The organism is Streptomyces sp. NBC_01476 (assembly GCF_036227265.1).
Classification (GTDB): domain Bacteria; phylum Actinomycetota; class Actinomycetes; order Streptomycetales; family Streptomycetaceae; genus Actinacidiphila.
This window is the reverse complement of the sequence record NZ_CP109446.1, coordinates 4,248,324-4,305,221: the sequence shown is the minus strand read 5'-3', so window position 1 is coordinate 4,305,221 and position 56,898 is coordinate 4,248,324. Positions and strand designations below refer to the sequence as shown.

Sequence of the window (56,898 nt, the reverse complement as noted above, 5' to 3'; positions counted from 1 at the left end):
TCAGCAGCTGGCAGGGCACGGTCGACTTCGCGGGCGCCTACAAGAAGGGCGCCCGCTTCACGTACATCAAGGCCACCGAAGGCACCTCCTACCGGGACGCCACCTTCAACACGAACTACACCAACTCCTACAAGGCCGGCCTCATCCGCGGCGCCTACCACTTCGCGATCCCGGACTCGTCCACCGGCAAGGCGCAGGCCGACTACTTCGTCGCGCACGGCGGGAACTGGTCGAAGGACGGCAAGACGCTGCCGCCCATGGTGGACATCGAGTACAACCCGTACGGCGCCACCTGCTACGGACTGAGCAAGTCCGCGATGGTCAACTGGATCTCGGACTTCGTCACGGAGGTGCACGCCAAGACCTCGCGGTGGGCGACGATCTACACCTCCAGCAGCTGGTGGACCACCTGCACCGGGAACAGCTCCGTCTTCGCGGCCAACCACCCGCTCTTCGTGGCCCGTTACGCGTCCAGCGCCGGCACACTGCCGAAGGGCTGGCCCTTCTACACCTTCTGGCAGCACGCCGACTCGGGCACTTTCCCCGGCGACCAGGACTACTTCAACGGCCCCCTCTCCGGGGTGCAGAACCTCGCCGGCAACACCTGAGGCGGCGCGGCGGTCCCGGCCGGATCACGGCCGCAGGCCGCGCAGCGGGATGCGGGTGAAGACGATCCGCTCGTAGGGGGACGTCGTACCGCTCTCGTACAGCAGGCCCACCTCCCCGCCGGCGCTCTGGACCAGGTCGCAGTATCCGGCGGGGAGCTGGGAGAGGGTGCGCACGGTCGTCCAGCTGTGGCCGCCGTCGGTGGACGCCCGTACGGCCATCGCGGCCCGGGCGGCGGGATCGCTGGGGCCGGCGAAGAGCAGTGGGCCGCCGGCCGGCTGCAGCACGCTGCCCTCCACCACCGGTCCGGCGAGGCCGGGTTGGGGCGCGTAAGGGCGGCGCAGGGTCTCGCCCGCGTCGTCGCTCCAGGCGTCCACCCGGACGCCCGGCGCGGTGCCGTTCTGGTCGCGGGCGTTGAAGTAGAGGCTGCCGTCGGGGAGTTCGGCCACCGCGGACTCGTTGGCGTTGACCACACCGTCGGGGGTGCCGTCCACGAAACCGATCCGCCAGTGGGTGCCGCCGTCGTCGCTGAGCAGGCAGTGGCCGCCGTAGTACTTGTCCTCGGTGCCGGTGCCGGTGTCGGCGGAGCCGGCCGGCGGCGCGGTGGAGTGGTTGGCGGCCACCACGAGGCGGCCCCGGTGCGGACCGGCCGTCACGGCGACGCCGTGGCCGGGGCCGGTGGCGTACCAGCGCCAACCGGGGTGCTTGGCCTCGGCGGTGATCTCGCGGGGTGCGCTGAAGCGCCGCCCGTCGTCGTCGCTGTGCCGCACCCACACGCGGCGGCCGGCCGCGGCCGGTACCGTGCCGGACATGATCGCGGCTTCGGTGGCGTCGGCAGCGTTGGTGCAGGTCAGCAGAGTGATCCGGCCGGTACGCGGGTCCACCACGGGCGCCGGGTTGCCGTGCGTGTCGCTGCCGTCGCCGGCCACCACGGCGAGCGGTCCCCAGCTGCGGCCCCCGTCCGCCGAGCGCCTGGCGACCACCACGATGCTGCCGGTGTCCGAACTCCCGGCCCGCGCCTCGGCGAACGCCACGAGCGTGCCGCGCCGGGTGCGCACCACGGCGGGCACCCGGTACACGGCGTAGCCGTCCTCCCCCGCGGTGAACGGTACGGATTCCGCGGCGTCGCGGGGACCGGAACCGGCCGCGGAGGCCCGCGCCGGCCACCCGCCCCAGCCCACCATCCCCGCGGCAAGCGGCAACACGACGAGCTGACGTCGGCGCAACGGCATGACAACGACCTCCCATAAGAACGATCGGCTAAGAACGATCGGCTTGCGCTGAGCTGAGCGGATCAGCCGCCCCACCCCGCGGGGCCGGCGGTCGGCGGGCGGCGGTCAGGGGATCCGGGGGAGGCCCGCTGCTGCCAAGCGGTCCGCGACGGAGCGGGTCTCCTGCTCGGTGAGGGGAAGCAGCGGGGACTGGGTGCGGGGGTGGTCGATCACGCCGCGGGCGACGAGGGCCGCCTTGAAGGCGCCGAGCGCGCCGGAGATACGGCCGACGCGGGACCGGTCGGCGATCTCGACGATGGTGAACAGGGCTGTCAGGCGCCGCTGTTCGGCGCGGGCGGCGGCGAAGTCCCCGGCGCGGGCGGCCTCGTACAGACGCACGTACCCGTGCGGGTCGACGTTGCCGAGGCCGGGGACGATACCGTCCGCGCCGCGGGCCATCGCCAGGTCGGCGAGGGTCTCGGAGCCGGTCAGGCAGTCGAGCCCGGTGGCCGCCGCCCCGTCCAGCACCCGCTGGAAGCCCTCCAGGTCGCCGGAGGAGTCCTTGACCGCGACGATCACCTTCCGCTGGGCCAGCTCCGTGACCAGGCCCGACGGGAGCTTGAAGCCGACGTTGGACGGGATGTCGTACGCGACCAGCGGCAGGTCGAGGGCCGCGTGCAGCATCTCGTAGTGCGCGCGCACCTCCGCCTCGCCCACGCCCACATAGAACGGCGCGGTCACCACCACCGCGTCCGCGCCCAGCGCCTGGGCCCGCCGGGCGTGCTCCAGCACCCGCCGGGTGCCGGTGTCGATCGCGCCGGCCAGCACCGGGACCTGCCCGGCCGCGGTGGCGACGACGGTACGCAGCGCGGTGTCGCGGTCGGTGTCGGTCAGCTGGGCGACCTCCCCGGTGGAGCCGCCGACGAACAGGCCGTGCACGCCCGCGTCGAGCTGGAACGCGGTGAGCCGCTCCAACGAGCGGGTGTCCACCTCCCCGTCCTCGGTGAGCGGGGTGCACAGGGGAGGAACGACTCCGTGGAACATCAGACCTTCTCACTCTTCGGATCGATGGCGGCGACGACGGCCGGAGCTGCCGTCCCGCCGGGTTCGTACACGTCGGCCGCCCCGGGATGCCGCGCGTCCACCCGCCGCTGCATCCGGCCCGGCAGGTCGAAGCCGACCAGCAGCACGACCACCGCGGTGAGTGCGAGGCCCAGGACCGTGATCGAGGTCCCCAGGCTGAGCGGCTTCGCCAGCTTCGCGCCCAGCACCGGCGCCGCCGCCCCGCCCAGTGCGCCGACGTTGTAACTGAAGCCGAGCGCGGCGGCCCGCAGGCGGATGGGGTAGAACTGCGAGACGTACTTCGGGAGAATCCCGGACGCGCCCTGGCTGGTGGCCAGCAGCAGGAAGAGCAGCACCCACAGCCAGACCGTGTGCCCCTCACCCAGGGCGAAGACCGGGTAGACGAAGGCGAGCGACGCGATCAGCATGCCGATGTACGCCTGCCGGGTGCCGAACCGGTCACCGAGGTAGCCGGTGAGCACCGAGCCGGCCGCGTAGCCGATGCCGGCGTAGAGCAGCGCGTCGGAGACCTGCGCCGGGTCGTAGTGCAGATGCGTCTTGAGGTACGTCGGCAGCAGCGACTGCAGCGGCCAGGAGTAGAGGAACGCGCAGAAGACGGTGACCATCAGCGCCACCACCACCGGCCACAGGCGGCCGGCGAACTGCACGGTGAGCGCGACGAAGCAGGCTATGGTGACCGCGATCAGCGGCAGTGTGACCGCCGTCGGCTCGCCGCGGAGCACCACGAGCAGCGCGACCGCGGCGACCAGGCAGACCGGCACGTTCCAGGTCCTGCGGCGGCCGGCGAAGAGCAGCCGGGTGGCGCTGACCGGCTCCCCGTGCGCCTCGCGGGCCTGCTTCCAGTCGGTCGCCTCCGGCAGCCGCCGGCGCAGGTAGACCGCGAGGACCACCGGCAGGATGCCGATCCAGAAGAGCACCCGCCAGCTGGTGTGCGGCACCACCCACGCGTACGTCTTGGCGGCCAGCACACCGCCCAGCGGGTAGCCGGAGAGGAGCATGCCGCTCGCGGTGTTCCGCATCCGGCGCGGCCAGCTCTCGATGATGTACGTGGCGCTGGCGCTGTACTCACCGGCCATGCCGAGGCCGACGACCATCCGGAAGGCGAAGAGGGACCAGTAGTCCCAGGAGAATCCGCACAGCACCGAGCCGACCGCGTAGAGGGCGATGCTCAGCACCATGGCGGGGCGGCGCCCGAGCCGGTCGCCGAGCGCGCCGATCGCCAGTCCGCCGAACCAGCGCGACACGAAGGCCGCGGAGACCAGGGTCGCCGCCGTGACGGTGGAAAGATGGAAATCCTTGGCGATTTCGGTCAGTACCAGGGTGATCAGCACGAAATCGAAGCCGTCCATGGCGTAGCCGAGCCAGGCGGCCGAGAACGCCTTCCGGTCCTGCCGGGACAGCTCGGCCCGCCATTGCAGCGGTGGTGCGGCGGTGTCGGTCATGCGGCTCGCATCCTCGGGAGCGGGGGCGGACGGATGGGTGAGCGGGTGGGTGGATAGGTGGCTGGCTGGGTGGGGGAGTGAGCGGACGGACGGACGAGTGAAGGTAGGACGTAGGACGTCCAACGTCCTACACATGGCGGTAACCTAGGCGCCATGCCAGCGCAGCGCAAGCCCCCCGCGCCGGAGGGCGCGGCACCGGGCCGCAACCGGCGGCCGACCGTGCAGGACCAGGTCATCGACCTGATCGTGGAACTGGACCTGGACCCGGGCGAGGCGCTGCCCGCGGAGACCGAACTGATGCGCGCCCTCGGCGTCAGCCGGAATTCGGTCCGCGAGGCACTGAAGAGCCTCCAGGCGCTCGGCATCGTGGACATCCGGCACGGCTACGGCACCTATGTGGGGACGTCCCAGGTGCTCCCGATGGCCCCCGGGCTGCTCTTCCACACCCGGCTCGCGGTCCGCCGGGAGAATCCGCGCGCGCTGCGGGACATCGTGGAGGTGCGCGCCCTGCTGGAGAGCGGCCTCATCCGCCGCTCGGCGCTCGCTCTGTCGGCCGCGGACCTGGACCGGCTCCAGGAGGAGCTGGACGCGCTGGAGGCCGACGGCGACACCGGCCGGGCCGGGCACGACCGGCGCTTCCACGAACTGCTCTACGAACCGCTCGGCAATGTCCTGGTGCTCCAGCTCATCGCGCTCTTCTGTGGCGTCTACCGGCAGTTGGAGGCCGAGGTCGGCAAGCCGCGCACCGACCACCAGCAGGTGGTGCGCCAGCACCGCCAGGTCCTGGAAGCGCTGCGCTCACGCGACCCGGACGCCGCCGCCGCCTCGATCGCCGAGCACTTCGCCGACATCACCGCCCGGATGGACCGCTGGGCCGCGGACCACCGCAAGAGCCCCACGGCCCCGTAGGCCGGCCACCGCGCCGGGCCAACTGCCGCGCGGGATGGGACGCCTGAGGGCGATTCGCAGCTATCGCCCGCTTCTGACCTGAGTTATGGCTGTGGAAAACCCCGGCCGCTTATTAAAGGTCCACCTAACAAATGCGGATGACCGTTCCCAGGCTCCTCATGTGGCGTGCACACTACAGCCGAGTACGCCCAACCGCGTGCACCCGCCAAGTTGTCTCCTCCCTACGGACCATCACGTTGGAGTCGTCATTACCGACATACGAAATCCCCGCGTCGTGCGGGCCCGGATAGGCGTGGTCGCGGCAGCGTCCCTGGCGCTCGTCTCCGGCTCGCTGATCCTCGCCATGCCGTCGCAGGCGACCGCCCCCGCGCCGGCCGCCAAGACCATCGCGGGAACGCACCCGAAGTGGGCCGCCCCTTCCGCCGACGCCGGCGCCGTGCCCGCCTCCACCGAGATCACCGGCACCGTGTACCTGGCCGGCCAGGACGCCAAGGGCCTCACCACGTACGCCACCGCCGTCTCGGACCCGAAGAGCGCGAGCTACGGCAAGTTCCTGAGCCCGGCGGCGTACCAGGCCCGCTTCGGTGCCACCAAGGCGCAGGTCAAGGCCGTGCAGCAGTGGGCGACCGACTCGGGGCTCACGGTGGTCACCACCACCGAGCACGCGATCACGGTCAAGGGCACCAACACCGCGATCACCAAGGCGTTCGGTACCGGGATCCACCAGTACCGGGTGAGCGGGAAGCTGCAGCACGCGCCGGCCCGCGACGTGGTGATCCCGGCCAAGGTCTCCTCCGCGATCCTCGGCGTCAACGGCCTCGCCTCGGCCGGCACCAACGTGGTGAAGCCGGACTCGCGGAAGGTCAGCACCACCCCCGCGGACAAGAACGGCAAGCCGGGCAAGGGCCTGCCGACCGAGGCCACCTGCTCCGACTACTGGGGCCAGAAGCTGGCCAAGGGCGCGCCGGCCGGATTCACCAAGTCCCCGGTGCCGTTCGACCAGTGCTCGTTCTACCCCTCGCAGCTGCGCAAGGCCTACGGCATCACCGCCTCCGGCCTGACCGGCAAGGGCGCGACGATCGCGGTCGTGGACGCGTACGGCAGCTCCACCATGCTGGCGGACGCCAACCAGTACGCGCGCAACCACGGTGACAAGGCGTTCAAGTCCGGCCAGTACACCGAGATCGTGGACCCGTCCCAGTGGACGGACCAGGATCTCTGCGGCGGACCCGAGGGCTGGGCGCCCGAGGAGGCGCTGGACGTCGAGATGGCGCACGGGCTCGCCCCGGACGCCGACGTCCTCTACGTCGGTGCCGACTCCTGCAACGACGACGACCTGCTGGGCGCGATCAGCAACATCGTCGACAACCACCGTGCTGACGTGATCACGAACTCGTGGGGCGAGATCATGCACACCACGGACGGCGCCGATGTCAGCGCCACCGAGATCGCCGCCTACGAGCAGGTCTTCCAGGAGGCCGCGATCGAGGGCATCACCATCAACTTCTCCGCGGGCGACTGCGGCGACAGCGGCCCGGTGGCGGCCTCGACCGGCGCCAACTGCCAGCCGGACACCCTGCGCGCGCAGGCCAACTGGCCCGACTCCGACCCGTGGGTGACCTCGGTCGGCGGCACCGCGCTCGGCCTGGCCAGCAAGGCAGGCGCGTACGGCTTCGAGACCGACATGGGCACCGAGCGCTCCGCCCTGTCCGCGGACGGCAAGAGCTGGACCCCGCTGCCCGCGCCGTTCTACTTCGGTGGTGGCGGCGGCACCAGCGAGGACTTCAAGCAGCCCGGCTACCAGGTCGGTGTCGTGCCGACCCTGCTGTCGCACACCCTGATGACCGGTGCGACCAGCCGGACCGCGCAGCGCGTCACCCCGGACGTCTCCATGAACGGTGACCTGTACACCTCGGTGCTGGTCGGCATCTCGGACGGCGCCGACTACAGCGAGGGCGGCTACGGCGGCACCAGCGTCTCCTCGCCGGAGTTCGCCGCGGTGCAGGCCGACGCGATCCAGGCGAAGCACCGCCCGATCGGCTTCGCCAACCCGACGATCTACGACCAGCACAAGAAGTTCACCGACGTCGTGGACAAGGCGGCCCAGAAGGGCCGGATCCCGCTGACCAACGTCACCGACTTCGGTGTCATCAACGGCACGCTCTCGGTCCGCCTGATCGCCTTCGGCCAGGACACCACGCTCAACGCGGTGCCCGGCTTCGACAACGCGACGGGTGTCGGCTCGCCGACCCTGGCGTACCTGAAGTCCTTCAAGAAGTAGGCACGCGGGCGAAGCCAGGGGCCCGGCGGGACCATCTCCCGCCGGGCCCCTCGGTGTCCGGTCTCCCCCGCTCCCCCCGCCGCCCGGCCCCCGGGCAGTGATCAGTTCTGGTACGGGTTCTGGCCCTGCGGAGCGGCCTGCTGCGGCGCCTGTCCCTGCTGCGGCCGGACCGGCCCGGCGGCCTGTGCCTGCAGCTGCTCGGCCTGCTCCTTGGGCAGCTGCTGCTGCGCCCCGCAGAAGGTGCACTGCGTGGAGTACTTCGTGCTGACCGGGAAGAGCGGGATGAAGAAGAGCGTGAACTTCACCACGCGCTTGCGGAGGGTGTGCGCGGCCGGGTTGCCGCAGCGCCCGCAGACCAGGGTCAGCATGGCGAGTTGGTACAGGTAGCTCCGGGTACCCCAGATGATCATCTTTGCCCCCTTGTGGCTTTCCCACCCTTGCGACGTGCCCGTCCCGGGCCGTCGCTGTCGAGGAGAGTGTGCCGCACGGCCCCCGGACCGCCGTACGCGGGTGCCTGGTTGCCCCGCCGGGCGGACGCGACCGCCGCACACACGGGCGAGCCCTCACGCGAAGGGCGGATTCCCTTGCGGAAAAGGCGATTCAACGTCCTTTACCCGGGCATTGCTTGTGCTTTTACGGCCGGGGCGGCGCGCTTTTCCGGCGCCTTTTTGCTTCCCTTTGCCTTCGCCTCGCCCCCGCCGGCACCGTCAATTCCGGCGGGAATGCGCGCCGTTCGGGTCAGCTGCGCACCGCGCGCCGCGGGCGGCGCACCACCGTGGTCGGAACCGCGCGGTTGCGGGCCGCCGGTGTGCGGGTGAAAGAGGTCAGCCGGTCGAGGAAGATGCCCTCGCGCAGCGCCCACGGGCAGACGGTGAAGCGGTCGACACCGAGCAGGTCCATCACCGCGTCGGCGACCAGCGCACCGGCCAGCATCTGCGGGGCCCGGCCGCGGGAGATGCCGGGCAGCGTGGCCCGCTGCGCCGGGGCCATCCGGGCCAGCCGGGGAATCCACCGCGCCAGCGCCCCGCGGTCCAGCGTGCGGACCGCGTACGGGCCGGCCTTGGCGGAGGGGGCGCCGGTGAGGCAGGCCAGCTGGGTGAAGGTCCGTGAGGTGGCGACCCGCAGGGCCGGCGCCGGGTGGCCGGCCACGGCGGCGGCCGGGGCGGCCAGACCGGCCCGGATGTGCTCCTGCAGTTCGCGCAGGTCCTTCTTGGTGCACGGCTTGTCCTGCCGCGAGGTGAGGTGGTCGCGGGTGAGGCGGGCCGCGCCGAGCGGCAGTGAAACGGCGTACGAGGGTTCCCGGCCGAGGCCGTAGGCGATCTCCAGGGTGCCGCCGCCGAGGTCGGCCAGGAGCATCGGACCGGCCGACCAGCCGTACCAGGAGCGGGCGGCGAGGAAGGTGAGCCGCGCCTCCTCCTCACCGGTCATGGTGGCGAGCTGGACGCCGCAGGCGGTGCGCACCGCCCGCAGCACGTCCTCGCTGTTGGCCGCGTCCCGCACCGCCGAGGTGGCGAACGGATAGAGGCTGTCCACCTGGTGGGCCTGCGCCGCGGCCACCGCGTGTGTCACCGCGCCGACCAGCCGGTGGATCGCGGCGGCGTTGATCGTGCCGCGCCGGTCCGTGCCCTCCCCGATGCGTACCGGCTGCTTCACGGTGGTCACCGGGCGCGGCGGCAGACCGGGTTCCAGATCGGCGATCTTCAACTGCGCCGACTGGGACCCGATGTCGAGCACTCCAACACGCATGGACACCGGTTACCCCGTAAGCCGTGGATCAGTCGGCGTGCGTTCCGTACGCCGCGAAACATTGATCATACGCCTGATCACCCGCGACCCGCTGTTCTGCCGCCCGGAGGACGCCCGGACGCCGCCCGCAGGAAGCCCCCGCCGGCGGACGCGCCGCGTGCCGCTTACTGCCGCCGCGGCCCCCGGCCACCTGCCCTTTTCCCGACCGGCAATTGAGGACGAAGGGGTACTGACGCCGCGTCGGCGACGGTAAGGTGCGGACACCGCATTCAGGGTAAGGCGGGGTCACAGGGCAAGGTGGGGCGGGGCGGGGCGTATGCACGAAATGGTCAAGGGCACGAACGTGGGGCTGGCCGCGCTGAGCGAGGACGCGGGGGCGGTGATCGCCGGCATCGGCTGGAGCAGTGCGAGCGGCGACGGGGACGCCGATGTGTCGGTGCTGCTGCTCGACGCCGACGGCAAGGTCCGCAGCGAGAACGACTTCTACTTCTACAACCACCCGGCGGCCGACGACGGCAGCGTCCAGCTGCTCGGCAAGACGCCGACCGCGAACGGCAGCGAGGACCGGATCAGCCTCGACCTGACGGCGACTCCGGACGGTGTCGAGCGGATCGTGCTCGCCGCCAGCCGCTACGGCGGCGCCTGTTTCGGCGACCTGGACGACCTGCGGCTCACGCTGGCCGACCGCAGCGGCGAGGCGCTGCTCGGCTTCGCCGTGACGGACGCCGAGGAGATGCGGGCGGTCATCTTCGGCGAGCTCTACCGCCGGGACGGCGGCTGGAAGTTCCGGGCGGTCGGGCAGGGTTACGCGTCCGGTCTCGCGGGGCTCGCCACCGACTACGGCATCGACGTGGACGACGACGAGGAGACGCAGGCCGGTTCGCTCGACGAGACACCGGCACCAACGGCGCCCGAGCCGGCGGCCCTTCCGGCGAAGGTCCTCGTTCCCGCGCCGCGCGCCGCACCGGAGAAGCCGGCGCCGGCCGCGCGGCCCCGCACCGCGCGCAAGAAGGTCACCCTCCCGGCCGTCGCCCGCAAGTCCCTGGCGGAGAACGACTCCTGGCACACCGCCAGGCTCTTCCCGGTCAGCACCCTGAAGAGCGACCACGAGCGCGAGACCAGGGCCACCTCGGTCCTGCTCGCGGTGATGACCCAGGTCCCCGAGTTCGGGCGCCGGCTGACCGCCGCTTTCGGGGCGCCGGCCGGGCGGATGGAGACCTTCACCGAGGTGGCGTTCCCGCACGGTGACACCCCGGGGCGCCCCGACGGGCTGATCCGGGTGGAGCGCGCGGGCAAGCTGTGGACGGCACTGGTCGAGACGAAGACCAACGGCAACCCGCTGCGGCCGGCCCAGGTGCAGATGTACGTCGACATCGCCGCCCGCCGCGGATACGAGGCGGTGATCACCCTCTCCAACGACGTGGCCCTGGAGGGCAGTCCGCTGGTGGAGGTGCGGATCGACGGGCGGCGCAAGCACAAGGTCGCGCTCTGGCACCTGTCCTGGGCCGAGGTCACACACCAGGCGCAGATGCTGATCCGGCACGAGGGTGTCGGCAACGCGGCGCACGCCTGGCTGCTCCAGGAACTGCTGCTCTATCTGCAGCACGACAACTCCGGGTGCCACGGCTTCCAGAACATGGGTCCCGCGTGGGTGCCGGTCCGCAACGGCATCGACGCCGAGACGCTCTGCGAGGGCGACGCCCGGGCGGTGGAGGTGGTGGAGAGCTGGGAGCGGCTCATCCGCCAGGTCTGCCTGCGGCTCGGCGGTGAACTCGGCCAGAAGGTACTGCCGGTGCAGAAGGCCCGGCGCGGCTCCGATCCGCACTCGCGGCGGGCCGCGCTCGCCGACCGGCTGTGCCGGGAGGGCCTGCTGCACGCCGAGCTGAAGATCCAGGACACCCCCGGGGTGCTCGCGCTCGGCGCCGACTTGCGCACCGGCCGGCTGCGTACGTCGATCGAGATCCCCGCTCCTGAGCAGGGCAACCCGCTCACCTGGGCCAAGCGCCTGGTGCGGCAACTCGCCGACGCCCCGGCGGACGTGCACGTGGAGACCCTGGTGGACGGCCCGTCCCGCGGCCCGCGCGGCACCCTGGAACGCCTGCGCCCGGAGCCCGCCGACCTGCTGCCCAAACCGCCGGCCGCCATCACCGGCTTCCGGCTCTCCCTCTTCAAGGGCATGGGCAGCACCCGCGGCAATGCCGAGTCCGGCTTCATCCGCAGCGTGGACGAGGCGGTGGACCGCTTCCACGCGAGCGTCGTGGTGGCACTGGAGCAGAAGCCGAGGTGAGGACGCCGGCCGCCCCGGGCACGGCCGCGTCCTGCGGATGACCGGCGCCGCCCGGGTCGTGGCCGGCGGTTTCCGGGGAGCGGCCGGGTGTGCGGCGGGAGTCAGGGGTGGGCCGAGGGGAGGCGGACCCGGAAGGTCGCGCCCTTGCCCGGGGTGGTGTCGAGTTCCACCTGGCCCCGGTGGGCGGTGATCAGGGCCGAGGCGATGGCGAGCCCGAGGCCCGCGCCGCCGCCGGTCGCGCGGCTGCGGGAGGCGTCCACCCGGTAGAAGCGCTCGAAGACCCGGGCTGCCTGGTCGGGGGTGAGGCCGGGCCCCGCGTCGGCGACCTCCAGGATGCCGTGGCCGGCCAGTGTGCCGACGCCGATCCGCACCGGGGTGCCGGGCGGGGTGTGGGCGACGGCGTTGCCGACGAGGTTGGTGACGACCTGCCGGAGCCTGGCCTCGTCGCCGAGCACCGGGGCCGGGCCCGGCGCGGCGTCCGCTCCGCCCGGGCCGGTCAGCGACACCGCGCGGGTGGGGTCGAGCGCCGTGGTGTCGTGCAGGGCGTCGACCGCCAGCGTGCGCAGGTCCATCGGGGCGAGCTGCACCGGGCGCTGTTCGTCCATCCGGACCAGGGTGAGCAGGTCCTCCACCAGCCCGCCGAGCCGTACCGCCTCGCTCTCGATCCTGGCCATGGTCCGCCGCACATCGGTCTCGTCGGCGAGCGCGCCCATCCGGTAGAGCTCGGCGAAGCCGCGGATTCCGGCCAGCGGGGTGCGCAGCTCATGGCTGGCGTCGGCGACGAAGCGCCGCATCTGCTCCTCGGAGGCCGCCCGTGCGGCGAACGCGGACTCGATCTGCGCGAGCATGCCGTTCAGCGCCGCCGAGAGCCGGCCGGCCTCGGTCCGCGGTGACGCCTCGGGCATCCGGTGCGACAGCGGGCGCCCGGCCGCGATCTCCGCCGCGGTCGCCTCGATCTGCCGGAGCGGCCGCAGTCCGGCCCGGATCGCGAACCAGGCGGCCACCCCGAGCAGCGCCGCCACCACCGCGCCGATCAGCCAGAAGCCGGTGCTCAGCCGGTCGGTGGTGGACGACACGTCGTCGAGCGAGGCCGCGACCACCACCCCGGCGGGCAGCGCGGAGACCACCGTGCCGTTGCGCGTGACGGCGCCGGACGGCTCGTCGCGGGGCGCGTTCACCGGCACGATGATCACCCGCCATCTGCCGCCGCCGTGGTCGCTGGCGACGTCGAACGGCTTGCCGAGATGGTCCCGCAGGGCGGTGGCGTCCATCGAAGGCCACAGCGGGCGCGGGTCGCCGGCCGCCACCGGCAGCCGGAACTGGTCGGAGACGCTGCCGTCCGCCGCCGCGAAGGCGACCACGTACTGGCTCGGCAGCCACGGCCGCGCCCCGCCGCGGCCCGCGCCGGGACCCACGTAGCGCGGCGCCGGGATGCCCTCGGTGCCGAGCCGTGCGGCGAGCGGCTGCCCGTACCGCTGGAGCTGCTGGTCGACCCGCTGCACCAGCCGGCCGCGCACCGAGCCGAGCACGACGGTGTCGCTGACCGCGAGGCCGAGCAGCACCAGCACGAGCGAGAGCAGCACCAGCCGCGAACGCAGCGACATGGCCGAGAGCCGGGGCCGGGTCATGCCGGTGTCCCCGTCAGCCCTGGGCCGGGACGGCGGCCGGGCGGCGCAGCACGTAACCGACCCCCCGCACCGTGTGGATGAGCTTCGGGGCGCCCGAGTCGACCTTGCGCCGCACATAGGAGATGTACGACTCCACGATGCTCAGATCACCGCCGAAGTCGTACGCCCACACGTGGTCGAGGATCTGCGGCTTGGAGACCACCCGGTCGGTGTTGGCCATCAGGTACGCCAGCAGCTTGAACTCGGTCGGGGAGAGCGAGACCGGCTGCCCGGCGCGGGTCACCTGGTGGCCCACCGGGTCGAGCACGAGGTCGCCCGCGACCAGCCGGCCGTCGTCGGTCGGGCCGCCGGTGCGGCGCAGGATGGCCCGGATCCGGGCGATCAGCTCCTCCAGGCTGAACGGTTTGGTGACGTAGTCGTCGCCGCCCGCGGTCAGCCCGTTGATCTTGTCCTCGACACCGTCCTTGGCGGTGAGGAAGAGCACCGGAAGCCGGTCGTCCGACCCGCTCGCGCTCCGCGCCCCCGACTCCTCGCGCAGCCGCTGCACCACCGCGAAACCGGACATGTCCGGCAGCATCACATCGAGGACCACCAGGTCGGGCCGTTCCCGGGCGACCGCGGCGAGCGCGTCGGCCCCGGAGGCCGCCGAGACCACCTTGAAGCCGACGAACCGCAGGGAGGCCGAAAGCAGTTCACGGATGTTGGGTTCGTCGTCGACGACCAGCAGGCTGGCCTCCGGCATGTCCATGGGGCGACCTCCTGGGGCGGATCGTGCGGCCGTACGGCCGGGCGGCCTGACGGGACGGGCGGTACGGGCGGGGCCGGCGGTGCGAGACGGCTGTACGGTGCCGCGGCAGATGTCAGCCGCTGCACCGTACGCCCTGGATCTGTGAGTTCTCCCCGGGCCGGATCAGTTGCCGCCGGCCGCACCTCCCGTACCGCCGGCGCCCGTACCGCCGGCGCCCTGTCCGCCGAAGCCGCCGAAGCCGCCCGCCGGAATGCTGCCCTGGGTCACCGTGGTCGCCGCGATGTCGCCGTTCGAGCCGGCGGTGCCGCGGACGGTCACCGTCTGGCCTGCCTTGAGGTCGGAGACCTTGCCCTCCTTGGTCTCGCTCACCTTCGTCGAACCGCCGGTGGTGACCTTGACGATGTTGCCCTGGGCGTCGGTGACGTAGATCGTGCTGCCGTCGACCAGCTTGACGGTGCCGAAGGTCACGCCGCCGGCCGCACCGGTGCCGGAGCCCGTGCCCGTACCTGTGCCCGTACCTGTGCCGGCCGACGCACCGCCGCCGAAGCCACCGAACGTACGGCCGCCGGTGCCGGTCCCGGTGCCGGTGCCGCCGCGCGCCGAGGCCAGCGCCGCGAACGGGTTGCTGCCGCTGCCGCCGCCCTGGTGCTTCTCCACCAGCGCCCCGGCAGAGAACGCCCCGGCCGCCACCACGCACGCGGCCAGGATCAGTGTCAGCCAGGGCAGTTTGCGGCGCGGCGGCGCCGCCAGCTCGGCCGAGATGTCGCGGGCGTCCGGCGGTTCGGCCAGTACGTCCTCCGGACGCTCGGCCGGTCCCGCCACGATCTCGCCGCGCTCCAGGATCTCGATCCCGCCGGCCTCCTGCTCCGGGACCATCGGCAGCAGCTCCGTACTGCCGGCGCTGTCGGCGTCCCGGTCCGCCCGGACAGCCCCGTCAGCGGATGTGACCAACTCACCTCGGCGTCGTGCCATGGCCGCCGCTCCCTTTCGTCTCGTGCCGCTCACTGTCCGGTCACTCATGCCGCAGCGCCTCGATGGGGCGCAGGCTCGCCGCGCGGTTGGCCGGGTAGCCGCCGAAGAACAGCCCGATGGCGACCGCGATGGCGAAGGCGCCCCACACCGAATCCGGGATGATCACCGGTTTGATCCCGACGATGGTGAAGCGCGAGCCGATCAGCCCCGCCACCACCCCCAGCCCGCCGCCGAGCAGCGACAGCAGCGTCGACTCGGCCAGGAACTGCCCGAGGATGACGCCCTTGGGCGCGCCGATCGCCTTGCGGATACCGATCTCCCGGGTCCGCTCGGTCACCGTCACCAGCATGATGTTGGTGATGCCGATACCGCCGACCAGCAGCGAGATCGCGGCGACCGCGCCCAGCAGCACGGTGAAGGTCTTGTTGGTGTCCGACTGGGTGCTCAGCAGCGACGTCTGGCTGCTGACCCGGAAGTCCAGCGCGTTCGCGTTCGTGATGCCGTGCGTGCCCATCAGGACCGTGGTGATCTCGTTCTGCGCGGGCGTGGTGGCGTCCGCGGACTTCGCCTCGACCAGGATCTGGCTGACCGGGCCGAAGCCGGTGAACGCGTTCTGCACGGTGGGCAGCGGTGCGATCACCGTGTCGTCCGGGTCCTGGAAGCCGGTGCCGCCCTTGGTCTCCAGCACGCCGACCACGGTGAGCGGGGTGCCGCCGAGCACGATCTTCTTGCCGACCGGGCTCACCGTGCCGAACAGATCGGTGGCGGTGGTCGAGCCGATCACCGCGACCTTGCGGGAGTTGAGGACGTCGTCGGCGCTGAAGTAGTCGCCCTTGCCCTTGGCCACCTTGCTGTTGGACGCCTTGAAGTACGCCGGGTAGGTGCCGACGACCTGGCTGACGGCGTGCGAGGTGCCCTCGTACAACGCCGTCTGCGAGGTGGTGACTTCGGGCGCGACCGAGGCGACGTCGGGCGCGTCCGCGGTGTTCGCCAGCGCGCGGGCGTCGTCCACGGTCAGCGGCTTGGTAGTGGTCGCGGACGAACTGCCGCCGAAACCACCGCCGGAGGAGACGGTCAGCGCGTTGGTGCCGAGCTTCTCGATGGAGTCCTTCACCGACTGCGAGGAACCGTTGCCGACCGCCAGCAGGATGATCACCGCGGCCACACCGATCAGCACCCCGAGCATGGTCAGCCCGGAGCGGACCTTGTTGGCGGCGAGGCCGCCGACCGCGAACCGCAGGGTCTCGAAGGGGTTCATACGATGCCTCCCGCGAGCGCCTGCGGGTGGTGCGCGGCGAACCCGGCCGGATCGCGCAGCGCGGGCGGCGGTCCGTCCGCCGGCGCCTGCCGCACATCGGCCACCACCTGTCCGTCCACCAGCCGCAGCACCCGCTTGGCGTGCCGGGCCACTTCGTCCTCGTGGGTGATCAGCACGACGGTGCGCCCGGAGGCGTTGAGCCGGTCGATGATGGCGAGTACGTCCTCGGTGCTGCGGCTGTCCAGGTTGCCGGTCGGTTCGTCGGCGAGCAGCATCGCCGGCGCGGTGACCAGCGCACGGGCCACCGCGACCCGCTGCTGCTGGCCGCCGGAGAGCTCGTTGGGCCGGTGGTCCACCCGGTCGGCGAGGCCCACCAGGGAGAGCGCGGCCAGCGCCCGGCGGCGCCGCTCGGCGGTCCGCACCCCGGCGTAGGCCAGCGGGAGTTCGACCTGGGCGAGCGCGGGGGTGCGGGGCACCAGGTTGAACGACTGGAAGACAAAGCCGATCTTGCGGTTGCGGACCAGCGACAACTGGTGCTCGTCCAGGCCGCCGACGTCGATGCCGTCGAGCAAGTACCGCCCGGAGGTGGGGATGTCGAGGCAGCCGAGGATGTTCATCAGGGTGGACTTGCCGGAGCCGGAGCTGCCCATCACGGCGATCATGTCGCCCTGTTCGACGATCAGGTCGACGCCGGGCGCGTGGCCGGTGCGGGGGTCGGACGGTCCGCCCAGCGCGCGCACCGCGGCGTCGCCGTGGCCGTACTCCTTGAGCAGCGAGCGCACTTCGATCACCGGGGGAGGGGCCCAGGGGCCTTGTCCGGGTGGTTCCGCGGCGGGCTCCCGGCGGTGGAGGCCGGTTCTGGCGGCCCGGCCCAGCCGCCGGGTCAGGGGCTGCTTCCCGCTCATCCCCTGCCACCTCCGCCGCCGAAACCGTTGCTGCGGAAGCCGCCGCCGGCGCCGCCCGCGCCGCCGAGCCGGCTGGTGCCGCCACCGACGCCGCCGGGGAAGGAGCCGCTCGGGAAGCCGCCGTTGCCCGCCGAGGCGACCTGCGGGATCTGCACCCGCTGGCCCTCGGTGAGGCCGCCGGTGATCTGGTCGGTGGTGTCGCCCTCGACGCCGACGGTGACATTGGTCCTGGTGGTGGAGCCGTCCTGATTGACCACCAGCACCGTGCGGTTGGCGCCGGTGCCGGAGACCGCGGCGGTCGGCACGCTCAGCGCGTCCGCCGCCTGGCCGGTGGTCACCTGGATGCTGGCGCTCAGACCGGTGCGGAGGTTGGCGGTGTCGCTGGTGATGGTGAGGGTGGCCGCGTACTGGACGGCGCTGCCGGAGGAGGACCCGCCGCCGGACGAGGACGAACCGCTGGAGACCGGCAGCGAGCTGATCGACAGCACCTTGGCGTCGAGTACGGTGCCGGCCTCGGCGTTCAGCGTCACGGTCGCGGTCTGGCCGGCCTTGATCTTCAGGGCGTCGGCCTCGGAGAAGTCCGCCTTGACCTGCATACCGGACGGGTTCGTCAGCACGATGAAACCGCTGGGCGTGGAGCTGCTGCTCGCGCCGCTGCCGGAACTCGCGCTCGTGCCGGAGCCGCTCGACCCCGAACTGCCGCCCGCACTCGACCCGTTGCCGTTCGTCCCGGAGACGGTGTCGCCCTTGGCACTGGCCACCGAGGCGACCGTGCCGGACACCGGGGCCTTGAGCACGCAGCCGTCGACAGCGCGCTGGGCGGCGTCCACGGCGTTCTGGGCCTGGGTCAACTGGGCCTGCGCCGAGGCGAGTTGGGCGGGGTCCACGGTGGGGGTGGGCGTCGGGGTCGGCTCGGCGGCGTCGCGGCCTGAGCTCCCCGAGGAGCCGGAGTTGCCGGTGGACGCGGGGAGTTCGCCGGCCTCCACCTTGGTGAGGTTCGCCTCGGCCGCGGTCAGTGACGCCTGGTCCTGCTGCAGCGTCTCGTTCGCGTCCGTCGGGTCGACCTTGGCCAGTACCTGGCCCTTCTTCACCGTGTCGCCCGGCTTGACGTCCACCTCGGTGAGCGTGCCGCCGGTGGTGAAGTCCACCCCGGCGTCGCTGGGCGAGGAGAGCGAGCCGGAGCCCGAGACGGTGGCGAGCACGGTGGCCCGGGAGACCGTCGCCACGCGGGCGCTGCCGCTGCCGGCCGAGCTCCCGCTGCCGTCGTCGTGCACCGCCGCGTAGGCGCCGCCGGCGCCCGCGAGGACCACCACACCGAGCACCGAGTTGATCAGGGCGGCCCTGCGCCGCCGTGGGAGCACCTTCATGCCGCGCATCCTGGCCGCAGCCGCCTTTGAAGCCCTGGGAGAACGCTGGGAGTTCGCTGGGAACGCGGACCCGGTGGGGTGGCCGCGCGGCGGTGGCGAATGCGTACATCCGGCTCAATGCGGGCCGGAACGCGGGGCTCCGCGGGTGCGGGGGGCGCGATGTTCCCCGGGAACTCACAGCTCGGTCCCCGACAGTCCCCACCTGGGTGCGGTTCAGTCTGGCCGTCGCCTGCGCGCATCCGTGTCCCGCGCGTGCGCGTGGGCGGCGCGATGGATCAAGGGCGCGATGCACAGGCGGCGGACCCTGCCGGGGCCGCCGGGGCCTGCCGAAGTTTTCCGAGGGGACCTGCGGACATGAACTGGACCACCACCAGCAAGGCCGTCGCGGCCCGTACCGCGCTGAAGGCCGGCGTGTCCGTGACGGTGCTCGCGGCGTCGGGGGCACTGCTCCTCACGGCGTGCTCGTCGGGGTCGTCGGGGTCGTCGGGGTCGTCCGGCACGGACGCGAAGGCGGCGGGGGCCACGTCGGCTGCCGCCGCGGCGTCGGGTTCGGCGTCCGGCGGGGCGTCCGGCGGGGCCAATGACGCGGCGGCGATGGACAAGTACCGCACGTGCCTGTCGCAGCACGGGGTCGACCTGCCGACCTTCCAACGGCCTTCGGGCCGGCCCTCGGGACGTCCCTCCGGGCGGCCGTCGGGTGGCGCGGGCGGCGGCTTCCGTGGCGGGGCCGGCGGGGGCGGCTTCCCCGGCTTCGGCGGTGCGTCGCCGGACGCGGCCACCCAGAAGGCGCTCACCGCGTGCGCGTCGCTGCGCCCGCAGTTCAGCGGTCGCGGCGGGGCGGGCGGGAGCGGTGACAGCAGCGCGTTCCAGGCGTTCACCAGTTGCCTCAAGGACCACGGCGTGACGCTGCCGACGGCCTCCCCCGGCACCGGCGGTGGCTCCGGCGCCTTCCGCGGCCTCAGCACCTCCGACCCCAAAACGGCGAAGGCCTACGACACCTGCAAGCCCCTCCTCCCCCAACGCCCCTCCACCACCCCCACGACCTGACCGCCGCGGCCACGCCGCACGACCGGCGGGGGTCGGGGTCGGCGGGGCGCCGAGCGCCACGCCCGCCGCCCGCCGCCCCCGGGGCGACCCTCCGCCCCGGGCCTGTCCCCGCGCCATCCGGGCGGGACCTTGCCGCACGCCGATCCATAACGGCCCCCATGCCCGGAGCACGCACCCCGCCGGGGGCGGACGCTGAGCGCCACGGCTCGCCGCCGCCAACCCGGCCGCGACCTCCGGGCCTGTCCCCGCGCCATCTGGACGCAGCCCTATCGCCGCGCTGGTCACGGCAGGGGCCGGCCGTCCCCGCGGCCCGATCCGCTTCCGCGTCGGCGGCGGCAAGGGCCCCAGGCTCGGCCCTGGGGTGCCCTTCGCCGCGGGAGTCGGAGGCCAGGTTCTGCGTGCTGAGCGCCCCTTCGTGGGCGCCGTGTCGAGGCTTTCGCCCGATCCGATGCGTTACCGCGCCGGCCGGCGGCGGGACCGTTTCACGCTCGGCTTCCGGACCGCCCGTTGGCGCCTGGCCGAGGCAAGGACTCCGGGCCTGCCCCCCGCTCCGTCCGGACGCAACTCCGCCGCCGCGGTCGTCGGGAGCGGGCCGACCCACGCGCGGGGCTCTGGGGTGCGGGGGCCGCTGAGCACCTCGCCGGGCCCCGGGCGGGCCACCGCCGTTCCGGCACGCTTCCGGCCTCAGGCCCACCGCAGGGTGCCCTGGAGGGCGGGCGGGGCTCTGGGGTGCGGGGGCCGCTGAGCACCGCGCCGGGCCCCGGCGGGCCGCCTCCGTTCCGCCACGCTTCCGGCCTCAGGCACCGCGGCGACCCGCTTCCGGTGCCCCCTTCGTCCGTTTATGCGACGCCATGCGGCACCGCGCGGGCGCGGTCGGGTCAAGAAGTGGCAACGGTTTTCATAACCATGGGCAATCGATCTGGTGGTGAAAACCATTTCCACATAGCGTGCTGGGTGTCCCGCCCGCCGGGCCCCGCCTCCCCGGGGACCGGCGCCGCCCGCTGCCCACCAAGGAGCGCACGCCGTGAAGAGCCCGATATCCCGCCGCCCCGCCCGCACCGGCCCGACCCGTGCCGACGCGCCGGCGCCCGACGGCCGGCTCCGTACCGCCCCGTCCACCGCCGCCGCAGGCAACCGCAGCCGAAACGCCCCCACCGCCGCCGCAGGCAACCGCACCCGGCTCGCCGCCGGCGGCGTGCTGCTCGCCGCCGCGCTCGCCGCGACCACCACCGCCTGCTCCACTTCCGGCGGTGACGACGGCTCCAACGGCGACAGCAAGACCGCCGCCCCAGTGGCGAGCCAGGGCGCCGCGTCCAAGACCATCCAGGTCGTCGCCGCCGAGAACTTCTGGGGCAGCATCGCCGCGCAGGTCGGCGGCAGCCACGTCAAGGTGACCAGCATCATCACCAACCCCGCCACCGACCCGCACGACTACGAACCGACCGCCGCCGACGCCCGTACCGTCTCCGGCGCCCAGTACGCCATCGTCAACGGCATCGGCTACGACGCCTGGGCCGACAAGCTCCTCGCCGCCAGCCCCAGTTCCGGCCGTACCGAGCTGAAGATCGGCGACCTGGTCGGTGTACAGCCCGGCGGCAACCCGCACCGCTGGTACTCGCCCACCGACGTCCACCACGTCATCGAACAGATCACCACCGACTTCAAGAAGCTCGACCCGGCCGACGCCGCCTACTTCGACAGCCAGAAGGCGACCTTCGAGAACACCACCCTCGCGCCGTACAACCAGGCCATCGCCGACATCAAGGCGAAGTACGCGGGCACCCCGATCGGCGCCTCGGAGTCCATCGTCAGCCCGCTCGCCGACGGCCTCGACCTGAAGATGCTCACCCCCGCCTCCTTCCTCACCGCGATCAGCGAGGGCTCCGACCCGACCGCCCACGACAAGGCGGAGATCGACCAGCAGATCAAGAGCAAGCAGATCAAGGTCTACGTCTACAACAGCCAGAACTCCACGCCCGACGTACAGCAGCAGGTCAAGGAGGCCAAGGCCGAGGGCATCCCGGTGGCGACCGTCACCGAGACCCTGACCCCGGCGGGCGCCTCCTTCCAGCAGTGGCAGGTCCGCCAACTGCAGGGCATCGCGGCGGCGCTGGCCAAGGCGACCGGCAAGTGAGCACGGACGCGACCGCCGTACTCGAACTGCGGGACGCGGCCGTGCGGATGGGCGGCCGCACCCTGTGGTCGGGCGTCAACGCCCGCGTCGAAAAAGGTGAGTTCGTCGCCGTGCTGGGCCCGAACGGCGTCGGCAAGTCCACCCTGCTGAAGGTCGCCCTCGGGCTGCTGCCGCCGGCCGCAGGCGAGGTGCGCGTGCTGGGCGAACGGCCCGGCCGCGGCGCCACCGGGCACCGCGTCGGCTATCTCCCGCAGCGCCGCAGCTTCGACGCGAGCCTGCGGATCCGGGGCACCGACATCGTGCGGCTCGGCCTGGACGGCGACCGCTGGGGCGTACCGCTGCCGTTCGCCTGGAGCAGGAAGAAGGCCGAAGCGCGCTGCCGGATCGCCGAGGTGATCGACCTGGTCGGCGCGGGCGCGTACGCCCACCGGCCGATCGGCGCCTGCTCCGGCGGTGAGCAGCAACGGCTCCTGATCGCCCAGGCGTTGGTACGCGAACCCGAACTTCTGCTGCTCGACGAGCCGTTGGACAGTCTCGACCTGCCCAGCCAGAGCGCGGTGGCGGCGCTCGTCGGCCGGATCTGCCACGAGTGCGAGGTGGCGGTGGTGATGGTCGCGCACGACGTCAACCCGATCCTGCACCACCTCGACCGGGTGGTGTACCTCGCGGAGGGCGGCGCGGTGGCGGGCACACCGGACGAGGTGATCACCGGGCCGACGCTGAGCCGGCTCTACCGCACGCCCGTCGAGGTGTTGCGCACCTCGGGCGGCCGGCTGGTCGTGGTCGGCCAGCCGGAGGCACCGGCCCGGCACACCGACCGGCACGCGGAGCCGTACGGGGACCGGCACACCGACCGGCACGCGGAGCCGTACGCAGACCAGCACACCGACCGGCAGGCAGAGCAGCGCACCGCGCCCGGTTCGTACGCCGACGGGGGTGCCCGTGCGGCTGGTTGAGCTGGCGAGCGGCTTCTCCTGGAACCCGGCCGAGGACCTGCGCCAGATGTGGGCGTATTCCTTCATGGTCAACGCCTTCCGGGCCGGCGCCGTCGTGGCCGTACTCGCTGGCTGCGTCGGCTGGTTCATGGTGCTGCGCCGGCAGGCTTTCGCCGGGCACACCCTGTCCCTGGTCGGCTTCCCGGGAGCGGCCGGGGCGACGCTGATCGGAGTGAGCGCGGCCGGCGGCTACTTCGGCTTCTGCCTGGCCGCGGCCCTGGTGCTGGCCGCGGTACCACGGGCCGGCCGGCACGCGGGCGGCGCGGCGGCGGCTGTCACCGGGACCGTCCAAGCCTTCCTGCTGGCCTGCGGGTTCCTCTTCGTCGCCCTCTACAAGGGCTTTCTCAACGGCGTCAACGCCCTGCTCTTCGGCAGTTTCCTCGGCATCACCTCGGACCAGGTCCTGGTACTGCTTGCGGTGGCGGTCTGCTGCCTGGCCGTACTCGCCGTCGTGGGGCGCCCGTTGCTCTTCGCGTCGACCGACCCGGACGTGGCGGCGGCCCGCGGGGTGCCGGTACGGGCGCTGGGCGTCGTCTTCCTGCTGCTGCTCGGCGCGGCGGCCGCGGAGGTCGGCCAGATCACCGGCTCGCTGCTGGTGTTCGCGCTGCTGGTGATGCCCGCGGCCACCGCCCAGACACTGACCGCCCGCCCGGCGGCGGGACTCGTCCTCTCGGTCGGCATCGCGCTCGCCGTCACCTGGAGCGGACTGATCACCGCGTACTTCTCGCCGTATCCGATCGGTTTCTACGTGTCGACCTTCGCCTTCGGGATCTACGTGCTCGCGCGGGCGGGGCGGTCGGCGGTCGACCGGGTGCAGCGCGTACAGCGGATTCAGCGAGTTCAGCCGGCTCAGCAGGTGGCGTCATGACGGACCGTCACTTCTCCCCCAGCGCAACGGTGCTGGCCGCTGGACCGTTCGCGCACCCGTTCTTCGTGCACGCGCTGATCGCCGGCACGGGGATCGCGGTGGCGGCCGGGCTCGTCGGCTACTTCCTCGTGCTGCGCGCGCAGGTCTTCACCGGTGACGCGCTCAGCCACACCGCCTTCACCGGGGCGCTCGCCGCGCTGGCGCTCGGGTGGGACCTGCGGCTCGGGCTGTTCGCGACGTGCGTCGCGGTGGCGCTGCTGCTCGGCACGCTCGGGCACGGCGCCCGGGCCGACGACGTGGCGATCGGCAGCCTCTTCTCCTGGGTGCTGGGCCTGGGCGTCTTCTTCCTCACGCTGTACACGACGTCCCGCAGCACGAGTAATGGCAACGCGGGCGTCACCGTCCTCTTCGGCTCGATCTTCGGGCTCTCCGCGGCCCAGTCGTACGTGGCCGCCGGGGTCGCGGCGGGCTTGGCCGGGGCGCTGCTGCTCATCGCGCGTCCGCTGCTCTTCGCCTCCACCGACCCGGAGGTGGCCGCGGCGCACGGGGTGCCGGTCCGGCTGCTCGGCTTCGGGTTCCTCGTCCTGGTGGGCGCGTGCGCGGCGGAGGCGACGCAGGCGATCGGCTCGCTCCTGCTGCTGGCCCTGCTCGCGGCTCCGGCCGGCGCGGCCCACCGGCTGACCACCCGGCCGTACCCGGCGCTCGCGCTGGCCGCGGGGCTCGCCCTGGGCGAGATGTGGTGTGGGCTCGCCGTCAGCTACTACGTCCCCAAGGTGCCGCCGAGCTTCGCCATCGTGGCCACGGCGACCCTCGTCCACGCGGCCTCCTACGCCGTCCGCCCACCCCGCCGCCCCCTCCCCGCCCCCACCGCCTGACCCCCCTCCCATGCGGCCCCCTCCGCCCACCGCCCCCGACGGCTCTCTGCCCGCCCCCGGCAGGCAAGCCACTGGCAACCCCCTGACCGCCCCCGCCAAACCGGCCTCCAGCAGTTCACCGCCCGGCCCCGCCACCGAGGCAGACGCACGACCCGCGGGCGACCGGACCCCGCACGGCGGGCAGACCCCCACTCCGCCAGGAGGCCAACCCGCCCCCGGCAGGCAGGCCACCGACGACACGCCGGCCGGCCCCGTCGCCGAGGCGGACCCCGGCTCCGCCGGAACCACCCCGCCGGAAGGCGAACACCCGCGGGTGGGGGAGGTCGCGCGGGTTATCGGGCGGCCTACGCGGCAGCGGGCCGCTGTGGTGCGGGCGCTCGCGGAGGGCGGGGGGTTCACGAGCGCGCAGGCGCTGCACGCGGGGCTGCGGGCGGACGGGCGGCGGGTCGGGCTCAATACGGTCTACCGGACGCTCACCGCGCTGGCCGCGGCCGGCCGCGCGGACGTCGTCCACGAACCCAGCGGCGAACGCCTCTTCCGCTTCCGGCACTCCCCGGGCCACCAGCACTACCTGGTCTGCCGCCAGTGCGGCCTGAGCCTGCTGCTGGACACCGCGCCGGTCGAGCGGTGGGCCGACCAGGTGGCGGCCGGCACCGGCTTCGCCGAGGTCACCCACACCCTGGAACTCAGCGGGGTGTGCGCGGACTGCCTCGCGCGCTGACTCACCCCCGGGCGAGCAGCCCGGTGATCGTCGCCTCCGTCAGATCCCGCACGCGCGGCCCGGGGCGTCGCGGTGGCCCGCCGGGTGCGAGCGGGGTCACCGCCGCAGGCATCGCCGGGGTCCCGGCCGGGGTCCCGGCCCGCCCGGCAGCGTGACCCACGGCGCCCGCGACGGACATCCGGGTGGTTTCCGTTTCTGTTCGCCCCCTGTGGAAAGCCGATACCCGAGAGCGGGTGCGTCCACCGGGCGTCCCCGCCCCCTCACCCGGCGAAAACGACGGAGGTGACGGCCGTGACGTACGTGGACGGGGCCGACCGATCGGTCGGCACTCTGGTGAAACAGGGCACCGAGCAGCTCTCCCAGCTGGTGCGGCAGGAACTGAAACTGGCCCAGGCCGAGCTGACCCAGAAGGGCAAGCGGGCCGGCATCGGCGGCGGCCTGTTCGGCGCCGCCGCGCTGGTCGCCTTCTTCGGCATCGCGGCCCTGGTCGTCACGGTGATCGCGGCGATCCCGCTCGCGGTGTGGGCCGCTTCCCTGATCGTCGCCGGCGGTCTGCTGCTGCTCGCCGGAATTCTGGCACTGCTCGGAAAGCACGAGGTCAAGCAAGCCGTACCGCCGATTCCCGGTGAGGCGGTCGACAGCGTGAAGCAGGACGTGGAATCGCTGAAGGAAAGGGCGAAACGATGACGCAGGACTCCCCCGGGAAGCCGGACTCCGCCGGGCGCCACACCGACCCGGCGCTGGCCGAACTGGAAGCGCAGATCGACAAGACCCGCGAGCAGCTCGGCGAGACGGTCGAGGAACTGGCCGCCAAGGCCGACGTCCCCGCCCGGGCCAAGGCCAAGGCCCACCAGACCGCGGACCGGGTCCGCGCCACCGCCCAGCGCGCCGAGGCGAAGGTGACCGCCGCCGGCCATGAGGCCGCCGGCCGGATCACCGGGGCGAAGGAGAAGGCGGCGGACAAGGTCACCGCCGCCAAGGAGAAGGCAGCCGGCTCGGCCGGGGCCGCCAGGGACGAGGCGACGGGCAAGGTGGCCGGCGCCTCCGAGGCGGTACGTTCCTCCGGCTCGCATCTGGCCGGCTCCGCGCACGACGCGGGCGCCAAGGCCGGGGCCAAGCTGAGCCGGGTCTCCGACGACCAGTGGCGGGGCACCTACCTGCCGCTGGCCGCCGGGTTCACCGCGGCGGCAGCCGCCGGCGCGATCCTCTGGCTCAAGCACCGGAGCGACCACTGATGAAAGCCGTCACCGTCGCTTACAAGCCGGTCGGCCTGCTGGTCGGTATTGCCGGCGGCATGCTGGCCGGCGCGGTCTTCTCCCAGGTCTGGAAGCTGGTCGCGCACGACGACGACGCCCCCGACATGCTGGACGAGGACCGCGGGTGGGGCGAGGCGCTGGCCGCCGCCGCCCTGCACGGCGCGATCTTCGCCGTGGTCAAGGGCGTCGTCAACCGGGCCGGTGCGAGCGGTGTCCGGCGCCTCACCGGCGACTGGCCCAAGGGCTGAGCCCCTGGGCCGTGCCGGTCCGTGAGCGCGTCCCGCCCTGCTCCCCGGGCAGCCCCCTTCGGGGTGGGGCCGCTCAGTGCCAGCCGTAGAGCTCCTTGAGCCGGTTCACCACCAGGTTGAAGCGGCCGCGGTCCAGCGCGCAGGCCTCGCGCCGCATGCCCTGTTCGTACAAGCGCATGATGCGGTCCACCGCCACCCAGGAGTCGCGGCCGGCGCGGTCCCACGGGCCGGCGCCTATCGGCACCCACTCGCGATCGTGGTCGTGGCGCTTGCTGGAGAGCTGGACCGCGAGCAGGGTGCCGCCGGTCTCCCGGGCCACCACCAGCACGGGGCGGTCCTTGCCGCGGCCGTCGTTCTCCTCGAACGGCACCCAGGTCCAGACGATTTCGCCCGGGTCGGGGTCGCCGTCGTGAGCCGGGGCGTACTCGGTACGGACCCGGCCGACGGCATGCGCGTCGGCTTCGGTGGTGGCGTACGGGCCAGTGGCGCCGGGGAACTCGGCGTGGTCATCGGTGAAGGTCGTCACGCGCACGACCGTAGAGCCTGCGCGTGCGGCCCGGAACAGCAGCCCCCACCGGGCGGAATCCGGGCCATCGGCCGGGCCATCGGCCGGACCATCGGCGGGGGGCGGCGGGCGCCCGGCGGGACCCGGGCCACCAGCGGCGCAGCCCCCCGCCGGGCCGGGGCCCGGTCACCAGCGGGCGTGCACCTGGGGCCTGATCCGACGGTCGTACAGGTCCCGTACCGCGTCCAGTGTCTTCTCGCTCAGCGGGGCGAGCGCGGCGGCTTCGGCGTTCGCCCGGGCCTGTGCCACCGAGCGGGCGCCCGGAATGACGGAGGTCACGCCGGGCTGCTGGATGATCCAGCGCAGCGCGGTCTGCGCGGGCGTGGCACCCTGCGGCGCGAGTCCGGCGAACTCCGCCGCCGCGTCGAGACCGGTCTCGTAGTCGACGCCGGAGAAGGTCTCGCCCTGGTCGAACGCCTCGCCGTGCCGGTTGTAGGTGCGGTGGTCGTCGGCGGCGAAGACCGTCTCGCGGGTGTACTTGCCGGTGAGCAGGCCCGAGGCGAGCGGCACCCGGGCGACGATGCCGACCCCGGCCGCCGCGGCGGCGGGCAGCACCTCCTCCAGCGGCTTCAGCCGGAACGGGTTGAGGATGATCTGCACGCTCGCCACGCCCGGCCGGGCGATCGCGGTCAGCGCCTCGGCGCAGGTCTCCACGCTCACCGCGTAGTGGGCGATCCGCTTCTCGGCGACCAGGGTGTCCAGCGCGTCGAAGACCTCGTCCGAGGAGTAGACGGGCGTCGGCGGGCAGTGCAGCTGCACCAGGTCAAGGGTGTCCACGCCCAGGTTCGCCCGCGAACGGTCGTTCCAGGCACGGAAGTTGGCGAGGTTGTAGTTCTCCGGGAGCTGGTCCTGGCGGCGGCCCGTCTTGGTGGCGACGAAGACCCGCGCGTCCGGCCGCTCCCGAAGGTAGCGGCCGATCAGCTGCTCGCTGCGCCCGTCGCCGTACACATCCGCGGTGTCGAAGAAGGTCACGCCCTCCTCGACGGCGGCGTCCAGCACCGCGAGCGCGTCCTCCTCGCGGACATCGCCCCAGTCGGCGCCCAGCTGCCACGTACCCAGTCCGACGACGGAGACCGTACGGCCCGTCCTGCCCAGAACTCGCTGCTCCATGGCCCCGATGCTACGTGCCCGCTCCCCCCGGCCCACGTGCCCGGTCCTACCGGCCGTCCGCCTGGGGATGGGCGGACGGCCGATGCCGTTGACGAGGTCAGACGGTCAGCAGGGCACCAGGGACTCCGCGTACGGAACGCTCCACACGGCGGGGTGGGCAATACCGTGCCCGCTGTGCCCATCTTCTCCGAATGCCTCACCATGATCAGCGCACATGAGCACGAGCCACGAGCCGAGACTCGGCATAGCCTCGAACAATCGCCCTAACTGCCCATCCGCATAGGACAGCGCCGCACACTGACTTTCCCAGGAGTCCACCGAAGAACCCGGCAGATAAACATGGTGGGGTGTGTGCGTGGCTGAGATGTTGAGAAACAGAAAGAGAGGTTTCTCACTCCGTTGGCTCTCCAGCACTTTCAAGGATATGTCCACCTGATTGCGTGTAGATTCGGGACAGTCTGTTCCGGTATCCGGATTCCAGTAGCTTTCCTGAAACAAACCGGGCAGCACGCGCCCTAATTTCGTCTGGCTTGAGAAGAATCCCACCCCACCAATGCAAACAGTACGGTAACCGATCCCGGAAAATCCGGTAACGATGTCCGAGGCATCGAATACATACGTCCGGTCGCCAATGGTCGTCCCGCGCATCGCATGACATGCAAACAGTCTTTTGGGACGCTCCGGTCCAGAGGGGACGGGAAGGAAGCCGGAGAAAAACGCCGTGTGAGCAGGATACGTGAATGATCCCTGCGTCCGCCGTTCCTCCCACAGCCCATCAGGTAAAATATTCTCCAGATTCGGAGTCATTCCGGCGTGAAGCGTTGACCGTGCTACGTCGTAGCGCAATGAGTCGAACGTAACGAACAGTATGTGACGGCGGTCTCCTACTACCTCATTCGCATTGATCACTGTACCGCTTCCCTTCGACTCAGTGGGCCAACGCCGGCCCCTCGATCAGATATTGGGGTCTGTCGTCTGGAATTCCGAGGGGAGCAGCCGCCCCGACAACCGGACTTCCTTGGATGCCGAAATCACGTCTTTGACCGTGTCGATCCCCTTCCAATACCCGGAAATTCGGTAGCCGACCAGGCGCCCCTCCTTGGCCAGCTGCGGAAAGGTACTTTCTTCGTGATCTCCCTTGTCCGGCAGCATCGGTACAACCTCCGGACCGAATACGTAGATTCCGGCATTGATCCAGTAGGGCAGGCTCGGCGACTGGACGAATCCTTTGATGCGGTTTTCTTCACCCAGTTCGGCGACACCCCAGTTCGAGCGGTACGGAGACAATGCGACCGTGACCGCCCCACCGTTATTGTCGTGGTACTCGGAAAGATCGGTGAGGGAGAAATTGGTGATTACGTCTCCGTTCAGCACGTAAAAGGGGGCTTCGGGTTCAGCCAGCCGTCCGGCTCCGAATTTAAGCCCTCCGCCCCGGCCAAGAGGTTCTTCCTCGATGGCGTAGTGGATATCCAGACCGAACCGTGAACCATCGCCCGCGTAGTTATTGATCATCTCGTGCTTATACCCGCCGCTGATCGTGACGGACTTAATCCCGTGTCCTGCCAACCAACTGAGCTGGTAACCGATGATCGGAGCCCCGGCTACCGGCACCATCGCTTTCGGTGCATCGTCCGTGTAGGGCCGCATGCGTGTTGCCTGGCCACCCGCAAGAATCAGCGCTTGCGTTACCAAACCTGTAGTCATGTCTCGTGCTCCTCCGTGTTCGGGGCGCCTAGTGGCACTCGCATCCGGCATCCTTCCAGCCATGACCCGCACTCCGGTACAAGCCTGTTGCGTTGCTGTCCGAAGCAGCGTGCGTCGAGCGCTCCGGCCATGTCGCTGTCGCCATCGAGTCGCCGATCCTCACGGCTCGCCCCGGGAGAAACACGGCCGGAACGACTGCCCGGGCCTGTCAACCGACGAAGCTGGAGCGGTTCTTCTGCCAGTCGGCGCGAGCCTCGATCAGCGCAGAAAGTACCTGGTGTGCCAAATAGTCAGCCTGAGCCCTTAGCCTGGCTGCGACTTCGGCGAGGCCATCCGGGTCCAGGCGAAGGATGCTGAACCCTCGAACGGAGCGCGATGGGTGATGTCGGCAAGCGCGATCGAGAACCGCTCCAGGGGTACCCCCGTGTCGGTCGGGTCCTTCTCAGCCCACTCGGGGAGGTAGCCGGATGCCTCAACACCGCTACTCGTGCTGATCGTCCAGCTTCGTTGATCGCTCGTAGGTGTCGCCATGATGTTTTCTCTCAGAGTTGCGTCAGCAGGAACGCCAGCAGACCGAAACCCAGGGCCAGCAGCACCACGTACAGCAGACCGGTGTACCGAGCCGCCCTGGCCCAGAACTTCACCTCACTCCCAGGCGGACCTGAGCCCAGATGACCGTCATCTTCAATGTGACCGCCCCCTCATGTGCCGCCCTCAGGCTGCTTACCGTCACCCTCGTCCGTAACGACGGCCCAGACCAGTTTCCCGACGCCGGATCGCCCGCTGCTTCCCCACCGTCCGTTGGTCAATGCGTCGACCAGGCAGAGACCCCGCCCCGACTCGCCAGTCTCCGAAGGTTCCCCGACCACCGGTCGGATCTCGTCGGCGTCATGCACCTCGATCCGCACCCCTGCAGGCACCCGCTCGTATCGCGTCTCCACGAGACGATCCCGAGGGGCGTTCGCGTGCTGCACCGCGTTGGTGAGAAGTTCCGAAACCACGACCCCCGCACGGTCCGCCAAGTGCGCTAAGCCCCAGCGCTCCAGATGGCCCCACAAATCACGGCGTGCCTGCCCTGCACACACGGGGCTGCGGGGCCACCTCTTCACCACGACCGAGCCCGCCGGGTCGATCGACTCATCGGGCACGCAGACCGGAGTAAGCAGCTTCAAACTCACAGCGCCTCCCTCCGAAGAGCAGCCGCCGCGGGGAAGTGGCCGAAGACGAGAGCCCCACGGTCGCTCTCAACCCCCCGAACCCTCGCTGGGTAAACCTGTGCATGTCCGCCTGCTTTCGCCATGTGGGCCATCCCCAGGCCATCGGAGCCGGCCGCGGGGTTCTGTCATTCCCATCGAATCCGCCGGACTCGTTCAGGTGAGGAACCAGACAGGGGGCCAGGGAGAGGCCACACTTGGAGGGGAGGGGGCCAGAGATGAGCGAAAGTGAACGGCGACAACGGTTCGGCGCCTACCTGGCGCAGCTCCGGCGCCGAACCAAGAAGTCGCAGCGGCAGTTGGCTCTTACGCTCTGCGACAGTGCGGGAATCACTTCCATCACACGGAACGAGGTCTCACGCTGGGAACGCGGCGAACGCATCCCAGATCTGTGGCTCCCCTTCCTGGCCGCAGCCCTTGGCGCCCCGCTGCACGAGTTGGAACGTGCCGCCGCGTACGCGCGGAACGAGGCAGACGGCGTCTTGCCCGGCCCCAACGCGACCCTCGCCGAGCTACTGCCGGAGAGCGAACTCCTGGCCCCCCGGGGGGCCCTTCGGGGGCGCCGCCTGGGGACCGAGGACATCAGCAGTCTCAGTGCCCGCGCGCACGCCCTGCGGCTGGCGGATGACGTCCTGTCGGGCGGTGACCTGATCGCACCCGCTTTCCGCGAGCTGCACGCAGTTGTCCGTCTCTACCAAGAGAGCACGTTCAGCGAGGACACTGAGCGGAGTCTGCTGATCCAAATCGCCGAACTCGCCCAGATCTCCGGATGGATCGCCTCCGACGCGGGACGCCACGCTGATGCTGAGCGCGCATACGGTTTGGGTATCTCGGCAGCGCGAAAGGCCGGTGACCGCACGTTGGCGGCGAATCTGGCCGGCTCGCTCGCCTACCAGCACACGAACACCGGTCGCCAGCGTGAAGGCATCGACCTGGCACACGCGGCCGTCGAAGAAGCCGGACCGGATGCGTCGGCGAAACCCCGCGCACTTTTCCTCGACCGCGTTGCGTGGGCTCATGCAAAGGCAGGCGAAGCACAACCCGCAATCAGGGCGCTTGGACAAGCACATGAGGCCCTGGAAGATGACAACGGAGCCGCTGCACCGACATGGGCGTACTGGGTGACCTCAGAAGAGCTGGACGTGATGGATGCCCGAGCGTTCACAGAACTGCGCAGACCGCTGAGGGCTGTCCCTCTGCTGTCGGATGTACTCGCCCGGTACGACGCCACCCATGTACGCGAAGTCGCCCTGTACCGATCCTGGCTGGCGGAGGCGCTGGCAGACGCGAACGAGCCAGAACAGGCGGCCCAAGAGACCCGGCGGATTATCGAGTTGTCCGGTGACCTCACCAGTGACCGCACGGCCGAGCGGACTCGCGTCGTCCTCGAACGCCTAGGAGAACACGACGAGGTTTCCGAGGTCCGCGAGCTGCTCAACGACTACGGCCACCTGTTGCTGCTGTAGCCCCCAACCGGCGCGGGGCACCCGGACCACGTTCGCGGGTTGCGCAACACCCTGCAGCCGCCACGGGGCAAGCCTCGAAGATCGGGGCCGACCGCCGAAGCTACGTGCCCGGGCCTACCGGCCGAGCAGTGCCGCTGTCTGCCGCAGTTCGCGGTGCAGGTCGCGGTGCGGGGTGCCGGGCGGCAGCCACTCCTTGCGGAGCTTGGACACGGCGGTGTAGTTGGTGTCGCAGACGTTGGCCAGCGGGGACTCGCCGGCCTGGGTGAGGAACTGGTACGCGTCCAGCTCCGCGAAGCCGTAGTCGCGCTCCAGCCAGCGGACCATGTCGAGCTGGGCGATCCGGAAGGCGTCCTCCAGCGGGCGGGCCGAACCGGTGGACATGATGTGGGTGTCGGACTCGATCCGCGGCCAGGGCGTGGAGACGCCCTTGAGCAGCTCCACGATCACCACGGTGTTCATCGCGCACTCGACCGCCACCCCGCAGGTCTCGCCCTCACCCTGCCGGGCGTGGCCGTCGCCGAGGCTGAGCAGGGCGCCTTCGACGTTGACACCGAGGTAGCAGGTGGTGCCGGCCCGCATCTCGGGGGTGTCCATGTTGCCGCCGTGCGCGTCGGGCACGAGCGCGGAGCGTACCTCCAGGCTGGCGGGGGCGACGCCGACGGTGCCGTGCATCGGGTCCATCGGCAGCTCCAGCCGCAGGTCGCCCTCGCGGGTGGTGAAGGCACAGGTCCGCCGCTCCCGGTCCAGCTCCCACATCCAGACGACCTCCGGCAGCGGCGGCTGCAGGGTGGCGGTGGTGTGGGTGGAGGTGAGGGCGCCGAAGAGCGGGACGGTGGTGGAGGCGGCCCAGTCGCGGGCGGGCTCGACGGAGACGAAGTGCACGGCGATCGTGTCACCGGTCTCGGCGCCTTCGACGTAGAAGGGGCCGGTCTGCGGGTTGAGGAACGGGAACTCGCAGACCTCGGAGACCAGATCGGCCGCCGACCGCACGCGGCCGGCGAAGCAGTCCTCGGTGAAGAGGTCGAGCACGGTGCCGGGCGCGATCCGCGCGATGGGCGCGGCACCGCCGAACGTCCAGGCGTACGAGCCGGGTTCGGGGCGGACGGTGAGGATACGGGGGTCGGCCATGGCCAGGAGCCTAGAGCCCGGCGGCCTCCCGGGTCGCGGGGCTCCTCGCCGCCGGCCTTCCGCGCCGGCACGCCGAGGGCGCCGGGACGGGCACGAGGAGTCACGCGCCGACGTCCCGCGCGGTCATGTCCGCCAGCGACTCGCGGCGGACGAGAAGGCGGGCGGTGGCAGCGCTGACGGCTATGACCGGGGGCCGGCCGACCAGGTTGTAGGTGGAGGCCATGGAGAGGTGGTACGCGCCGGCGACGGGAACGGCGAGGAGGTCGCCGGGGCGTACGTCGTCGGGGAGGGAGACGTCGGCGGCCAGCACGTCGCCGGCCTCGCAGTAGCGGCCGACGACGTCCACCAGGGCGCGGGCGGCGGAGTGTTCGCGGCCGACGAGGCGGGGCAGGTAGCGGACGCCGTAGAGGGCCGGGCGGGGGTTGTCGGACATGCCGCCGTCGACGGCGACGAGAGTACGGCCCGCGGTGCGTTTGACGGTGAGCACGCGGTAGACGGCGACGCCGGCCGGACCGATGACCGCACGGCCCGGCTCCAGGATCAGCCGGGGCACGGGGAGGTCCGCGCGGGCGCACCCCTCGGCGAGTTCGGCGCGGATCCGGGTGGCCAGGGCCGTGATGTCGAGCGCGGGTTCGCCGGGCCGGTAGGCCACCGCGTGGCCGCCGCCGAGGTCGAGTTCGGGCAGCACCACCCCGTGCTGGTCCCGGATCCGCGCCATCAGGCCGATCAGCCGCCGGAGCGCGGCGACGTACGGCTTTACGGTGGTGACCTGGGAGCCGATGTGGCAGTGCAGACCGGTGAGCGCGAGCCCGGGCTGTCCCAGCACCCGGTCCACCGCGTGCTGGGCGGAGCCGTCGGTGAGCGAGAGCCCGAACTTCTGGTCGTCGGTGCCGGTGCGGACCGCCGCGTGGCCGCCGGCCGACACGCCGGGCACCACCCGCAGCATGACCTTCTGCCGGTCGCCCGGCGGGACCAGCGCCGCCAGCCGGGCGATCTCCGTACCGCTGTCGATGACGATCCGGCCCACGCCGAGCCGGACCGCGGTGCGCAGGTCCTGCGGGCTCTTGGCGTTGCCGTGCAGCACGATCCGGTCCGGCGGGAAGCCGGTGGTGACGGCGAGTTCGAGCTCACCGGCGGAGACCACGTCCAGGCCGAGCCCCTCCTCGCGGACCCAGCGGGCCACCGCCCGGCAGAGGTACGCCTTGGCCGCGTAGACCACGTCGGCGTCCGGGAAGGCCGCCTTGTACGTACGGCAGCGGGACCGCACCTCGTCCTCGTCGAGGATGTACAGCGGGGTGCCGAAGCGGTCGGCGGCCTCGGCCAGCGGCACCCCGCCGACCGCGAGGTCACCCCCGGGCACGTGGGCGGTGGAGGCGGGCCAGACCGACAGGTCCTCGCCGGGCGCCGGGGGAAGCGCCGGACCCGAGGGGCCGAGTGAGCCCAGGGACAGGGACATGGTGACCTCCTGGGGGGTCAGCAGAGGGTGGGACGGCCGGTCCGCGGGCTCATGCGGCGCGGGAGCGCCGGCGGCGGGCGCGGACAGCCGCGGGTCGATCCGCAGCGAGCTGATGCCGAGCGGCGCGGCCAGCGCCCGCAGGGCCGGCTCGGAGAGCCGGATCCACTCCTGCGCCGGGCCGAGCGTGCGGACCAGCCGCTCCTCGGTGGTGAAGGCGACGGCGGTACGGCTGCCGAGTGCGGTGCGGAAGAAGCGGACGGCGCGGCCCAGCGGCCCCGACCCGGCGGGGACGAACAAGGAGTGTCCGGCCGGGCCCGTCCCTGGGACTTCGTCCGGGCGGTGCCCCCGTGGGGCTCCGGCGTCCTCCGCGGTCCGGCTCGGTGACATGGCGCTCTCCTGACGATCGAACGATCCGGTGTGGGATCCGGCGGAAGCGGTGCGGGGTCCGCCTCCGGCGGTCCGCGCTCCGCGGTCCTCCGCCGCGGTGCGAACCGCCCGCGGCGCTGTCGGGAACGCTATGCCCGGCCCGGCACCACCCCGGGGCCCCGCTGACGTGCGCTTGACGCCGGGGCGCGTTCCCTGACGCCCCCCTGACACCGCCCGGCACCGCCTGAAACCGCCCCGCCCGCACCGCCTGACACCGCCCGCCCCGCCCGGCCCGTCAACGGAGCGTCAACGTGGCCCCGTCAGGTGCAAGGAAGGCGTTAACGCGCTGGCCGCGGCGGCGTCCGCCGGATTGCCTGGAGAAGCCACCGGTCCCCGCCGGTCCCCCGCTCGATCCCGGAGGCACGCCCATGTCCGAACCCCGGCCCGGCCGGCTGAAGGTCTTCCTCGGGGCCGCGCCCGGCGTCGGCAAGACGTACCGGATGCTGGACGAGGGGCGGCGCCGGGCCGAGCGCGGCACCGACGTGGTGGTCGCGTTCGTGGAGTGCCACAACCGGCCGTACACGCTGGAGAAGCTGACCGGCCTTGAGGTCGTACCCCGGGTCGAGCGGGAGTACCGCGGCACCGTGCTCTCCGAGATGGACCTGGACGCGGTGCTGGCCCGGCGCCCCGAGGTCGCGCTGGTCGACGAACTCCCGCACACCAACCCGCCGGGCAGCCGCCACCCCAAACGCTGGCAGGACGTGGAGACGCTGCTGGCGGCGGGCATCGACGTGGTCACCACGGTCAACATCCAGCACCTGGAGTCGGTCAACGACGTGGTCGAGAAGATCACCGAGGTGCCGCAGCGCGAGACCGTGCCGGACGAGGCGGTCCGCCGGGCGTTCCAGATCGAGCTGGTGGACATGCCCGCGGAAGCGCTGCGCCGCCGCCTCGCGCACGGCAACGTGTACGCGCCGGAGAAGATCGACGCGGCGCTCGCCAACTACTTCCGCATCGGCAACCTCACCGCGCTGCGCGAACTGGCGCTGCTGTGGGTGGCCGGCCGGGTGGACGAGGCGCTGCGGAAGTATCGCAGCGACCACGGCATAGGGCGTGTCTGGGAGACCCGCGAGCGGATCGTGGTGGCGCTGACCGGCGGCCCGGAAGGGCAGACGCTGATCCGGCGGGCGGCCAGGATCGCCGACCGGTCGGCCGGCGGCGACCTGATGGCGGTGCATGTGGCCCGCAGCGACGGCCTGGCCACCGGCTCCTCGCCGGTGGCGCTGGCCCGGCAGCGGCAGCTGGTGGAGAGCCTGGGCGGCAGCTACCACTCGGTGGTCGGCGACAACGTGCCCGGCGCGCTGCTGGACTTCGCCCGGGCCGCGGGCGCCACCCAGCTGGTGCTCGGCTCCAGCCGGCGCGGCCGGCTGGAGAAACTGCTGACCGGGCGGGGCATCGGCGACACCACGGTGACCAGCTCCGACGAGATCGACGTGCACATCGTCACCCACGAGCGGGCCGGCCGCGGCCGGCTGCTGCCCTCGCGCCGCCGGACGCTGTCCACCTCCCGGCTGATCGCCGGGCCGGTCGCCGGTCTTGTGCTGCCCTTCGGCCTGGCCGCGGTCCTCGCCGGCAGCCGCGGCAGCCTCAATCTGACCAGCGAGGCGCTGCTCTTCCTGCTGGCGGTGGTCGGGGTGGCGTGCACCGGCGGGGTGGTGTCGGCGGTGGTCGCCTCCGTCACCGCCTCACTGGTGCTCAACTACTGGTTCATCCCGCCGATCGGCAAGTTCACCATCGCCGAGCCCAACAACATCCTGGCGCTCGGGGTGTTCGCGGTGGTCGCCGGTACGGTCGCGGCCATCGTGGACCGTTCGCTGCGGCTGTCGCGCCGGGCGGCCAGGGCCACCGCGGAGGCCGAGACGCTCTCCTCGCTGGCCGGCAGCATCGTGCGCGGCGGGGACGTCCTGCCGGCACTGCTGGAGCGGGCCCGGGAGACCTTCGGCATGGAGTCCGCCGAGCTGACCGCGGCGCCGGTCGACGACGACACCGCCGTCCAGGTGCCGGCCGGGCGGTCCACCCTGGTGCTGCGCGGGCGGTCGCTGCCCGCCGCCGACCAGCGGGTGCTCGCCGCCTTCGCGGCGCATGTGTCGGCGGCCGTGGAGCGGGCCCGGCTGGCCGAGGCGGCGGCCGAGATAGAGCCGGTGAAGGCCGCCGACCGGATGCGTACCGCGCTGCTGGCCGCGGTCAGCCACGACCTGCGCACACCGCTGGCGGCCGGCTGGGCCGCGGTCAGCTCGCTGCGCAGCCAGGACGTGCGCTTCTCCGCCGAGGACCGCGACGAACTCCTGGCCACCGCAGAGGAGTCGCTCAGCCGCCTCAGCCGGCTGGTGGACAACCTGCTGGACATGAGCAGGCTGCAGGCGGGCGCGCTGTCGCTGGATCTGCGGGCCACCGCCCTGGAGGAGGTGCTGCCCGCGGCCCTGGAGTCGCTGCCGGCCGGCGCGCCCGGCGTCGACGCGTACGGCCTGGAGGAGGCGCCGGCCGTCCTGGCCGATCCGCCGCTGCTGGAGCGGGTGATCGCTAATCTGATCAGCAACGCGGTGCGGCACGCACCGCCCGGCGAACCGGTGGTGCTCACCGCCGGCGCCATCGCCGGCCGGGTGGAGCTGCGGGTCGTCGACCGCGGCCCCGGCCTGTCCGAGGCGGACCGGGAGCACGCCTTCGAGCCGTTCCAGCGGATGGGCGACACCGACAACAGCACCGGTCTCGGGCTCGGCCTGGCGCTGTCCCGCGGCCTCACCGAGGCGATGCACGGCAGCCTCACCCCCGAGGACACCCCCGGCGGCGGCCTGACCATGGTGCTGTCGCTGCCCGCCGCGGGTGCCCCGGAACCGGTCCCGGGCGTCCGCCACGAGGAGAAGGCGCGGTGAGGCGGGCCCCGGTGCGGACGCTGACGGCCGGCTCAGGCCACGTGGACGCGGGGCCGGCGGTTGCGGTCCGGCTCGGCCTCCCGCAGCACCTCGCGGGTGACCGGGGCCACCTCGCCCTGGCCGAAGAGGAAGAAGCGCAGGAAGTTGGCGAACGGGCTGCCCTCGGTCCACTCGAAGTAGATGTGCGGCTTGCTGCCGGTCTCGTCCCGCACATGCAGCAGGAAGGCGGCGAGCGCGTTCGGCACGGTCGAGCTCTCCAGCGACAGCACCCGGTAGCGGCCGTGCATCACCTGGCCGCGCACCACCACCGCCGACTCGAACTCCGAGGCGTCCAGCACCGTCACCTCGACGAAGACCAGGTCGTCCTCGGGCGGGATGTCGTTGTCGGCGCGGATCTGGTGCACCTTGTCGCGGTACTCCGCGGCGTCCCGCTGCCCTGGCTCGTTGGCGATGAAGCGGATCCGGCGGCTGGCGATGTCCCGGACGAAACGGGCCGCCATGTCGTCCATCTCGACGCTGGTGACCCGCAGTTCGAAGGAGCGGGCGAGGCGGGACAGCAGCGAGACCAGCACGATGCCGCCGATGAAGCAGGCACCGATCTTCACACCGTCCGGGCGCTCCACGACGTTGACCACGGTGGTGTAGAGGAACACCACCGCGATGATCCCGAAGCCGATCGTCCAGTTGCGCTGACCGGCCGTGCGGGCCGCGATGGTCACCGCGATGGCCGCCGAACTCATCAGCACCAGCACACCGGTGGCGTACGCGCCGCCCTGCTTGTCGACGTTCGCGTCGAAGATCCACGTCACCAGGAAGGCCACGAGGGTGAAGACCAGCACCATCGGCCGGACCGCCCGGGCCCAGTGCGGCGCCATGCCGTACCGCGGCAGATAGCGCGGCATCAGGTTCAGCAGCCCGGCCATCGCCGAGGCGCCGGCGAACCAGAGGATGGCGATGGTCGAGAAGTCGTAGACCGTGCCGAAGCCGGAGCCGAGGTACTGGTGCGCGAGGAAGGCCAGCGCGCGGCCGTTGGCCTGGCCGCCGTTCTCGAACTCGGCCTTCGGGATGAGCACGGTGGTGATGAAGCTGGTCGCGATGAGGAAGACGCTCATGATCAGGGCGGCGGTGGTCAGCAGCTTCTTGGTGCCGCGGATCCGGCCGGCCGGGCGGTCCTCAAAGTCGCCGGGGTCGCCCTTGACGTGCGGCATGACGGCCACACCGGTCTCGAAGCCGGACATGCCGAGGGCGAGCTTCGGGAAGATCAGCAGCGAGACGCCGATCATCACGAAGACGTTGCCGCGTTCGGCGGTCAGGCCGTGCCGCCAGTCCGTCACCAGGTGCGGGGCGGTGATCACATGCCACAGGCCGTCGCCGACCACCACGACGTTCAGCGCGAGATAGAGGCCGACCAGCACCACGGCGACACCGATCGCCTCCAGGAATCCCTTGAGGAAGACCGCGCCGAGCAGCGCCACCAGCAGCAGTGTGATCAGCAGCTGGTGGCTGTGCAGGGCGTTGCTGAAGTGCGGGTTCTCCACCAGGTGGGTGCTGGCGTCGGCCGCCGAGAGGGTGATCGTGATGAGGAAGTCGGTCGCCGCGAAGCCGAGCAGGGCCAGGACGAAGAGCTTGCCCTTCCAGAAGGAGAGCAGCCGCTCCAGCATCGCGATGGAGCCCTCGCCGTGCGGGCTGTCCTCCGCGACCCGCCGGTAGACCGGCAGCGCGCCCGCCAGGGTCACGATCACCAGCACGACGGTGGCGATCGGCGAGAGCAGCCCGGCGGCCAGCGCGGCGATGCCCGGCTGGTACCCGAGGGTGGAGAAGTAGTCGACACCGGTGAGGCACATCACCCGCCACCAGCGCTGCCCCTGCCCGGCGGGCTCCGTGGACCGCTCCGGCTTGTTCTCCTGCGGCCGGGGGTACTTCCCCATGTCCGACAGGCCCTCCAGCAGCCAGGCGCGAAGGCCGCCGGTCGGGGCGGTGGTGGCCAAGGTGGGGCTCCTGTCGTACGGCTGCCGGGGGCGGGTCCGAAGCGTCGTCAAGACGGCGCGGGCCGGCGTCTGTACAGCGTATGCACCCGCTCGACGACCCTTAGCGCTTCCCTAGCGCTTTCTTAACGCGTGATGTGCGCCTCCCCCCGCCGTCGGGGTGGCGTTCACCCTGGGGCCGGGCCGGGGTGGGCGCCTGGGCGGCGGCCGGACATGCGTCAGGGGGCAGGCGCGGGGTGCGCCTGCCCCCTGACGCGGGGTCGGCCGGCCTTACGCCTTCGACTCGGCGTCGGCCTTGGCGGTGGAATCCTTGGCGGCGTCCTTGGTGAGGGCCTTGGCGGCGCCCTTGGTGCCGGTCTTCGGGCCGGCCCCGGACGTGGCGTCCTTGGCGGCGCCGGACCCGGCGGCAGCCGTCTCCCCGGGCGCGTCTTCGGAACCGGTGTCCTCAGAACCGGTGTCCTCGGCAGAATCCGTGTCCTCGGCCCCGGCGCCGGCCGTGACCTCCGGCGCCTCCTGCGACGCGGACTCTTGCTCCGTGTCCTGTTCCGGCTCCTCCTCCGCGCTCCCGTCCTCGAAGCGGGCGTCGAGGACCGCGTCGAGTTCCGCGGTCCACTGCTTCAGCGTCGCGCGCGAGGGCGCGTCCACATCGGCCTGGAACCAGCGGCGGGTGGAGGTGTAGACGGTCACCGAGAAGCGGCGGGAGAAGCGCGGCGTGTCGATCTCGACCGCGCCGATCTCGTCCCAGCCGAACTCCGCCTCCTGGTCGTCGAGCCGGAAGGTGACCCCCGAGGCGTCCGCGATGATCGCGCCGCGGCGGTCGATGGCCTCGAAGACGGGCAGCCCGTCCTCCTCCGGCTCCTCCTCGGCCGCGTCGTCCGCGGCGGCCGTGTCCTCCGTGTCCTCCGCTTCCGGTACGGCCCCGGCGTCCGGCGTCTCCTCGACGGCGACCACCTCCGGGGAAGCGGACTCCGCGGCTCCCGCCGCGGCGACCTCCTCGGGCGAATTGTCCGCTGTGTCCGCCGACTTCTCGGCGGCGGCGGGCGACCCCGCGGCCGGGGCCGGGGGCGTGAGGCCGGGGATGAACGCAGGATCGATCCCTGCGGGTGGCACCGGCGGGCTGGACGAACCTATGCGCTGCTCCACGCCGGGCAGTATGGCCGATAAACCTGTGCCGTCAAGTTACGGGTCTCTTAAGGCTGTCCGCGGCCCGCCGACCCCGGACATACCCGGAGCACCGGGACTCAGGCCTCGCCGAGCCCCGCCTCCTCCCGGTCGAGGTCGTTCTGCAGCCGGCGCCGGGTGGCGTCACTGATCTCGTGCACCTCGTAGAGCCGGCGCAGCTCCGCGTTCTCCACCCGGATCACCTCACGCCGCAGCCCGGTGTACGCGTCGGCCAGCGGGTCGCCGTCGCCGCTCTCCATCCGCGCCACCAGCGCCCGCCTGACCCGTCCCAGCGCCGCCGCCGGGTGTGTCTCCAGACCGGCGAGCTCGTCGATCCTGGCCAGGGCGGCCTTGCCGAGCGCGTCACGGGCGGCTGCCTCCTCGCGGGCGGTGTGCTCGGGTTCGAGGGCGAGCCCCGACCGGTTGACGACGCCGGCCAGACTGAGGCCCTGGACGACGAGGGTGAGCACGACCACCGCGGTGGTCAGCACCAGCACCAGCGGGCGCCCCGGCAGCGGCCGTCCGTCGTCCGTGGTGAGCGGGATGGACAGCGCGGCGGCCAGCGGCATGACCCCCCGGGTGCCCGCCCAGGTGACGACCGACGCCATCCGCCAGGACGGCCGGCCGCGCCGCGGCCGTACCACCGCGGACAGCGGCAGCATCCACAGCACCCGCAGGCCCAGCAGCGCGGCGGCCACCGCGAGCGCCTGCAGCGGCCAGGCGCCGGTGCCGTCCGGCAACGCCCGTACCAGCGTGGGCAGTTCGAGCCCCACGATGCTGAACACCACGCTCTCCAGCAGGAAGACCACCACCGCGTACACCGCCGAGAGCTGCAGCCGTATCCGCGCGTCGGACAGCCGGTGCCCGGAGCGGCCGAGCACCACCCCGGCCACCACCACCGCGGTCACCCCCGAGGTGTGCGCGCTCTCCGCGAGGACATAGGACGCGTACGGGGTGACGAGCGCGATCACCGTCTCCAGCACCGGGTCGGCGGTCCGGCGCCGGAGCAGGGCCACCAGCCCGGCGACCCCGGCGCCGACCGCGGTGCCGCCGCCGGCCAGCACCACGAAGCGGCCCACCGCGGCCGGCCCGCTCACCGAGCCCGCGGCGACCGCCCCCGCCACCGCGACCTTGAACAGGACCAGCGAGGTCGCGTCGTTGAAGAGGCTCTCCGCCTGCACCAGCACCTGTACCCGGCCGGGCAGCGCCAGGCGCCGGCCGAGCGCGGTGACCGCCACCGGGTCGGTGCTGGCCAGCACCGCGCCCAGCACGAAAGCCATCGGGGCCGGGAGCGGGGTGACCGCCACCGCCAGCGCCCCGACCGCCGCCGCCGAGGCCAGGACAAGACCGAAGGCCAGGACCGTCACCGGCCGCCAGACGGTCCGCAGGTCCCGCAGCGGCATCTCCTCGGCGGCGGCGTAGAGCAGCGGCGGCAGGACGACCAGGGCGATGGCCTGCGGCGGCACCCGGAACTCGGGCGCACCAGGGACCAGCGCCACCGCCAGCCCGGCGACGACCAGCAGCGAAGGCGCGGGTATCCGCCACCTGCGGGCGAAAGTGGCCACGGCGGTGCCCAGCACCACCAGCAGCAGAACAACACCCACGTCGCGCATCGAGCACCCCGGAACGTCACCGGGGCCGCCGGTCGCCGCTGTCCGCCGCCGTTCCGTACCCCGCGCCGACCAGACTTCCCGGCACACCGTCGGTCAGATTATCGATTTCTTGTCGCCACCCGCCAGCACGGCAGGCGTCGGCGTCACCGTCGCACCGCACGGCGGCTCGGCCACCCCGAGCGGCGCCCGCCGGCCGTCGTACCCCGGTGCCCCCCGCGGTCGTCCCCTCCCGCCTTAAGCCAGTGGGGCCGCGAGGGACTGCATCAGTTCGGGGAAGTCCGGGCCGAGATAGACCCGTTCGGGAACCAGGAAGTGGTCCGGGGCCACCTGGCGGACGGTCGTCTCCCGGACCGGGAGCACCGTCAGCGCGATGGTGAAGGGCCGGGCCCGGCGCCCCAGCCGGTTCTCCAGTTCGCCGATCGCCCGGGTGACCACCATGCTGTGCCGGTGCCCGGCCGCCAGGCCGGTCTCCTTGCGCCACTGGTGCCAGTCGTTCGCCTCACGCCAGCCCGCCAGGACCAGGTCCTGCAGCTCGGGCCACTCGTCGAGGCCGGCGAAGCCGGGCGGGTCGAAGGCGAGCTGTCCGGCCGCCGCGGCCCCCGGGGTGGGACGGTCCTGCGAGCTCAGCAGCGCGTTCCACCAGCCGAGCCAGCCGGCCGTGAGCCCCGCGGACTGCCCGGTGGCGTTCCTCCAGAGCGGCACCGGCACGTCCAGCGGGCCGGGGACGGTGTCACCCGGCGGCACCGCGATCCGCCCGAACTCGCGCAGCCACAGCGCGATGTCCAGCCGCTGCGGCCACTGATCGACGCGAACGGCCCACGAGGACCCTGCGGTTGACCTCACGACCCAAGTCTAGATCCCCGGGGGACCCACCGGGCCTGCGCAATTGGCCGGGTCGAATCAGTCGATCAGTTCGATCGGTGCCCCGCGGTGGGACGTCCGGTCCCCCCGGCGCACCGGGGATACGGGGGGACCGGACGCCGTCCGCGGGGCGCCGCGCCCGCTACGGCAGGGTCAGGATCTGGTACGAGTCGCCGTAGGTCTTCCACTTCAGCGGCGGGTCGAGGTTGAGGTTGCCCGCCTGCAGGAAGACCCGCTGCTCGGTGTCCACCCTGCTGGTGTCGTCGTGCGCGTCCTCGGTCTTCATCGCGGCCTTGCGGGCGTCGAGGAAGGCGTTGAGGTAGGTGGTCTCGTTGCCGCCCTGCGCCGGGGGCTTGGCCTTCTTGATGGCGGTCTTGCGGATGCCGCCGAAGCTCACCGGGTCGTCGCCGGGGCCGTGCATCACGATGGCGTCGTAGTAGATGAACTGGCCCAGCGTGCCCAGGCCGTCGGACTTGGCCTGGTCGACCGAGGGGTTGAAGTAGACGCTGTCGCGCTCGTCGTTCTGCGCCTGCTGGAAGACGGTGTCCTTGGCGGCGGTCTTCCAGTCGTTGACGAAGGCGGTGCCGAGGCCCGCGTGGGAGTCCGTGCCGTTCACGTTCTCCAGTGCCGGCAGGTACTTCGCGAGGATGTTGCCCGGCTTCACGTCCTGGTAGTGCTGGACGAGTTCGAGCATGTCACCGGTGCCGGAACAGAAGCCGATGATGCCGGCGGTGTAGCCGCGGCCGTCGCCGATGTCCTCGATGTACTTGTACTGGGCCTTCCAGTCGAGCGAGGAGTTCTCGGCGGAGCTGACCAGCTCCATCGCGATCTCCTTCTTGTGCGGGTCGGCCAGACCCGTACCGGTCGCGTTCGGCCGGGCGGCGGCCTGCACGGACTGGGTGCCGTGGGTGCCGTGCGTGACCGGGGAGGCGAAGCCGGGGGCGGCCAGCGCGAGCGATGCGCCGGCTGCGGCCAGCACGCCGGCCGCCGTGACGAGGGCTGTCCGGCGGGTGGCGCGGTGGGGGGAGGGCTGCATGTGTGTCTCCGTTCATGGATTCATGGGGAGGCTCAACTGCTCAGTTAGGAAAGCTTCCTAACCAATGCGGAGTATTGAAGCACCACCGGGGCCGCGCGCCAAGGGGCTGGGGTGAAGCGGGAGAACGGAGCACACTTGAGGTATGTGCCGAAGCATCAAGACCCTCCGGGCGCCGATGACCCCCGAGGTCCACGACGAGGACATCCGCGCCGCCGCGCTGCAGTACGTCCGCAAGATCTCCGGGTTCCGCGCCCCGGCCGCCCACAACCGCGAGGCCTTCGACGCCGCGGTGGACGCGGTCGCCGCCGCCACCGCCGACCTGCTGGCCACCCTGGAGGTACGCGGCGCTCCCGCGCCACGCACGGGGTGAGGCCTAGCCTGGCGTCATGGAGCAGATGACCCCCGCCCAGTGGCAGTCCTTCGCCTCGGCCGGTACCCGTACCGGAAAACTCGCCGTCACCCGCGCTGACGGCCGCCCGCACGTCACCCCCGTCTGGTTCCTGCTGGACACCTCGGACCCGCAGAACGTCCAGGTCGTCTTCAACACCGGCCGCGACTCGCTCAAGGGCAAGGCGCTGCGCCGGGACCCCCGCTTCGCGCTGTGCGTCGACGACCAGGAGCCGCCGTTCTCCTTCGTGCTGCTGGAGTGCACCGCGGAGCTGAGCGAGGACCTGCCGGAGCTCTCCGTCTGGGCCACCCGGATCGCCGCCCGCTACATGGGCGATGAGCGCGGGGCGGAATTCGGCGCCCGCAACGCGGTGCCCGGCGAGTACCTGGTCCGCGGCCGGATCGACAAGGTCACCGCGCACGCCAACCTGACCGACTGACCGGCCGCCCGCCGGCCCGCCCCGCTCACCCGGCCCGCCCCGCTCACCCGTAGGAGAGCTTCGAGCACGCGTCCTCGTCCGCGCTGCGGGCCTGCTGGGTGAGGGTGGTCGGCAGCGGCTTCGGGGCCGCCGCGGTGGCGGACTTGGCGAAGTCCTGGCCCACGACGACGTTGATGCCGCTGATGTCGAGCGGGACCAGCTGCGAGCCGGGGAAGAGCTGGGAGACCGTCTTGGCCTGGGTGGCGTCGGCGGAGCCGTACTCGATCCTGGTGGTGGCGTGGTCCTGGGACTTCGCGGTCGCGGTGGAGGTGACCGTGAACTTCTTGGCGGTGAGGGCGTCGGCCGCCTTGCCGGCCAGGCCGTCGGTGGTGGTGCCGTTGAAGACGCTGACGTCTATCCCGGTGCCGTCCACGGTCGGGGTCGGCTTGGGCTTCGGCGTGGGCTTGCCCGAGGCGTTGGCGCCGTCCAGGGTGCGGTCGGCCTTCAGCTCGGCGAAGAGGTTGTCGACGTCGGGGTGGACCAGGTCGATCCGCGGGCCGTCGTACTTCCACGGCGCGGTGATGAACTGGATGTTCTTCAGGTCGATGTTCTTCAGCGTGAGGCCGAAGGACATCAGCTTGGTCGCGCTGCCGAGCCCGGGGTCCACGGTCAGCGACTTGGTGGCCGCGTCGGCCAGCGGCAGCAGCGTGGTCGGGTTCATGCCCTCGCCCTTGACCTTGCTGATCAGCGCGGAGAGGAACGCCTGCTGCCGCAGCATCCGGCCGACGTCGGAGTTGTCGCCGACACCGTGCCGTACCCGGACGTAGTCGAGCGCCTGCTGGCCGGAGAGGTTCTGCATGCCCTTCTTCAGCACGACCTTGCCCTGGTAGCCCAGGTTGGGGTTCATGTCGCCCTGGTAGATGTTGTTCGGGACGCAGACGTCGACGCCGTGCACGGCGGAGGTCATGGCCGCGAAGCCGGCGAAGTCGATCACCATGGTGTGGTCGATCCGCATGCCGGACATCTTCTCCACGGTGTTCTGGGTGCACGCCGGGTTGCCCTTGGCGGTATTGCCCATCGAGAACGCGGAGTTGAACTGGGCCTTCGGCTGGTCCGGCGACCAGGTGCCGTTCGGCAGCAGGCACGGGGGTATGTCGACCAGCGAGTCACGGGGTATGGAGACGCCCACCGCGTGTTTGTGGTCGGGGTAGACATGGAGCAGGATCGTGGTGTCCGAGCGCCCGATGGGGCCGGAGGCCGAGCCGCCGAGCTTGCCGTTCTCACCGGAGCGGGTGTCGGAGCCGATCAGCAGCACGTTCACCGCGGTGTCGCCGTTGGCGTCCGCGGCTGCCGCCTTCGGCCGGTTCTTGCTCAGCCCGGCCGAGTCGAAGGTGCTGATATTCGCGTTGAGCTTGAGGTAGATCGCCCCGGCGCCGCCGACCACCAGCACCACCAGGGACGCGACTATCGCGATCACCCAGCGCTTACGGCTGCGCTTGGGCTTGCGCCCACGAACGCCCATTTCCCAACCTTCGGTCCGGTGGCTCGCGCGCACATGACGAAGCCCCAACGTTTACCACGTGCTCCGGGCGGAATGTATGACCCCGGTCACACCGGCCCACGCCGACCCGGCCTGCCACTGTACGCCGCCAAAATATGGGTAACGGGAAATGTGAGAAGGGTGACGGAAGCGGTGGCCTTTCTGGCATTGACGAATTCGGCACCCGGGTTCCCAGCGAACTCCCAGGAACGGACGCGGGTCTTCCGGATGTGCCTTCCCGGTGTGCGGTGGCGACGCGCCTTCCGGACCGGGTAAGCGTCCGCGGAACCGTGCGCAACTCCCCAGCGGGGAGAGCGGATTCGCCCTTACAGGGCCAGCGCCTGCTGGAGCGTGTGGACGGGGTGGAAGACCCCGTCGAGCCCGGTGAGCGCGAGCAGCTTGCGGGTCGGCGGATGCGCGCAGGCCATCAGCAGCCGGCCGCCGCGGTCCACGATCCGGCGGCGGGCCCGTACCAGCAGGGAGAGGCCGAAGCAGTCGACGAACTCGACGGGCCCGAGGTCGAGCACCACGGTGAAGGGCGCGGGCCAGGACGCCGCGGCCTCCAGATGCGGGTCCACGTACGGCGCGCTGCCGAGATCCAGCTCGCCGCTCAGCTCGACCACGGTGATGTCGCCCAGCCGGTAGGTACGGGCGTACGCACTGGGCGGCGGGACCGCGTCGCCGAGCCGGCGCACCCGCTCCGGCGGCTCCCCCTGCTGCTGCACCGCGTCCCCCCTCGACGACCCCGGAAAAACCGTCACCCCTCGTGCGACCTGCGGTTACCGTAGCGGCGCCGCAGGGCCGGGCGGGAGGTTGCTCAGGGCATGAAGGGTGGTTGTTCACCCCGAGGGGTGAAGATCACCGTGTCCGACTGTAGATGATCAGCGGATCAGAGCTCGTCGTGGAAGGCGCGCAGCCACTCCAGCGACTCGGCGGGCTGGAGCGCCACCGTGTCCAGGGCATTCATCGCCTTGGTGTACTCCACCACCTCGTCGTGCTTGTCGATGTAGAGCGCCCCGGTCAGCTGCTCCAGATAGACCAGGTCGGGCAGATCGGACTCGGGGAAGCTGAGCAGGGTGAAGGCGCCGCCACCCGCCGCGTGCCCGCCGGTGGTGAACGGCAGGATGCGTACGTCGACGTTCGGCGCCTCGGCCGTTTCGAGGATGTGCCGGACCTGGCCGCGCATCACCTCGGGTCCGCCGAAGGACCGGCGCAGCGCGCCCTCGTCCATCACCGCGACGAAGCGGGGTGCCTGCTCCGATACGAGGAGCTTCTGCCGCTCCAGGCGTAGACCGACTCGTCTTTCCACCCAGGGGTCCGCCGCATCGGGGTGACCGAGCCTGATCACCGACCTTATGTACTCCTCGGTCTGCAGCAGGCCGTGCACGAACTGCACTTCGAAGGTGCGGATGAGCGCCGCGGACTCCTCCAGGCCGACGTACGTCTGGAACCAGGTCGGCATCACCTCGCCGTAACCGTGCCACCAGCCGGCCGCGTTGGCCTCCCGGACGAGTCCGAGCATGGCGAGCCGCTCACCGCCCTCGGTGACGCCGTACAGCGTCAGCAGGTCGGCGACGTCCCGCTCCTTGAAGCTGACTCTGCCCAGCTCCATACGGCTGATCTTCGACTCGGAGGCACGGATCGAGTACCCCGCGTCCTCCCTGCTGATGCCGCGGGACTCACGCAGCCGCCTCAGCTGCGCCCCGAGCAGCATGCGTCGCACGATGGACCCGCCTCCCGGCTGCCCTGCGCTCATAGGTCACGCTCCGCCCTTGGTTCATCAGCAGTCTGCCACTAATGGACTGCGCGCAGTACCCATTCAGTCACTCTCCATCGACACGTGCATTGTTCTTTGCAGATGCACGTGCAGACGCTCTTGCATCCCTGGGCACCGATCCATGAGCATGGGGGCGTGGACATACCTCGGGGGCTCTCATGAGGACAGAGGCCACGGCCGTGCTGGAGCCGTTATGGCAAGGCGTGCTCGCGCCCGAGCGTCTCGCCGCCGCCAACGGGGCCACCTGCGAGCTGCGGGCCCACCTCGAGTCGGTGCGCGAGGCGCGCCGGTTCACCCGGTCCACGCTGCAGCGCTGGGAGCTGACCGGCCTGCGGGACTCCATGGAACTCGTCGCCAGTGAGCTGGTGACCAATGCGCTGCGCTACGGGGTGCCGGTCGGTACGACCGGGGCGCCGGTGCGGCTCACCCTGGTCCGCTGGACCTCCCGGGTGGTCTGCGCGGTGCGCGACCCGAGCGCGGTGGCGCCTGTCACCAAGGAAGCGGACTTCGTCGCGGAGACCGGCCGCGGGCTGCACCTGGTGGACTCGTTCAGCGAGAACTGGGGATGGCACCCGCTGAGCGGTACGGGGAAGGTCGTCTGGGCGCTGTTCCTCGCGCCCGGCGGTCCACGTCAGTAGTCAGGAGCGGCGCCGGCGGGGGGCGCTGCTTCCGCGCGGGCGGCGCGGGCCGTCCCGGGCACGCCGGTCCGTACGGGGGTACGCGACCCGGCGCTTTTCGCCCGTTACGGCATCAGGTGGTCGAATTCACCGGCCTTGACGCCGATGATCATCGATTCGATCTCGGCCCGGGTATAGATGAGCGCCGGACCGTCCGGAAAGCGTGAATTGCGTACGGCGACCTCGCCGTCGGGCAGTGCCGCGAACTCCATGCAGGTGCCATTGGCATTACTGTGCCGGCTCTTCTGCCAGGCAACTCCCGCAAGGTCTTCTGCGGCCATTCCATTGTGCGTCCGGCGCATCAGCCACTCCCCATAAGTGCCTTGTGTGGTACCGGAGATGATAACCCGTTATCCCGGCACGTGCATGTGCACGTGCATGCGCACGTGCGGTCACTCGCGGTGATCTTCAGGGCCGACCTGCGCCCCCCACCCCGAAGCCATGACCAGGGCGTAGTCGGGGCGTAACCGCAGGTCTAAAAGGGGCGGCGTATACACCCCTTCGGTCCGTTACGATATTGAGGATCCATAGAGGAATTACTCACTCCGCGCAACGAATTGGGAGCAGCCTGCAATGGCTCGTCACCTCATCACCTCCGCCCTGCCCTATATCAACGGGATCAAGCATCTGGGCAACATGGTGGGGTCCATGCTCCCGGCGGACGTCTACGCGCGGTATCTGCGGCAGCGCGGCCACGAAGTGCTCTACATCTGCGCCACCGACGAGCACGGCACCCCCGCCGAGCTGGCCGCCAAGGAGGCCGGCCTGCCGGTCGACGTCTTCTGTGCCCAGGCGCACGACGCCCAGCGGGCCGTCTACGACGGATTCGCGCTCTCCTTCGACTACTTCGGCCGCAGCTCCTCGCCGCAGAACCGCGACATCACCCAGCGCTTCGCCCGCCGCCTGTTCGAGAACGGCTTCATCGAGGAGCGGGCGATCCGCCAGGTGTACTCGCTGGCCGACGAGCGCTTCCTGCCGGACCGCTACATCGTCGGCACCTGCCCGCACTGCGGATACGACAAGGCGCGCGGCGACCAGTGCGAGAACTGCACCCGGGTGCTCGACCCCACCGACCTGATCGAGCCGCGCTCCGCGATCAGCGGCAGCAGCGCGCTGGAGATCCGGGAGACCAAGCACCTCTTCCTCCTCCAGTCGAAGCTGGCCGGCGAGGTCGAGGCGTGGATCGACGCCAACGGTTCGCAGTGGCCGACCCTGGCCTCCTCGATCGCCCGCAAGTGGCTCACCGAGGGCCTTCAGGACCGGGCGATCACCCGCGACCTCGAATGGGGCGTCCCTGTCCCCGCCGACACCTGGCCGGAGCTGGCCGCCGAGGGCAAGGTCTTCTACGTCTGGTTCGACGCACCGATCGAGTACATCGGTTCCACCAAGGAGTGGGCCGACGCGGCCCCCGACGGCGAGGAGCGCGACTGGCGCTCGTGGTGGTACGACGCGGACTCCGGCGCCGACGCCGTGCGCTACACCGAGTTCATGGCGAAGGACAACGTGCCCTTCCACACCGTGATGTTCCCGGCCACCCAGCTGGGGACGCGCGAGCCGTGGAAGAAGGTCGACTACGTCAAGGCGTTCAACTGGCTCAACTACTACGGCGGCAAGTTCTCCACCTCGCAGCGGCGCGGCATCTTCACCGACGCGGCGCTCGACCTGCTGCCGGCCGACTACTGGCGCTACTTCCTGATGGCCAACGCGCCCGAGTCCGACGACACCTCCTTCACCTGGGAGCTCTTCGCGTCCTCGGTCAACAAGGACCTCGCGGACACGCTCGGGAACTTCGTCAACCGGGTGCTGTCCTTCTCCCGCAAGCGCTTCGGTGACGAGGTGCCCGGCGGGGCGGCGGCCGGCGCGGTCGAGGTCAAGCTCGGCGAGCAGATCGCCGGGCTGCTGGCGGAGTACGAAGGCCACCTGGAGACGCTGCAGTTCCGCAAGGCGGCGCAGGCACTGCGGGCGCTGTGGAGCGCGGGCAACTCCTACCTGGAGGAGAAGGCCCCCTGGCTGGAGATCAAAACCGACCCGGAGGGCGCGGCGCTCACCCTGCGCACCGCGATGAACCTGATCCACCTCTACGCGGTGATCTCCGAGCCCTTCATCCCGGCCTCGGCCGCCGCCATGCGCGCCGCGTTCGACCTGCCCGGCGACAACGCGTCGTGGGTCACCGCGGAGGAGGCCCGCACGCTGTCCGCCGTCCCGGCGGGCACCCCCTTCACCCTCCCGCCGGTCCTCTTCGCCAAGATCACCGAGGACGATCTGGCCTCCTACGTCGCCCGCTTCGGCGGCGACCCGGACGCGGACCCCACCGCCTGACCCGGCGCACGGCCGCCGGGCCGCGTCACACGTCCCACCCGGCAGGCGGATACGCCTGCCGGGTGGGACAGTGCGGGTGGGCGGGCTCAGTTCGGCCGGCTCCGGCTCAGCGCGAGAGGTCGGGCGCGTCGCCCATGACGACCACCGGGTGCTGCGCCGGGTCCAGCGTGCGCAGCAGCGTCTTCATGGCGGAGGCCGGCAGCGAGACGCAGCCCTGGGTGGGGCCGCCGTGGTCCACGTGGAGCCAGATGCCGCCGCCGCGGGAGTCGCCGAGCGGGCGGGTCCAGTCCCGGGGGGACATACCGGGCTTGCGGTTGTAGTTGATGGCGATGACGTAGTCGAAGGCGTCGTGCAGGGACTCGCCGCTGACCCCGATGCTGTTGTTGGTGAAGCCGATCGGCGCGTGGTCGTAGGTGAGCCTGGTGCCCGGGTCGGCGAACCGCCCGCCCGCGTCGGTCAGGGTGAACACGCCGATGGGGGAGCGCAGATCACCGGAGTGGTGCCGGTCGGTCCAGCCGCGCTGGGCGTTGTGCGCCTTCCAGGCCGGCCGGTCCGCGGTCCAGCCCGCGGTGTCGTCGTAACGGTAGAGCGTGACCTGGGAGTCCGAGGAGTCCCGGCCGGCGCCGGTGACCAGCACCACCTGGCGGGCGTCCGCCGGGACCGCGGCCAGCGTCCGGGGGCCGACACCGGGCAGCACGCCCCGCACCGGCAGGGGGGAGGGCGGCGGGAGCGGCGCGGAACGCCCCGCCCGGCCGCCTGTCCGGTCGCTCAGCGGGCCCTGTTCGGCCACCCGGGACGGCTGCGCCCCGGCGCCCGAGGCGGCGCAGCCGGCGAGCAGGAGCGAAGCGGCCGCGGCCAGCGAGGCGGCGGCGAGGGTGCCGCGGCGACGGGCTGTGCGCATGTCTGAGGGGCCTTTCACGTGAAGGTCGCATTCATGAGGATGTCCCGGACCTCGGCCTGCAGCGCTGCCTGCGCGCCGGCGAGGCACACCGTCGCCTCGATGGTGACGTCGGAGCCGGAGAGATCGGCGAGGGTCGCGCCGAGCTGGGCGACACCGCCGACCGTCCGGCAGGACGTGAGCACCTGCCCGGCGCCGATCCGTGGTCCGGTGAGCCGGATCTTGTCGGCCATGCCCTGGTTGTGGCTGATCCGCAGCATCATCAGCACGCCACCGGGCGTGAGGGTACGCACCAGCGGGGTGCAGAAATCGTCCAGCGGGTGCACACAGGTGCCCTTGGGCATCCCGAGCCCCTGCGAGGAGACGTAGTTCGCGTCGGAGCCGGCCGGTTCGAGGGTGGACCAGCCGGGCGGCAGCCGCAGGCCGAGACCGGACAGGGCGGAAAAGCGGTAGAGACGGTACGCGGTGGTCGGGGGCGGGGCCTGGGTGGAGGCCGGCCCGCCGGTGGGTGCTCCGGTGGGCTCCGCGGTGGGGACACTGACCGAGGCGGGCGGCGCGAGCGAGGTGACCGCGGGCGGCGCCGGGTCACCCGGTGCGCCGCCGAGCCCCGGCGCCAGCAGCCCGAACGTGGCGATCGCCAGCACGGCGGTCACCGACAGCCCCGCCGCACGGCGCCGCGCCCGCCGCCGGACCCGCGCCCTGACCTGCTCCAGCCGCCGTGCCGGGGCGGGCAGTTGGGGGACGGCCCGCTCCAGCAGCACCCGCAACTCGTCCCCCTCGGGGTCGTCGGCCGGATGCGTACCGCCGGAGCCCGCCGCGTAGGGCGCGCCGGCTGCGTCCGGTCCCCCGGGACGCCGGTTCGTGCTCATCCCCGGTCACCCCCCTCCGGCAGTGCCGCGGTGACCGGCAGCCGGGTCCGCAGGGTGTGCAGCGCCTTGGACGCCTGGCTCTTGACGGTGCCCTCCGAGCAGCCCAGCACCTCCGCGGTCCCGGCGACGCTCAGGTCCTCGAAGTAGCGCAGCACCACCACCGCCCGCTGCCGGGTCGGCAGGGTGCGTATCGCCGCGGCGAGCGTCTGCTCCAGGTCCACGTCCGCGAACGGGTCCGCGGGCGCGGCCCGGTCCGGCAGGTCGTCGCCGTGCGGCACCTCGCCCCGCCACTTGCGCCGCCACCAGGAGGCGTGCGCGTGCACCAGCGCCTTGCGGACGTACGCCTCGGGGTTCTCGTCGGCTATCCGGTTCCACTTGGGCCAGACCCTGGCGAGCACCGTCTGCAGCAGGTCCTCTGCCAGGTGTGCGTCGCCGGTGAGCAGCCAGGCGACCCGGAGCAGCCTCGGCCCCCGGGCCGCGACGAACTCCTCGAATCCGGCCACGCCCACCGCTCACCTCTTCTTCTTCCACACTCCCCCAACGCGGCGGCCCACCGTCCGCGTTGCCTCGCCGCTGCCGGTTCCGCACAGAAAAACACCGGCGGAGCCGAAGAACGGCCCGCCGGTGTTCCGTACCCGTCGCGAAAAGGGCGGTCAGCCCTTCGGGTTGGGCTTGCGCACCGACAGGTGCAGCTCCCGCAGCCGGGCCTCGGAGACCTCCGAGGGCGCGCCCATGAGCAGGTCCTGCGCGTTCTGGTTGAGCGGGAAGGCGATCGTCTCGCGGATGTTGGGCTCGTCCGCGAGCAGCATCACCATCCGGTCAACGCCCGGGGCGATCCCGCCGTGCGGCGGGGCGCCGAAGTGGAAGGCGCGCAGCATGCCGCCGAACTCGGCCTGCACGGTCTCCCGGTCGTAGCCTGCGATGCCGAACGCCTTGTACATCACTTCCGGTTCGTGGTTCCGGATGGCACCGGACGACAGCTCGACGCCGTTGCAGACGATGTCGTACTGCCACGCCAGGATGTCCAGCGGGTCCTTCGTCTCCAGCGCCTCAAGTCCGCCCTGGGGCATGGAGAACGGGTTGTGCGAGAACTCGATCGCGCCGGTGTCCTCGTTCCGCTCGAACATCGGGAAGTCGACGATCCAGCAGAACCGGAAGACGCCCTCCTCGAACTGCCCGGTGCGCTTGGCTGCCTCCACCCGGACGGGGCCCATGATCTTGCTGACCTCGTCGAACTCCCCGGCGCCGAAGAAGATCGCGGTGCCCGGCTTGGCGCCGACGGCCGCGAGCAGCGCGGTCACGTCGTCCGGTTCGAGGAACTTGGCGATCGGGCCGGTGAGCGCGTTGTCGTCGCCGACCCGGACCCAGGCCAGGCCCTTCGCGCCGAGCGAGACCGCGTACTCACCGAGCTGGTCGAAGAACTTCCGCGGCTGGTCGGCGGTGTCCGGCACGGCCAGCGCGCGTACGTGCTTGCCGGCGAAGGCCTTGAAGCCGGAGCCGGCGAAGACCGCGGAGACGTCGACCAGTTCCAGCGTGGTGCGCAGGTCCGGCTTGTCGTTGCCGTACTTCAGCATCGACTCGCGGAACGGGATCCGCGGGAAGGGCGAGGTGACGCTGCGGCCGCCGCCGAACTCGGTGAACAGGTCGGTCATCACCTTCTCGATGATGCCGAAGACGTCCTCCTGCTCCACGAAGCTCATCTCGACGTCGAGCTGGTAGAACTCGCCGGGCGAGCGGTCGGCGCGGGAGTCCTCGTCGCGGAAGCACGGCGCGATCTGGAAGTAGCGGTCGAAGCCGGAGATCATCAGCAGCTGCTTGAACTGCTGCGGGGCCTGCGGCAGCGCGTAGAACCTGCCGGCGTGCACCCGGGAGGGCACCAGGAAGTCGCGGGCGCCCTCGGGGGAGGTGGCCGAGAGGATCGGGGTGGCCATCTCGTTGAAGCCGAGCGCGGTCATCTCGCGGCGCAGGAAGGAGATGACCTGGGTGCGCAGCATGATGTTGCGGTGCATGCGCTGGCGGCGCAGGTCCAGGAAGCGGTTGGTGAGCCGCATCTCCTCGTTGGCGTTGTCCTCGGGGAAGACCGGGAACGGCAGCTGGTCGGCGGCGCCCAGCACCTCGACCGAGGTCACCTCGACCTCGACCTCGCCGGTCGGCAGCTCCGGGTTGACGTTCTCCGCGGAGCGGGCCACCACCCGGCCGTCGACCCTGAGCACCGACTCCTTGGACTGGGCGCTCAGCTGGTCGTACACCGGCGAGCCCGGGCGGACCACGAGCTGGGTGAAGCCGTAGTGGTCGCGCAGGTCGACGAAGAGGATGCCGCCCAGATCGCGGCGATTGTGCAGCCAGCCGGACAGGCGGACGTCGGTGTCGACGTCAGTGGCGCGCAGCTCACCGCAGGTGTGGGACCGGTACCGATGCATTCGCTTGTCGTCCTGCCTTGATTCGTGGTTCGCGTGGTGCGGTTCATGTGGCCGGGCCTTCGGCCCAGCACAGCGTACCGGCGCTCCGGCCCGCTTCCCCATCCGGATAAGCTCGCCGATATCTTCCATAACCTCATAAACTGGCGAAATGCGCACCGACGACGTCCTCGCCGCTGTGGGCTACGGCCTGTGGCAGTGGGACTGGTCGACGGGGACCTTGTCCGCCGACGCCCGGACGACCCGGCTGCTGGGTCTGCCGGGGGTCTCGGGCACGCACTCGTACGAGGCCGTCAGGTCCCGTTTCCAGATCAACGACTACCGGGCGTTCGCCGCCGACCTCACCCTGGCCCGCGCCGAGGGCGGCATCTCCGAGTCCCGGCTGCGGGTGGTCAACGAGGACGGGGTGGTGG

At 71.8% G+C, this 56,898-nt stretch carries 51 protein-coding genes and 1 pseudogene (2 of these 52 running past the window's edge); 20 read left to right on the top strand and 32 right to left on the bottom strand.

The annotated features are described in order from the left end of the window. Positions 1–608 carry the 3' portion of a lysozyme gene (locus OG552_RS18830; RefSeq protein WP_329134394.1) on the top strand. Its footprint begins 265 nt before the window's first position, so 608 of the gene's 873 nt are visible here — the last part of the coding sequence; its start codon lies beyond the left edge, outside the window; it ends in the stop codon at positions 606–608. 24 nt (positions 609–632) lie between these two features. Here OG552_RS18830 and OG552_RS18825 read toward each other — a convergent pair whose 3' ends face one another. The 3 genes from OG552_RS18825 to OG552_RS18815 form a co-directional block, all read right to left on the bottom strand. Next, positions 633–1,838, bottom strand: a complete 1,206-nt coding sequence (locus OG552_RS18825; protein ID WP_329134392.1) for a sialidase family protein — start codon at positions 1,836–1,838, stop codon at positions 633–635. Between the two features lie 105 nt (positions 1,839–1,943). After that, the gene (locus tag OG552_RS18820) at positions 1,944–2,861 is read right to left on the bottom strand and encodes a dihydrodipicolinate synthase family protein (RefSeq protein WP_329134390.1); all 918 of its coding nucleotides are present in this window, start codon (positions 2,859–2,861) and stop codon (positions 1,944–1,946) included. Next, complete coding sequence (locus tag OG552_RS18815; RefSeq protein WP_329134388.1) at positions 2,861–4,342, bottom strand: sialate:H+ symport family MFS transporter; 1,482 nt, start codon at positions 4,340–4,342, stop codon at positions 2,861–2,863. Before OG552_RS18815 ends, OG552_RS18820 begins: the two co-directional genes overlap by 1 nt. Positions 4,343–4,495: 153 nt before the next feature. On the opposite strand from OG552_RS18815, the gene OG552_RS18810 reads away from it, so the two are divergent. Together OG552_RS18810 and OG552_RS18805 are read left to right on the top strand one after the other, a co-directional pair. Further along, positions 4,496–5,251 (top strand): FadR/GntR family transcriptional regulator, encoded by a 756-nt coding sequence (locus OG552_RS18810; RefSeq protein ID WP_329134386.1) that lies wholly within the window; start codon positions 4,496–4,498, stop codon positions 5,249–5,251. Between the two features lie 274 nt (positions 5,252–5,525). Beyond that, the gene (locus OG552_RS18805) at positions 5,526–7,532 is read left to right on the top strand and encodes a S53 family peptidase (protein ID WP_329134384.1); all 2,007 of its coding nucleotides are present in this window, start codon (positions 5,526–5,528) and stop codon (positions 7,530–7,532) included. A 101-nt stretch (positions 7,533–7,633) separates the two neighbouring features. Here OG552_RS18805 and OG552_RS18800 read toward each other — a convergent pair whose 3' ends face one another. Beyond that, entirely contained in the window at positions 7,634–7,942 is a 309-nt protein-coding gene (locus OG552_RS18800) for a zinc-ribbon domain-containing protein (protein ID WP_329134382.1), read from the bottom strand. 328 nt (positions 7,943–8,270) lie between these two features. Continuing rightward, positions 8,271–9,278: a Ppx/GppA phosphatase family protein gene (locus OG552_RS18795; RefSeq protein ID WP_329134380.1), complete on the bottom strand. Its 1,008-nt coding sequence runs from the start codon at positions 9,276–9,278 to the stop codon at positions 8,271–8,273. A 316-nt stretch (positions 9,279–9,594) separates the two neighbouring features. Between OG552_RS18795 and OG552_RS18790 the strand changes: the two genes are divergently transcribed. Then, a complete protein-coding gene (locus OG552_RS18790; RefSeq protein ID WP_329134378.1) occupies positions 9,595–11,565 on the top strand; it encodes a TerD family protein in 1,971 nt (656 codons plus the stop codon). Positions 11,566–11,666: 101 nt separating this feature from the next. Here the strand turns inward: OG552_RS18790 and OG552_RS18785 are convergent, their stop codons facing one another. The 6 genes from OG552_RS18785 to OG552_RS18760 all read right to left on the bottom strand — a co-directional run bounded on the left by OG552_RS18785 (position 11,667) and on the right by OG552_RS18760 (position 18,443). After that, on the bottom strand, positions 11,667–13,193 hold the full coding sequence (locus OG552_RS18785) for a sensor histidine kinase (RefSeq protein WP_329134376.1): 1,527 nt from the start codon (positions 13,191–13,193) through the stop codon (positions 11,667–11,669). Between the two features lie 13 nt (positions 13,194–13,206). Further along, positions 13,207–13,941, bottom strand: coding sequence for a response regulator transcription factor (locus OG552_RS18780; RefSeq protein WP_329134374.1), 735 nt, complete (start codon positions 13,939–13,941; stop codon positions 13,207–13,209). A 162-nt stretch (positions 13,942–14,103) separates the two neighbouring features. Then, on the bottom strand, positions 14,104–14,913 hold the full coding sequence (locus OG552_RS18775; protein ID WP_329134372.1) for a hypothetical protein: 810 nt from the start codon (positions 14,911–14,913) through the stop codon (positions 14,104–14,106). Between the two features lie 40 nt (positions 14,914–14,953). Continuing rightward, positions 14,954–16,171 carry an ABC transporter permease gene (locus OG552_RS18770; protein ID WP_329134370.1) on the bottom strand — a complete coding sequence of 406 codons (1,218 nt, stop codon included), beginning with the start codon at positions 16,169–16,171 and terminating at the stop codon, positions 14,954–14,956. Continuing rightward, entirely contained in the window at positions 16,168–17,076 is a 909-nt protein-coding gene (locus tag OG552_RS18765; protein WP_329134368.1) for an ABC transporter ATP-binding protein, read from the bottom strand. The genes OG552_RS18770 and OG552_RS18765 overlap by 4 nt, the downstream gene beginning before the upstream one ends. Continuing rightward, positions 17,073–18,443 (bottom strand): efflux RND transporter periplasmic adaptor subunit, encoded by a 1,371-nt coding sequence (locus OG552_RS18760; RefSeq protein ID WP_329134366.1) that lies wholly within the window; start codon positions 18,441–18,443, stop codon positions 17,073–17,075. The genes OG552_RS18765 and OG552_RS18760 overlap by 4 nt, the downstream gene beginning before the upstream one ends. A 354-nt stretch (positions 18,444–18,797) precedes the next feature. Between OG552_RS18760 and OG552_RS18755 the strand changes: the two genes are divergently transcribed. The 9 genes from OG552_RS18755 to OG552_RS18715 all read left to right on the top strand — a co-directional run bounded on the left by OG552_RS18755 (position 18,798) and on the right by OG552_RS18715 (position 26,587). Further along, the gene (locus OG552_RS18755) at positions 18,798–19,490 is read left to right on the top strand and encodes a hypothetical protein (protein WP_329134364.1); all 693 of its coding nucleotides are present in this window, start codon (positions 18,798–18,800) and stop codon (positions 19,488–19,490) included. A gap of 1,024 nt (positions 19,491–20,514) precedes the next feature. Then, the gene (locus tag OG552_RS18750; RefSeq protein WP_329134363.1) at positions 20,515–21,624 is read left to right on the top strand and encodes a metal ABC transporter solute-binding protein, Zn/Mn family; all 1,110 of its coding nucleotides are present in this window, start codon (positions 20,515–20,517) and stop codon (positions 21,622–21,624) included. Further along, positions 21,621–22,580 (top strand): metal ABC transporter ATP-binding protein, encoded by a 960-nt coding sequence (locus OG552_RS18745; RefSeq protein WP_329134361.1) that lies wholly within the window; start codon positions 21,621–21,623, stop codon positions 22,578–22,580. The genes OG552_RS18750 and OG552_RS18745 overlap by 4 nt, the downstream gene beginning before the upstream one ends. Continuing rightward, positions 22,567–23,487 carry a metal ABC transporter permease gene (locus OG552_RS18740; protein WP_329134359.1) on the top strand — a complete coding sequence of 307 codons (921 nt, stop codon included), beginning with the start codon at positions 22,567–22,569 and terminating at the stop codon, positions 23,485–23,487. The genes OG552_RS18745 and OG552_RS18740 overlap by 14 nt, the downstream gene beginning before the upstream one ends. Next, the gene (locus OG552_RS18735; protein WP_329134358.1) at positions 23,484–24,362 is read left to right on the top strand and encodes a metal ABC transporter permease; all 879 of its coding nucleotides are present in this window, start codon (positions 23,484–23,486) and stop codon (positions 24,360–24,362) included. The genes OG552_RS18740 and OG552_RS18735 overlap by 4 nt, the downstream gene beginning before the upstream one ends. Positions 24,363–24,372: 10 nt before the next feature. Next, the gene (locus OG552_RS18730) at positions 24,373–25,083 is read left to right on the top strand and encodes a Fur family transcriptional regulator (protein WP_329134356.1); all 711 of its coding nucleotides are present in this window, start codon (positions 24,373–24,375) and stop codon (positions 25,081–25,083) included. Positions 25,084–25,374: 291 nt separating this feature from the next. Next, the gene (locus OG552_RS18725) at positions 25,375–25,770 is read left to right on the top strand and encodes a phage holin family protein (protein ID WP_329134354.1); all 396 of its coding nucleotides are present in this window, start codon (positions 25,375–25,377) and stop codon (positions 25,768–25,770) included. Further along, a complete protein-coding gene (locus OG552_RS18720) occupies positions 25,767–26,318 on the top strand; it encodes a DUF3618 domain-containing protein (RefSeq protein WP_329134353.1) in 552 nt (183 codons plus the stop codon). The genes OG552_RS18725 and OG552_RS18720 overlap by 4 nt, the downstream gene beginning before the upstream one ends. Continuing rightward, positions 26,318–26,587 (top strand): DUF4235 domain-containing protein, encoded by a 270-nt coding sequence (locus OG552_RS18715; protein WP_329134351.1) that lies wholly within the window; start codon positions 26,318–26,320, stop codon positions 26,585–26,587. The genes OG552_RS18720 and OG552_RS18715 overlap by 1 nt, the downstream gene beginning before the upstream one ends. Positions 26,588–26,660: 73 nt before the next feature. Here OG552_RS18715 and OG552_RS18710 read toward each other — a convergent pair whose 3' ends face one another. The 5 genes from OG552_RS18710 to OG552_RS18690 all read right to left on the bottom strand — a co-directional run bounded on the left by OG552_RS18710 (position 26,661) and on the right by OG552_RS18690 (position 31,051). Then, positions 26,661–27,113: a type II toxin-antitoxin system PemK/MazF family toxin gene (locus tag OG552_RS18710; RefSeq protein ID WP_329134349.1), complete on the bottom strand. Its 453-nt coding sequence runs from the start codon at positions 27,111–27,113 to the stop codon at positions 26,661–26,663. Between the two features lie 165 nt (positions 27,114–27,278). After that, positions 27,279–28,262: an aldo/keto reductase gene (locus OG552_RS18705; protein WP_329134346.1), complete on the bottom strand. Its 984-nt coding sequence runs from the start codon at positions 28,260–28,262 to the stop codon at positions 27,279–27,281. 105 nt (positions 28,263–28,367) lie between these two features. Beyond that, a complete protein-coding gene (locus OG552_RS18700) occupies positions 28,368–29,171 on the bottom strand; it encodes an STM4013/SEN3800 family hydrolase (RefSeq protein ID WP_329134345.1) in 804 nt (267 codons plus the stop codon). A 45-nt stretch (positions 29,172–29,216) separates the two neighbouring features. Beyond that, positions 29,217–29,966, bottom strand: coding sequence for a nucleotidyltransferase family protein (locus OG552_RS18695; RefSeq protein ID WP_329134344.1), 750 nt, complete (start codon positions 29,964–29,966; stop codon positions 29,217–29,219). Between the two features lie 701 nt (positions 29,967–30,667). Next, complete coding sequence (locus OG552_RS18690; protein ID WP_329140941.1) at positions 30,668–31,051, bottom strand: ATP-binding protein; 384 nt, start codon at positions 31,049–31,051, stop codon at positions 30,668–30,670. A gap of 347 nt (positions 31,052–31,398) precedes the next feature. Here OG552_RS18690 and OG552_RS18685 point away from each other — a divergent pair, with 347 nt between their 5' ends. Next, entirely contained in the window at positions 31,399–32,646 is a 1,248-nt protein-coding gene (locus OG552_RS18685; RefSeq protein WP_329134343.1) for a helix-turn-helix domain-containing protein, read from the top strand. Between the two features lie 114 nt (positions 32,647–32,760). Here OG552_RS18685 and OG552_RS18680 read toward each other — a convergent pair whose 3' ends face one another. From OG552_RS18680 to OG552_RS36435, 3 genes and pseudogenes are all read right to left on the bottom strand, one after another. Continuing rightward, positions 32,761–33,774 (bottom strand): acetamidase/formamidase family protein, encoded by a 1,014-nt coding sequence (locus tag OG552_RS18680; RefSeq protein WP_329134341.1) that lies wholly within the window; start codon positions 33,772–33,774, stop codon positions 32,761–32,763. Positions 33,775–33,874: 100 nt separating this feature from the next. Then, a complete protein-coding gene (gene lysA / locus OG552_RS18675; protein WP_443071176.1) occupies positions 33,875–35,230 on the bottom strand; it encodes a diaminopimelate decarboxylase in 1,356 nt (451 codons plus the stop codon). A gap of 96 nt (positions 35,231–35,326) precedes the next feature. Then, positions 35,327–35,617: pseudogene (locus OG552_RS36435) on the bottom strand (SAV_915 family protein); the annotation flags it as partial. Positions 35,618–36,024: 407 nt separating this feature from the next. Here OG552_RS36435 and OG552_RS18670 point away from each other — a divergent pair. Continuing rightward, the gene (locus OG552_RS18670; protein ID WP_329134337.1) at positions 36,025–38,526 is read left to right on the top strand and encodes a sensor histidine kinase; all 2,502 of its coding nucleotides are present in this window, start codon (positions 36,025–36,027) and stop codon (positions 38,524–38,526) included. Positions 38,527–38,558: 32 nt separating this feature from the next. Here OG552_RS18670 and OG552_RS18665 read toward each other — a convergent pair whose 3' ends face one another. The 5 genes from OG552_RS18665 to OG552_RS18645 form a co-directional block, all read right to left on the bottom strand. Next, positions 38,559–40,514, bottom strand: coding sequence for an amino acid transporter (locus tag OG552_RS18665; RefSeq protein WP_329134335.1), 1,956 nt, complete (start codon positions 40,512–40,514; stop codon positions 38,559–38,561). Positions 40,515–40,781: 267 nt separating this feature from the next. Further along, positions 40,782–41,654, bottom strand: a complete 873-nt coding sequence (locus OG552_RS18660; RefSeq protein WP_329134333.1) for a hypothetical protein — start codon at positions 41,652–41,654, stop codon at positions 40,782–40,784. Positions 41,655–41,752: 98 nt separating this feature from the next. Beyond that, a complete protein-coding gene (locus OG552_RS18655) occupies positions 41,753–43,285 on the bottom strand; it encodes a Na+/H+ antiporter (protein WP_329134331.1) in 1,533 nt (510 codons plus the stop codon). 234 nt (positions 43,286–43,519) lie between these two features. Next, positions 43,520–44,128: a hypothetical protein gene (locus OG552_RS18650; RefSeq protein ID WP_329134329.1), complete on the bottom strand. Its 609-nt coding sequence runs from the start codon at positions 44,126–44,128 to the stop codon at positions 43,520–43,522. 160 nt (positions 44,129–44,288) lie between these two features. After that, positions 44,289–45,182, bottom strand: a complete 894-nt coding sequence (locus tag OG552_RS18645) for a chitosanase (RefSeq protein ID WP_329134327.1) — start codon at positions 45,180–45,182, stop codon at positions 44,289–44,291. Positions 45,183–45,324: 142 nt separating this feature from the next. Between OG552_RS18645 and OG552_RS18640 the strand changes: the two genes are divergently transcribed. Both OG552_RS18640 and OG552_RS18635 read left to right on the top strand, forming a co-directional pair. Beyond that, a complete protein-coding gene (locus OG552_RS18640; RefSeq protein WP_329134325.1) occupies positions 45,325–45,552 on the top strand; it encodes a DUF2277 family protein in 228 nt (75 codons plus the stop codon). A 16-nt stretch (positions 45,553–45,568) separates the two neighbouring features. Beyond that, the gene (locus tag OG552_RS18635; protein WP_443070974.1) at positions 45,569–46,009 is read left to right on the top strand and encodes a PPOX class F420-dependent oxidoreductase; all 441 of its coding nucleotides are present in this window, start codon (positions 45,569–45,571) and stop codon (positions 46,007–46,009) included. Between the two features lie 43 nt (positions 46,010–46,052). Here the strand turns inward: OG552_RS18635 and OG552_RS18630 are convergent, their stop codons facing one another. The 3 genes from OG552_RS18630 to OG552_RS18620 form a co-directional block, all read right to left on the bottom strand. Continuing rightward, the gene (locus OG552_RS18630) at positions 46,053–47,510 is read right to left on the bottom strand and encodes an LCP family protein (protein ID WP_329134322.1); all 1,458 of its coding nucleotides are present in this window, start codon (positions 47,508–47,510) and stop codon (positions 46,053–46,055) included. A gap of 344 nt (positions 47,511–47,854) precedes the next feature. Further along, positions 47,855–48,253 (bottom strand): anti-sigma factor antagonist, encoded by a 399-nt coding sequence (locus OG552_RS18625; protein WP_329134320.1) that lies wholly within the window; start codon positions 48,251–48,253, stop codon positions 47,855–47,857. Positions 48,254–48,417: 164 nt separating this feature from the next. Then, entirely contained in the window at positions 48,418–49,284 is an 867-nt protein-coding gene (locus tag OG552_RS18620) for a helix-turn-helix domain-containing protein (protein ID WP_329134319.1), read from the bottom strand. A gap of 179 nt (positions 49,285–49,463) precedes the next feature. Between OG552_RS18620 and OG552_RS18615 the strand changes: the two genes are divergently transcribed. Continuing rightward, positions 49,464–49,943, top strand: coding sequence for an ATP-binding protein (locus OG552_RS18615; RefSeq protein WP_329134317.1), 480 nt, complete (start codon positions 49,464–49,466; stop codon positions 49,941–49,943). 104 nt (positions 49,944–50,047) lie between these two features. Here OG552_RS18615 and OG552_RS18610 read toward each other — a convergent pair whose 3' ends face one another. Then, positions 50,048–50,284, bottom strand: coding sequence for a DUF397 domain-containing protein (locus OG552_RS18610; protein WP_329134315.1), 237 nt, complete (start codon positions 50,282–50,284; stop codon positions 50,048–50,050). A 271-nt stretch (positions 50,285–50,555) separates the two neighbouring features. Here OG552_RS18610 and metG point away from each other — a divergent pair, with 271 nt between their 5' ends. Beyond that, on the top strand, positions 50,556–52,301 hold the full coding sequence (gene metG / locus OG552_RS18605) for a methionine--tRNA ligase (protein ID WP_329134313.1): 1,746 nt from the start codon (positions 50,556–50,558) through the stop codon (positions 52,299–52,301). A 106-nt stretch (positions 52,302–52,407) separates the two neighbouring features. Here metG and OG552_RS18600 read toward each other — a convergent pair whose 3' ends face one another. The 4 genes from OG552_RS18600 to aspS form a co-directional block, all read right to left on the bottom strand. After that, positions 52,408–53,202: a L,D-transpeptidase family protein gene (locus OG552_RS18600; RefSeq protein ID WP_329134311.1), complete on the bottom strand. Its 795-nt coding sequence runs from the start codon at positions 53,200–53,202 to the stop codon at positions 52,408–52,410. Between the two features lie 14 nt (positions 53,203–53,216). Next, entirely contained in the window at positions 53,217–54,068 is an 852-nt protein-coding gene (locus OG552_RS18595) for a hypothetical protein (protein ID WP_329134309.1), read from the bottom strand. Then, positions 54,065–54,577 (bottom strand): SigE family RNA polymerase sigma factor, encoded by a 513-nt coding sequence (locus OG552_RS18590; RefSeq protein WP_443070973.1) that lies wholly within the window; start codon positions 54,575–54,577, stop codon positions 54,065–54,067. The genes OG552_RS18595 and OG552_RS18590 overlap by 4 nt, the downstream gene beginning before the upstream one ends. 144 nt (positions 54,578–54,721) lie before the next feature. Next, a complete protein-coding gene (gene aspS / locus OG552_RS18585; protein WP_329134306.1) occupies positions 54,722–56,488 on the bottom strand; it encodes an aspartate--tRNA ligase in 1,767 nt (588 codons plus the stop codon). Between the two features lie 148 nt (positions 56,489–56,636). Between aspS and OG552_RS18580 the strand changes: the two genes are divergently transcribed. After that, positions 56,637–56,898: the 5' end (the start) of an ATP-binding SpoIIE family protein phosphatase gene (locus tag OG552_RS18580; RefSeq protein ID WP_329134304.1), read on the top strand. Its footprint extends 1,772 nt past the window's final position; 262 of the gene's 2,034 nt are visible here — the first part of the coding sequence; the start codon lies at positions 56,637–56,639; its stop codon lies off the right edge, out of view.

Coding starts and splice junctions, on each gene's coding strand:
- OG552_RS18825 (WP_329134392.1), bottom strand. CDS start 1,838: ATGCCGTTGCGCCGACGTCAGCTCGTCGTGTTGCCGCTTGCCGCGGGG.
- OG552_RS18820 (WP_329134390.1), bottom strand. CDS start 2,861: ATGTTCCACGGAGTCGTTCCTCCCCTGTGCACCCCGCTCACCGAGGAC.
- OG552_RS18815 (WP_329134388.1), bottom strand. CDS start 4,342: ATGACCGACACCGCCGCACCACCGCTGCAATGGCGGGCCGAGCTGTCC.
- OG552_RS18810 (WP_329134386.1), top strand. CDS start 4,496: ATGCCAGCGCAGCGCAAGCCCCCCGCGCCGGAGGGCGCGGCACCGGGC.
- OG552_RS18800 (WP_329134382.1), bottom strand. CDS start 7,942: ATGATCATCTGGGGTACCCGGAGCTACCTGTACCAACTCGCCATGCTG.
- OG552_RS18795 (WP_329134380.1), bottom strand. CDS start 9,278: ATGCGTGTTGGAGTGCTCGACATCGGGTCCCAGTCGGCGCAGTTGAAG.
- OG552_RS18790 (WP_329134378.1), top strand. CDS start 9,595: ATGCACGAAATGGTCAAGGGCACGAACGTGGGGCTGGCCGCGCTGAGC.
- OG552_RS18785 (WP_329134376.1), bottom strand. CDS start 13,193: ATGACCCGGCCCCGGCTCTCGGCCATGTCGCTGCGTTCGCGGCTGGTG.
- OG552_RS18780 (WP_329134374.1), bottom strand. CDS start 13,941: ATGGACATGCCGGAGGCCAGCCTGCTGGTCGTCGACGACGAACCCAAC.
- OG552_RS18775 (WP_329134372.1), bottom strand. CDS start 14,913: ATGGCACGACGCCGAGGTGAGTTGGTCACATCCGCTGACGGGGCTGTC.
- OG552_RS18770 (WP_329134370.1), bottom strand. CDS start 16,171: ATGAACCCCTTCGAGACCCTGCGGTTCGCGGTCGGCGGCCTCGCCGCC.
- OG552_RS18765 (WP_329134368.1), bottom strand. CDS start 17,076: ATGAGCGGGAAGCAGCCCCTGACCCGGCGGCTGGGCCGGGCCGCCAGA.
- OG552_RS18760 (WP_329134366.1), bottom strand. CDS start 18,443: ATGAAGGTGCTCCCACGGCGGCGCAGGGCCGCCCTGATCAACTCGGTG.
- OG552_RS18755 (WP_329134364.1), top strand. CDS start 18,798: ATGAACTGGACCACCACCAGCAAGGCCGTCGCGGCCCGTACCGCGCTG.
- OG552_RS18735 (WP_329134358.1), top strand. CDS start 23,484: ATGACGGACCGTCACTTCTCCCCCAGCGCAACGGTGCTGGCCGCTGGA.
- OG552_RS18730 (WP_329134356.1), top strand. CDS start 24,373: ATGCGGCCCCCTCCGCCCACCGCCCCCGACGGCTCTCTGCCCGCCCCC.
- OG552_RS18720 (WP_329134353.1), top strand. CDS start 25,767: ATGACGCAGGACTCCCCCGGGAAGCCGGACTCCGCCGGGCGCCACACC.
- OG552_RS18715 (WP_329134351.1), top strand. CDS start 26,318: ATGAAAGCCGTCACCGTCGCTTACAAGCCGGTCGGCCTGCTGGTCGGT.
- OG552_RS18705 (WP_329134346.1), bottom strand. CDS start 28,262: ATGGAGCAGCGAGTTCTGGGCAGGACGGGCCGTACGGTCTCCGTCGTC.
- OG552_RS18695 (WP_329134344.1), bottom strand. CDS start 29,966: ATGACTACAGGTTTGGTAACGCAAGCGCTGATTCTTGCGGGTGGCCAG.
- OG552_RS18685 (WP_329134343.1), top strand. CDS start 31,399: ATGAGCGAAAGTGAACGGCGACAACGGTTCGGCGCCTACCTGGCGCAG.
- OG552_RS18680 (WP_329134341.1), bottom strand. CDS start 33,774: ATGGCCGACCCCCGTATCCTCACCGTCCGCCCCGAACCCGGCTCGTAC.
- lysA (WP_443071176.1), bottom strand. CDS start 35,230: ATGTCCCTGTCCCTGGGCTCACTCGGCCCCTCGGGTCCGGCGCTTCCC.
- OG552_RS18670 (WP_329134337.1), top strand. CDS start 36,025: ATGTCCGAACCCCGGCCCGGCCGGCTGAAGGTCTTCCTCGGGGCCGCG.
- OG552_RS18655 (WP_329134331.1), bottom strand. CDS start 43,285: ATGCGCGACGTGGGTGTTGTTCTGCTGCTGGTGGTGCTGGGCACCGCC.
- OG552_RS18645 (WP_329134327.1), bottom strand. CDS start 45,182: ATGCAGCCCTCCCCCCACCGCGCCACCCGCCGGACAGCCCTCGTCACG.
- OG552_RS18640 (WP_329134325.1), top strand. CDS start 45,325: ATGTGCCGAAGCATCAAGACCCTCCGGGCGCCGATGACCCCCGAGGTC.
- OG552_RS18635 (WP_443070974.1), top strand. CDS start 45,569: ATGGAGCAGATGACCCCCGCCCAGTGGCAGTCCTTCGCCTCGGCCGGT.
- OG552_RS18630 (WP_329134322.1), bottom strand. CDS start 47,510: ATGGGCGTTCGTGGGCGCAAGCCCAAGCGCAGCCGTAAGCGCTGGGTG.
- OG552_RS18620 (WP_329134319.1), bottom strand. CDS start 49,284: ATGAGCGCAGGGCAGCCGGGAGGCGGGTCCATCGTGCGACGCATGCTG.
- OG552_RS18615 (WP_329134317.1), top strand. CDS start 49,464: ATGAGGACAGAGGCCACGGCCGTGCTGGAGCCGTTATGGCAAGGCGTG.
- OG552_RS18610 (WP_329134315.1), bottom strand. CDS start 50,284: ATGCGCCGGACGCACAATGGAATGGCCGCAGAAGACCTTGCGGGAGTT.
- metG (WP_329134313.1), top strand. CDS start 50,556: ATGGCTCGTCACCTCATCACCTCCGCCCTGCCCTATATCAACGGGATC.
- OG552_RS18600 (WP_329134311.1), bottom strand. CDS start 53,202: ATGCGCACAGCCCGTCGCCGCGGCACCCTCGCCGCCGCCTCGCTGGCC.
- OG552_RS18595 (WP_329134309.1), bottom strand. CDS start 54,068: ATGAGCACGAACCGGCGTCCCGGGGGACCGGACGCAGCCGGCGCGCCC.
- aspS (WP_329134306.1), bottom strand. CDS start 56,488: ATGCATCGGTACCGGTCCCACACCTGCGGTGAGCTGCGCGCCACTGAC.